The sequence below is a fragment of the Variovorax sp. 3319 genome (assembly GCF_031456585.1).
GTDB lineage: Bacteria > Pseudomonadota > Gammaproteobacteria > Burkholderiales > Burkholderiaceae_C > Variovorax > Variovorax paradoxus_P.
Map to the genome: position 1 here is coordinate 503,584 of NZ_JAVDUZ010000001.1, position 54,695 is coordinate 558,278.

59 protein-coding genes (1 of these 59 running past the window's edge) are annotated in these 54,695 nt (G+C 64.4%); 28 read left to right on the forward strand and 31 right to left on the reverse strand.

Features of this window, described 5'->3' with window-relative positions; translation table 11 throughout:
- Together J2X67_RS02425 and J2X67_RS02430 are read left to right on the forward strand one after the other, a co-directional pair.
- Positions 1–581: the 3' portion of a bifunctional aconitate hydratase 2/2-methylisocitrate dehydratase gene (locus J2X67_RS02425; protein ID WP_309950177.1), read on the forward strand. 2,053 nt of this gene lie to the left of the window's left edge; the window shows 581 of its 2,634 coding nt (coding positions 2,054–2,634); its start codon lies off the left edge, out of view; it ends in the stop codon at positions 579–581.
- A 165-nt stretch (positions 582–746) separates the two neighbouring features.
- The gene (locus J2X67_RS02430; protein ID WP_309950179.1) at positions 747–3,008 is read left to right on the forward strand and encodes an acyl-CoA dehydrogenase; all 2,262 of its coding nucleotides are present in this window, start codon (positions 747–749) and stop codon (positions 3,006–3,008) included.
- On the opposite strand, the gene J2X67_RS02435 is transcribed toward J2X67_RS02430, so the two are convergent.
- On the reverse strand, positions 2,914–3,759 hold the full coding sequence (locus J2X67_RS02435) for a helix-turn-helix transcriptional regulator (RefSeq protein WP_309950181.1): 846 nt from the start codon (positions 3,757–3,759) through the stop codon (positions 2,914–2,916). The genes J2X67_RS02430 and J2X67_RS02435 overlap by 95 nt on opposite strands.
- A gap of 133 nt (positions 3,760–3,892) precedes the next feature.
- On the opposite strand from J2X67_RS02435, the gene J2X67_RS02440 reads away from it, so the two are divergent.
- Both J2X67_RS02440 and J2X67_RS02445 read left to right on the forward strand, forming a co-directional pair.
- Complete coding sequence (locus J2X67_RS02440) at positions 3,893–4,306, forward strand: hypothetical protein (RefSeq protein WP_309950184.1); 414 nt, start codon at positions 3,893–3,895, stop codon at positions 4,304–4,306.
- Positions 4,307–4,468: 162 nt separating this feature from the next.
- On the forward strand, positions 4,469–7,336 hold the full coding sequence (locus J2X67_RS02445; protein ID WP_309950185.1) for an aconitate hydratase: 2,868 nt from the start codon (positions 4,469–4,471) through the stop codon (positions 7,334–7,336).
- 99 nt (positions 7,337–7,435) lie between these two features.
- Here J2X67_RS02445 and J2X67_RS02450 read toward each other — a convergent pair whose 3' ends face one another.
- From J2X67_RS02450 to J2X67_RS02490, 10 genes are all read right to left on the reverse strand, one after another.
- Positions 7,436–8,473, reverse strand: a complete 1,038-nt coding sequence (locus J2X67_RS02450) for an XVIPCD domain-containing protein (RefSeq protein ID WP_309950188.1) — start codon at positions 8,471–8,473, stop codon at positions 7,436–7,438.
- Positions 8,474–8,501: 28 nt separating this feature from the next.
- Positions 8,502–9,056 (reverse strand): hypothetical protein, encoded by a 555-nt coding sequence (locus J2X67_RS02455; protein ID WP_309950190.1) that lies wholly within the window; start codon positions 9,054–9,056, stop codon positions 8,502–8,504.
- 127 nt (positions 9,057–9,183) lie between these two features.
- The gene (locus J2X67_RS27730) at positions 9,184–9,681 is read right to left on the reverse strand and encodes a DUF4189 domain-containing protein (protein ID WP_354328409.1); all 498 of its coding nucleotides are present in this window, start codon (positions 9,679–9,681) and stop codon (positions 9,184–9,186) included.
- Between the two features lie 3 nt (positions 9,682–9,684).
- The gene (locus J2X67_RS02460; RefSeq protein WP_309950192.1) at positions 9,685–10,905 is read right to left on the reverse strand and encodes a type IV secretion system protein; all 1,221 of its coding nucleotides are present in this window, start codon (positions 10,903–10,905) and stop codon (positions 9,685–9,687) included.
- Between the two features lie 45 nt (positions 10,906–10,950).
- A complete protein-coding gene (locus J2X67_RS02465; protein WP_309950194.1) occupies positions 10,951–11,808 on the reverse strand; it encodes a hypothetical protein in 858 nt (285 codons plus the stop codon).
- Positions 11,809–12,093, reverse strand: a complete 285-nt coding sequence (locus tag J2X67_RS02470; RefSeq protein WP_309950196.1) for a hypothetical protein — start codon at positions 12,091–12,093, stop codon at positions 11,809–11,811.
- A gap of 36 nt (positions 12,094–12,129) precedes the next feature.
- The gene (locus J2X67_RS02475; protein ID WP_309950198.1) at positions 12,130–12,480 is read right to left on the reverse strand and encodes a hypothetical protein; all 351 of its coding nucleotides are present in this window, start codon (positions 12,478–12,480) and stop codon (positions 12,130–12,132) included.
- Between the two features lie 48 nt (positions 12,481–12,528).
- A complete protein-coding gene (locus J2X67_RS02480) occupies positions 12,529–15,258 on the reverse strand; it encodes a VirB4 family type IV secretion/conjugal transfer ATPase (RefSeq protein ID WP_309950200.1) in 2,730 nt (909 codons plus the stop codon).
- Between the two features lie 228 nt (positions 15,259–15,486).
- The gene (locus tag J2X67_RS02485; protein ID WP_309950202.1) at positions 15,487–16,461 is read right to left on the reverse strand and encodes a type IV secretion system protein; all 975 of its coding nucleotides are present in this window, start codon (positions 16,459–16,461) and stop codon (positions 15,487–15,489) included.
- Positions 16,461–16,847 (reverse strand): hypothetical protein, encoded by a 387-nt coding sequence (locus J2X67_RS02490; protein ID WP_309950204.1) that lies wholly within the window; start codon positions 16,845–16,847, stop codon positions 16,461–16,463. Before J2X67_RS02490 ends, J2X67_RS02485 begins: the two co-directional genes overlap by 1 nt.
- A gap of 381 nt (positions 16,848–17,228) precedes the next feature.
- Between J2X67_RS02490 and J2X67_RS02495 the strand changes: the two genes are divergently transcribed.
- From J2X67_RS02495 to J2X67_RS02510, 4 genes are read left to right on the forward strand one after another with little or no spacing between them, the layout of a single operon-like run.
- Complete coding sequence (locus J2X67_RS02495; RefSeq protein ID WP_309950206.1) at positions 17,229–17,534, forward strand: FeoA family protein; 306 nt, start codon at positions 17,229–17,231, stop codon at positions 17,532–17,534.
- The gene (locus J2X67_RS02500) at positions 17,527–19,422 is read left to right on the forward strand and encodes a ferrous iron transporter B (RefSeq protein ID WP_309950208.1); all 1,896 of its coding nucleotides are present in this window, start codon (positions 17,527–17,529) and stop codon (positions 19,420–19,422) included. The genes J2X67_RS02495 and J2X67_RS02500 overlap by 8 nt, the downstream gene beginning before the upstream one ends.
- Before the next feature lie 28 nt (positions 19,423–19,450).
- Positions 19,451–19,738, forward strand: coding sequence for a DUF6587 family protein (locus tag J2X67_RS02505; RefSeq protein ID WP_309950209.1), 288 nt, complete (start codon positions 19,451–19,453; stop codon positions 19,736–19,738).
- 6 nt (positions 19,739–19,744) lie between these two features.
- Positions 19,745–20,929: an FAD-dependent monooxygenase gene (locus J2X67_RS02510; protein WP_309950212.1), complete on the forward strand. Its 1,185-nt coding sequence runs from the start codon at positions 19,745–19,747 to the stop codon at positions 20,927–20,929.
- Positions 20,930–20,950: 21 nt separating this feature from the next.
- Here the strand turns inward: J2X67_RS02510 and J2X67_RS02515 are convergent, their stop codons facing one another.
- From J2X67_RS02515 to J2X67_RS02550, 8 genes are all read right to left on the reverse strand, one after another.
- Positions 20,951–22,201: an SMI1/KNR4 family protein gene (locus J2X67_RS02515; protein WP_309950214.1), complete on the reverse strand. Its 1,251-nt coding sequence runs from the start codon at positions 22,199–22,201 to the stop codon at positions 20,951–20,953.
- A gap of 100 nt (positions 22,202–22,301) precedes the next feature.
- Entirely contained in the window at positions 22,302–23,138 is an 837-nt protein-coding gene (kynA, locus tag J2X67_RS02520; RefSeq protein ID WP_309950216.1) for a tryptophan 2,3-dioxygenase, read from the reverse strand.
- Between the two features lie 16 nt (positions 23,139–23,154).
- The gene (locus J2X67_RS02525; RefSeq protein ID WP_309950218.1) at positions 23,155–23,640 is read right to left on the reverse strand and encodes a hypothetical protein; all 486 of its coding nucleotides are present in this window, start codon (positions 23,638–23,640) and stop codon (positions 23,155–23,157) included.
- Between the two features lie 13 nt (positions 23,641–23,653).
- Positions 23,654–24,940: a kynureninase gene (kynU, locus tag J2X67_RS02530; RefSeq protein WP_309950220.1), complete on the reverse strand. Its 1,287-nt coding sequence runs from the start codon at positions 24,938–24,940 to the stop codon at positions 23,654–23,656.
- Between the two features lie 11 nt (positions 24,941–24,951).
- A complete protein-coding gene (gene kynB, locus J2X67_RS02535) occupies positions 24,952–25,605 on the reverse strand; it encodes an arylformamidase (RefSeq protein WP_309950222.1) in 654 nt (217 codons plus the stop codon).
- Between the two features lie 74 nt (positions 25,606–25,679).
- Positions 25,680–25,988, reverse strand: coding sequence for a YkgJ family cysteine cluster protein (locus tag J2X67_RS02540; protein WP_309950224.1), 309 nt, complete (start codon positions 25,986–25,988; stop codon positions 25,680–25,682).
- A 23-nt stretch (positions 25,989–26,011) separates the two neighbouring features.
- A complete protein-coding gene (gene argF / locus J2X67_RS02545; RefSeq protein ID WP_309950227.1) occupies positions 26,012–26,947 on the reverse strand; it encodes an ornithine carbamoyltransferase in 936 nt (311 codons plus the stop codon).
- Positions 26,944–28,152: an aspartate aminotransferase family protein gene (locus J2X67_RS02550; RefSeq protein ID WP_309950229.1), complete on the reverse strand. Its 1,209-nt coding sequence runs from the start codon at positions 28,150–28,152 to the stop codon at positions 26,944–26,946. The genes argF and J2X67_RS02550 overlap by 4 nt, the downstream gene beginning before the upstream one ends.
- Positions 28,153–28,313: 161 nt before the next feature.
- Between J2X67_RS02550 and J2X67_RS02555 the strand changes: the two genes are divergently transcribed.
- On the forward strand, positions 28,314–28,652 hold the full coding sequence (locus J2X67_RS02555; RefSeq protein ID WP_309950230.1) for a DUF3579 domain-containing protein: 339 nt from the start codon (positions 28,314–28,316) through the stop codon (positions 28,650–28,652).
- A 129-nt stretch (positions 28,653–28,781) separates the two neighbouring features.
- On the opposite strand, the gene rpsT is transcribed toward J2X67_RS02555, so the two are convergent.
- A complete protein-coding gene (gene rpsT / locus J2X67_RS02560) occupies positions 28,782–29,096 on the reverse strand; it encodes a 30S ribosomal protein S20 (RefSeq protein WP_007831346.1) in 315 nt (104 codons plus the stop codon).
- A 105-nt stretch (positions 29,097–29,201) separates the two neighbouring features.
- Here rpsT and murJ point away from each other — a divergent pair, with 105 nt between their 5' ends.
- The 5 genes from murJ (at position 29,202) to J2X67_RS02585 (ending at position 33,161) form a co-directional block, all read left to right on the forward strand.
- Complete coding sequence (gene murJ / locus J2X67_RS02565; RefSeq protein WP_309950231.1) at positions 29,202–30,755, forward strand: murein biosynthesis integral membrane protein MurJ; 1,554 nt, start codon at positions 29,202–29,204, stop codon at positions 30,753–30,755.
- Between the two features lie 122 nt (positions 30,756–30,877).
- Positions 30,878–31,729, forward strand: coding sequence for a tetratricopeptide repeat protein (locus J2X67_RS02570; RefSeq protein WP_309950233.1), 852 nt, complete (start codon positions 30,878–30,880; stop codon positions 31,727–31,729).
- Positions 31,729–32,157, forward strand: coding sequence for a VOC family protein (locus J2X67_RS02575; RefSeq protein ID WP_309950235.1), 429 nt, complete (start codon positions 31,729–31,731; stop codon positions 32,155–32,157). The genes J2X67_RS02570 and J2X67_RS02575 overlap by 1 nt, the downstream gene beginning before the upstream one ends.
- A 133-nt stretch (positions 32,158–32,290) precedes the next feature.
- The gene (locus J2X67_RS02580; RefSeq protein ID WP_309950236.1) at positions 32,291–32,719 is read left to right on the forward strand and encodes a YciI family protein; all 429 of its coding nucleotides are present in this window, start codon (positions 32,291–32,293) and stop codon (positions 32,717–32,719) included.
- A gap of 25 nt (positions 32,720–32,744) precedes the next feature.
- Positions 32,745–33,161: a YciI family protein gene (locus J2X67_RS02585; protein WP_309950239.1), complete on the forward strand. Its 417-nt coding sequence runs from the start codon at positions 32,745–32,747 to the stop codon at positions 33,159–33,161.
- 11 nt (positions 33,162–33,172) lie between these two features.
- Here the strand turns inward: J2X67_RS02585 and J2X67_RS02590 are convergent, their stop codons facing one another.
- Positions 33,173–34,144, reverse strand: a complete 972-nt coding sequence (locus J2X67_RS02590) for a formylglycine-generating enzyme family protein (protein ID WP_309950242.1) — start codon at positions 34,142–34,144, stop codon at positions 33,173–33,175.
- 44 nt (positions 34,145–34,188) lie between these two features.
- Between J2X67_RS02590 and J2X67_RS02595 the strand changes: the two genes are divergently transcribed.
- Entirely contained in the window at positions 34,189–35,490 is a 1,302-nt protein-coding gene (locus tag J2X67_RS02595; RefSeq protein ID WP_309950244.1) for an RNA polymerase sigma factor, read from the forward strand.
- Positions 35,491–35,509: 19 nt separating this feature from the next.
- Here J2X67_RS02595 and J2X67_RS02600 read toward each other — a convergent pair whose 3' ends face one another.
- From J2X67_RS02600 to purM, 5 genes are all read right to left on the reverse strand, one after another.
- A complete protein-coding gene (locus J2X67_RS02600; protein ID WP_309950246.1) occupies positions 35,510–36,505 on the reverse strand; it encodes a helix-turn-helix domain-containing protein in 996 nt (331 codons plus the stop codon).
- Complete coding sequence (locus tag J2X67_RS02605; protein WP_309950247.1) at positions 36,475–37,098, reverse strand: DJ-1/PfpI family protein; 624 nt, start codon at positions 37,096–37,098, stop codon at positions 36,475–36,477. The genes J2X67_RS02600 and J2X67_RS02605 overlap by 31 nt, the downstream gene beginning before the upstream one ends.
- The gene (locus J2X67_RS02610) at positions 37,095–37,682 is read right to left on the reverse strand and encodes an isochorismatase family protein (RefSeq protein WP_309950248.1); all 588 of its coding nucleotides are present in this window, start codon (positions 37,680–37,682) and stop codon (positions 37,095–37,097) included. The genes J2X67_RS02605 and J2X67_RS02610 overlap by 4 nt, the downstream gene beginning before the upstream one ends.
- Positions 37,683–37,785: 103 nt before the next feature.
- Positions 37,786–38,850, reverse strand: a complete 1,065-nt coding sequence (locus J2X67_RS02615; RefSeq protein WP_309950249.1) for an AI-2E family transporter — start codon at positions 38,848–38,850, stop codon at positions 37,786–37,788.
- A gap of 44 nt (positions 38,851–38,894) precedes the next feature.
- Positions 38,895–39,935 (reverse strand): phosphoribosylformylglycinamidine cyclo-ligase, encoded by a 1,041-nt coding sequence (purM, locus tag J2X67_RS02620; RefSeq protein ID WP_309950250.1) that lies wholly within the window; start codon positions 39,933–39,935, stop codon positions 38,895–38,897.
- Positions 39,936–40,067: 132 nt separating this feature from the next.
- On the opposite strand from purM, the gene hda reads away from it, so the two are divergent.
- The 5 genes from hda (at position 40,068) to J2X67_RS02645 (ending at position 44,841) form a co-directional block, all read left to right on the forward strand.
- The gene (hda, locus tag J2X67_RS02625) at positions 40,068–40,754 is read left to right on the forward strand and encodes a DnaA regulatory inactivator Hda (protein WP_281149654.1); all 687 of its coding nucleotides are present in this window, start codon (positions 40,068–40,070) and stop codon (positions 40,752–40,754) included.
- An 18-nt stretch (positions 40,755–40,772) separates the two neighbouring features.
- Positions 40,773–42,410, forward strand: coding sequence for a polynucleotide adenylyltransferase PcnB (gene pcnB / locus J2X67_RS02630; RefSeq protein ID WP_309950253.1), 1,638 nt, complete (start codon positions 40,773–40,775; stop codon positions 42,408–42,410).
- Positions 42,407–43,054, forward strand: a complete 648-nt coding sequence (gene folK / locus J2X67_RS02635) for a 2-amino-4-hydroxy-6-hydroxymethyldihydropteridine diphosphokinase (protein ID WP_309950255.1) — start codon at positions 42,407–42,409, stop codon at positions 43,052–43,054. Before pcnB ends, folK begins: the two co-directional genes overlap by 4 nt.
- Positions 43,055–43,171: 117 nt before the next feature.
- Positions 43,172–43,816 carry a DUF47 domain-containing protein gene (locus tag J2X67_RS02640; protein WP_012746613.1) on the forward strand — a complete coding sequence of 215 codons (645 nt, stop codon included), beginning with the start codon at positions 43,172–43,174 and terminating at the stop codon, positions 43,814–43,816.
- A 14-nt stretch (positions 43,817–43,830) separates the two neighbouring features.
- Complete coding sequence (locus J2X67_RS02645) at positions 43,831–44,841, forward strand: inorganic phosphate transporter (protein ID WP_309950257.1); 1,011 nt, start codon at positions 43,831–43,833, stop codon at positions 44,839–44,841.
- 36 nt (positions 44,842–44,877) lie between these two features.
- On the opposite strand, the gene J2X67_RS02650 is transcribed toward J2X67_RS02645, so the two are convergent.
- Together J2X67_RS02650 and J2X67_RS02655 are read right to left on the reverse strand one after the other, a co-directional pair.
- On the reverse strand, positions 44,878–45,324 hold the full coding sequence (locus tag J2X67_RS02650; protein ID WP_309950260.1) for a hypothetical protein: 447 nt from the start codon (positions 45,322–45,324) through the stop codon (positions 44,878–44,880).
- Positions 45,321–45,845 (reverse strand): N-acetyltransferase family protein, encoded by a 525-nt coding sequence (locus tag J2X67_RS02655; protein ID WP_309950261.1) that lies wholly within the window; start codon positions 45,843–45,845, stop codon positions 45,321–45,323. Before J2X67_RS02655 ends, J2X67_RS02650 begins: the two co-directional genes overlap by 4 nt.
- Before the next feature lie 183 nt (positions 45,846–46,028).
- On the opposite strand from J2X67_RS02655, the gene rpsP reads away from it, so the two are divergent.
- The 7 genes from rpsP to hisC all read left to right on the forward strand — a co-directional run bounded on the left by rpsP (position 46,029) and on the right by hisC (position 51,174).
- Positions 46,029–46,292: a 30S ribosomal protein S16 gene (gene rpsP, locus J2X67_RS02660; RefSeq protein WP_028259818.1), complete on the forward strand. Its 264-nt coding sequence runs from the start codon at positions 46,029–46,031 to the stop codon at positions 46,290–46,292.
- 16 nt (positions 46,293–46,308) lie between these two features.
- Positions 46,309–46,863 (forward strand): ribosome maturation factor RimM, encoded by a 555-nt coding sequence (gene rimM, locus J2X67_RS02665; RefSeq protein ID WP_281149661.1) that lies wholly within the window; start codon positions 46,309–46,311, stop codon positions 46,861–46,863.
- Between the two features lie 25 nt (positions 46,864–46,888).
- Entirely contained in the window at positions 46,889–47,635 is a 747-nt protein-coding gene (gene trmD, locus J2X67_RS02670) for a tRNA (guanosine(37)-N1)-methyltransferase TrmD (RefSeq protein ID WP_309950262.1), read from the forward strand.
- 123 nt (positions 47,636–47,758) lie between these two features.
- Positions 47,759–48,133, forward strand: coding sequence for a 50S ribosomal protein L19 (gene rplS, locus J2X67_RS02675; protein WP_126749215.1), 375 nt, complete (start codon positions 47,759–47,761; stop codon positions 48,131–48,133).
- Between the two features lie 159 nt (positions 48,134–48,292).
- The gene (locus J2X67_RS02680) at positions 48,293–49,012 is read left to right on the forward strand and encodes a CoA pyrophosphatase (protein WP_309950263.1); all 720 of its coding nucleotides are present in this window, start codon (positions 48,293–48,295) and stop codon (positions 49,010–49,012) included.
- Positions 49,013–49,061: 49 nt separating this feature from the next.
- On the forward strand, positions 49,062–50,063 hold the full coding sequence (locus J2X67_RS02685) for a CobD/CbiB family protein (RefSeq protein WP_309950264.1): 1,002 nt from the start codon (positions 49,062–49,064) through the stop codon (positions 50,061–50,063).
- A gap of 16 nt (positions 50,064–50,079) precedes the next feature.
- Positions 50,080–51,174: a histidinol-phosphate transaminase gene (hisC, locus tag J2X67_RS02690; RefSeq protein WP_309950266.1), complete on the forward strand. Its 1,095-nt coding sequence runs from the start codon at positions 50,080–50,082 to the stop codon at positions 51,172–51,174.
- Between the two features lie 19 nt (positions 51,175–51,193).
- Here the strand turns inward: hisC and rsgA are convergent, their stop codons facing one another.
- The 3 genes from rsgA to J2X67_RS02705 are packed head-to-tail and all read right to left on the reverse strand — an operon-like array spanning position 51,194 to position 53,804.
- Positions 51,194–52,150 carry a ribosome small subunit-dependent GTPase A gene (gene rsgA, locus J2X67_RS02695; protein ID WP_309950268.1) on the reverse strand — a complete coding sequence of 319 codons (957 nt, stop codon included), beginning with the start codon at positions 52,148–52,150 and terminating at the stop codon, positions 51,194–51,196.
- 15 nt (positions 52,151–52,165) lie between these two features.
- Complete coding sequence (locus tag J2X67_RS02700; protein ID WP_309950271.1) at positions 52,166–52,513, reverse strand: 4a-hydroxytetrahydrobiopterin dehydratase; 348 nt, start codon at positions 52,511–52,513, stop codon at positions 52,166–52,168.
- 31 nt (positions 52,514–52,544) lie between these two features.
- Complete coding sequence (locus J2X67_RS02705) at positions 52,545–53,804, reverse strand: M48 family metallopeptidase (protein WP_309950273.1); 1,260 nt, start codon at positions 53,802–53,804, stop codon at positions 52,545–52,547.
- 59 nt (positions 53,805–53,863) lie between these two features.
- Here J2X67_RS02705 and orn point away from each other — a divergent pair, with 59 nt between their 5' ends.
- Complete coding sequence (orn, locus tag J2X67_RS02710) at positions 53,864–54,460, forward strand: oligoribonuclease (protein ID WP_309950276.1); 597 nt, start codon at positions 53,864–53,866, stop codon at positions 54,458–54,460.
- The last annotated feature ends 235 nt before the right edge of the window (positions 54,461–54,695 follow it).

Sequence of the window (54,695 nt, forward strand, 5' to 3'; positions counted from 1 at the left end):
TGGCTTGCCCGAACGACCCCGACGACGTCAGGACGCTGTCGGACGTGGCCGGTGCGCAGATCGACGAAGTGTTCATCGGCTCGTGCATGACCAATATCGGCCACTTCCGCGCTGCGTCGAAGCTGCTCGAAGGCAAGCGCGACATTCCGGTCAAGCTGTGGATTGCACCGCCCACCAAGATGGACGCACACCAGCTCACCGAAGAAGGCCACTACGGCGTCTTCGGCAATGCCGGTGCGCGCACTGAAATGCCGGGCTGCTCGCTGTGCATGGGCAACCAGGCGCAGGTGCGCGAAGGCGCCACGGTCATGTCGACCAGCACGCGCAACTTCCCGAACCGCCTCGGCAAGAACACCAACGTGTACCTCGGCTCGGCCGAACTGGCCGCCATTTGCTCGCGCCTTGGCCGCATTCCGACGCGCGAGGAGTACATGGCAGCAACGGGCGTGCTCGACGCATCGAGCGCCCAGATCTACCAGTACCTCAACTTCGACAAGCTCGACGAGTACAAGTCGGAAGCGGCTGCTGTCGTTGCGCCTGCCGTAGTTGCCGCCTTATCGGCGCACAGCCTGCGCTCTTGAAAAAGCCCCGCTTCGGCGGGGCTTTTTTTATGTCTGTTGCCGGCGTCGGCCGCGCTCATTTCCGACAGCCAAGGGCGCCTTCGACCGGCCGGAATGGCCGGCACGCTGGCTCAACAATGGAGTTCTATCCGCGGCTAGCCGCGAGCGAAAGAAGGAGTCCGCGCCATGTCCCTGGCCTCCCTGATCGGCCGATGGGCCATGCAGCCGTTTACCAAGGCACTGCCGCCGCTTGGCGACACGGAGCGTGCGGCGCTCGAGGCCGGCACGGTCGGCTTCGAGGGGCAGCTATTTGCGGGGCGGCCGGATTTCGACCGGCTCTCGGCCATGGGACCCAACCGGCTCACCGAGCGCGAGCAGGCCTTTCTCGACCGCGAAGTTCGCGAGCTTTGCCGCATGCTCGACGACCATGCCATCGACCAAGCGCGCGACCTGCCGCCCGAGGTGTGGCGTTACCTGCGGGAGAAGCGCTTCTTTGGAATGATCATTCCCGAGGAGTTCGGCGGGCTGGGGTTTGGCCACTACGCACATGCCACGGTGGTCACGCGCATTGCTACCGTCAATATTGCCGCTGCGGTTACGGTCATGGTGCCAAATTCACTGGGCCCGGCCGAACTGCTGCTGCGCTACGGGACCGACGCGCAAAAGGCGCACTATCTGCCGCGCCTGGCCGATGGCCGTGACCTGCCGTGCTTCGGACTGACATCGCCCTATGCGGGCTCGGACGCCGCATCCATTCCGGACCGCGGCGTGGTGGTCGAACGCGAATTCGGCGGCAAGCGCACCCGCGGGTTCCTGGTCGACTTCGACAAGCGCTACATCACGCTCGCGCCGGTGGCCACCGTTGTAGGCCTGGCATTCCACGCGGTGGACGAAAGCAGGCCCGAGGGCGAGCGTGAGCTCGGCATTACCTGCGCGCTCATTCCGGTGCCGCATGAAGGCATGGAAATCGGCCGGCGGCATCGCCCGATGGACAGCGCCTTCATGAACGGGCCGATTCGCGGCCGCCAGGTGTTCGTGCCAATGGATTGGGTGATCGGTGGAGAAGAGCGAGTGGGGCAGGGGTGGCGCATGCTGATGGAGTGCCTGGCCGCGGGCCGCGCCATTTCGCTGCCGGCACTGGGCTCGGCCATGCAGCAGACCGCGCTCTACGTGAGCAACGGCTACGGGCAAATCCGCGAGCAGTTCGGCCTGCCGGTCGGAAAGTTTCACGCAATTGCGGGACTGGTTGCGCAGATGTCGGCTGAACTCTACGCAAGCGATGCAGCGCGGCGCTTCACCGCGGCTGCGCTCGACAAGGGCGAGCGGCCCAGCGTGGCGAGCGCGATTCTCAAGGTACAGCTCACCGAGGCCGGGCGGCGCGCCGTCAATCGCGGCATGGACATCCTGGGTGGCAAAGGCATCATTGCGGGGCCATCGAATCTGCTGGGCGTGGCATACCGGCAGGCTCCGATCGCCATTACGGTGGAGGGCGCCAACATCCTGACGCGTGCACTCATCGTGTTCGGCCAAGGCGCGGTGCGTTGCCATCCGCATGTGCTGGGCGAAATGGCTGCGGTTCAGGCGCGCGACGAAGCAGCACTCGGCAAGGCGCTCATCGCCCATGGCAAGCATGTGGCAACCAACCTGTGGCACAGCCTTTTCGGTGCACCGGTGCTGGGCCAGCCACCCGAAGCACTGGCCCACGAGGCGCGGCTGATTGCACGCATGAGCGCCAAGTACGCGCTCACCGCCGACCTTGCCATGGGCATGCTCGGCGGCAAGCTCAAGCGCATGGAGCTGCTCTCGGCGCGCCTCGGCGACGTGCTCGCGCACCTGTATCTTGCAAGCGCCTGCATATGGCGCTACCGGGCCGATGCGGCCCCCGAGTTGCTGCCTTTCGCGCAGGCCGCTATACGGATGCAGATCGACCAGGCAGGCAAGATCTTGCGCGACCTTTACGCCAACCTGCCCACCGCCGGCCGACGCGTGATCGGCTCGATAGTTCTGCGCCGCACCGCTCACCTGGCGCCCCTGCGCGACGTGCAATTGTTGGCGCTTGCCGAGCTGCTGCGAACAGACCCGCGCATCGTCGAGCGCCTGGCGCCAGACCTCAGCGAACCTGCCGCCGGCGGCCTGCGCGACCTGATGCACGCAATGGAATTGAGCGCTCAGTTGGGCGACGCAAGCACCGCGCTCAACAAGGTTTTGCGCCGCACCAATTCTTTCGAAGAAGCCGCGCGCTCCGCGCCCGATCCGGCGCTTGCGCTGGCTTACCTGAAAGCTGCCGACAAGGTGATCCAGGTCGACGATTTCGAAGGGCCGGCCCAAGCGGCGCAGAAAGCCCGGCCGGACTTCAACCGGCTGGCTGCACCGCCAGCGCAGCCAGAGCCGCAGCCGTCTGCGCATCGGCAGGAAAGAACGACTCCACCGCCAGTTCCTGCAGGGTGACGTCCACCGGCGTGCCGAAGATGGTGGTGGTGCTGATAAAGCTCAGCACGCCGCTGGGAGTGACCAGCTGAAAGGGCACCACGACACCTGACAGCTCGGCATTCGCGGCGGGCGCGTCGTGGCTCACGCTCGGCGTTGGGTAAGCCTCGAGTTCGTCGTGCAGGGCCTGCAGCACGGCATCGCCTGTCGCGGCAATCTGCTGCTGCAGCCGTTCGAGCAGATGGGCGCGCCACTGGGCGAGGTTGGCAATGCGCGAGGCCAGCCCATCGGGGTGCAGGCTCAGGCGCAGCACGTTGATCGGCGCCTGCACCAGTTCCGGCGCCGCACCGGCCATGAGCATCGGCACCAGCGCGTTGTGCGCCACAAGATTCCAGTGGCGGTCGACTGCCAGCGCGGGAAACGGCTCGTGACCCTTCAGCACCAGGTCGACCGCGCGCCGCGCAGAAGCCAGCGCGGGGTCGTCGAGCGAGCGCTGCCGGTACATCGGCGCAAAGCCCGCGGCCACCAGCAGTGCGTTTCGCTCGCGCAGAGGCACTTCGAGCCGCTCGGCAAGGCGCAGCACCATTTCGCGGCTGGGCGCGGCACGGCCGGTTTCCACATAGCTCAGGTGGCGGGTCGAAACCTCGGCCTCCTGCGCAAGATCGAGTTGGCTCAGCCGGCGATGCGTGCGCCAATGCCGCAGATGGGCGCCGAACGGGTCGCGCGCGCCGGGTTGGCCAGGCTTGGACGAGTGGGAGCGGGGAGTGTTCATGGCCCGCATTCTGGCGCGCGGAGGCTGGGGCGCCATGACCTCCGAGGTTATCGACGCGATGCCCGCCTTTAGGAACCATTGGCTCCAACGCGGCAGGACAGGCTTGCGGCGTATCACTCGAAGGAGATTACTCATGTCCGTCTTTGCATCCCCCCGTTTCCTCCCCAACGTCATGTGGGCGGATGCGGCTTCGTGCGCCGCAACCGGTGCCTTGCAGGTGGCGTTCACCGGCGTGCTGGCACGGCTGACCGGCCTGCCGGCGCCGCTGCTCATGGGCACGGGCGTATTCCTGCTCGCATATGCGGCGGCCGCGGCCTTCATGGCTACGCGTCGCACGCCGCCCCGCACGCTCATCGGGTTGGTAGTGTTTGGCAATTTTGGCTGGGCCGTGGCTTGCGTGGCGCTGCTGATGAGCGGGCTGTTCGCCGTTACGGCACTGGGTATGGCCTGGGTGCTGGCGCAGGCCCTGTGCGTGGTGGTGCTGGCCGAGTTGCAGTGGACGGGCCTGCGTCGGACCCGCGGCAACGCGAACATGGCGCTGGCCTGAGCGCAGCGGATGCCGGCAACGCCCATTTACCCGGCATTCATGGCCATGAGGGCCCTGGCGCTTGGAGAGCACTGCAGGGAAGACCGACTACAACAACTGACTTCGATCCCTGCTATCTTTGAGGTGCATCCACGAACAGCCCGAACCAACAGGAGTTCCTCAATGGCCAAAGCACCGGCGCACGCCTTTGCGTCCACCCTCAAGACCTTCAAGACCCCTTCCGGCGCATCCGGCAAATATTGGTCCCTGAAGGAGTTGGCCAAGCAATATCCCTCCGTGAACCGGTTGCCGGTGTCCATCCGCATCGTGCTCGAGTCAGTGCTGCGCAACTGCGACGGGCAGAAGGTTTCGCCCAAGCACGTCGAAGAGCTGGCGCACTGGGCGCCCAACGCAGACCGCGTCGACGAAATTCCTTTCGTCGTGACCCGCGTGGTGCTGCAAGACTTTACCGGCGTGCCGCTTTTGGCCGACCTGGCCGCAATGCGCAGCGTGGCCGCCAAGCTCGGCAAGTCGCCCAAGACCATCGAGCCGCTGGTGCCCGTCGACCTGGTGGTCGACCATTCGGTAATGGTCGATTACTACGGTACGCCCAAGGCGCTCGACCTCAACATGAAACTGGAGTTCCAGCGCAACAACGAGCGCTACCAGTTCATGAAATGGGGCATGCAGGCCTTCGACACCTTCCGCGTGGTGCCACCCGGCTTCGGCATCGTGCACCAGGTCAATCTTGAATACTTTGCACGCGGCGTCTACAAGAGCTCGAGCGACAACGCGGAAGTGCCGGTGTACTACCCCGACTCGCTGGTGGGCACCGACAGCCACACCACCATGATCAACGGCGTTGGCGTGGTCGGCTGGGGCGTGGGCGGCATCGAGGCCGAGGCCGCCATGCTTGGCCAGCCGGTCTACATGCTCACGCCCGACGTGGTGGGCTTCGAGCTCACGGGCAAACTGCGCGAAGGCGTGACGGCCACCGACCTGGTGCTGTATGTCACTTCCATCCTGCGGGCCGAGAAGGTGGTGGGCAAGTTCGTCGAATTCTTCGGTCCCGGCGCGGCCTCGATCGGCGTGCCCGATCGGGCGACCATCGGCAACATGGCGCCCGAATACGGCGCCACCATGGGCTTCTTCCCGGTCGACGAGGCAACGGTTGCCTACTTCGAAGGCACCGGCCGCACCAAGGAAGAAGTCGAGCGTTTCGAGGCCTACTACAAGGCACAGGGCCTCTTCGGCATGCCCGCCCCGGGCGACATCGACTACACCAAGATCGTCAAGCTCGACCTCGGCACTGTGTCGCCGAGCCTCGCAGGCCCGAAGCGGCCGCAAGACCGCATCGACCTGGGCCACCTGTCTACCAAGTTCTCCGAACTCTTCAGCAAGCCCAACGACGCCAACGGCTTCAACCAGCCGGCCGAGCGGCTCAAGCTGCGCTATCCGCTGACAACGAGCAGCCAGGGCGACGACAACGAAGCCGCGCCCCCGCCGCCCGGCGCACCGCGTGAGTTGGTCGAGATGGTGGCCAACCGGTCGACCAAGGCCGCCGCCCATGTGAACGCAACGGCGCCGGCTGCACCCAAAGGCGGTGTGACCATTGGCAATGGCGACGTGCTGATTGCGGCCATAACCTCGTGCACCAACACGTCCAATCCGAGTGTGATGCTCGCGGCCGGCTTGCTGGCCAAGAAGGCGGTGGAGGCGGGCCTTACGGTCAAGCCGCACGTCAAGACCTCGCTCGCGCCCGGCTCCCGCATCGTTACCGAATACCTCGAGAAAGCGGGGCTCCTGCCGTACCTCGAAAAGCTCGGCTTCTACCTGGCCGGCTACGGTTGCACCACCTGCATCGGCAATGCGGGCGACCTCACGCCGGAGATCAACGACGCCATCATCAAGAACGACCTGGTCGGCGCAGCCGTGCTCTCGGGCAACCGCAACTTCGAGGCGCGCATCCATCCGAACCTGAAGGCCAACTTTTTGGCCTCGCCGCCGCTGGTGGTGGCTTTTGCGATTGCCGGCAACGTGATGGTCGACCTGATGACCGAGCCCGTGGGCAAGGGCAAGAACGGCAAGGACGTGTACTTGGGCGACATCTGGCCCACGCCGAAGGAGATCGACGAGAACCTGCGCCACGCAATGAACGCCAAGTCGTTCCGTGCCAACTACGACAAGGTAAAGACCGATCCGGGCAAGTTCTGGAGCAGCATCCAGGGCACCACGGGCCAGGTCTACGACTGGCCCACCTCGACCTACATTGCCGAGCCGCCGTTCTTCTCGGACTTCAAGATGCAGCCGCATGCATCGGATGCCGGCTTCAAGGGCGCGCGCATCATGGCGCTCTTCGGCGACTCGATCACCACCGACCACATTTCTCCGGCCGGCTCCATCAAGGAAAGCTCGCCCGCGGGCATCTGGCTCAAGGCGAACGGGGTGCCCAAAGCCGACTTCAACAGCTACGGCTCGCGCCGAGGCAACCACGACGTGATGATGCGCGGCACCTTTGCCAACGTGCGCATCAAGAACCTGATGATCCCGCCGGACGTCAACGGCACGCAGGAAGAGGGCGGCGTAACGTTGTTCCAGCCGGGCAACCAGAAGATGTTCATCTACGACGCCGCCATGAAGTACATGGAGCAGGGCATTCCGACGGTGGTCTTCGGCGGCGAAGAATACGGCACCGGCTCGTCGCGCGACTGGGCCGCCAAAGGCACGCAGCTCCTGGGCATCAGGGCCGTGGTGGCGCGAAGCTTCGAGCGCATTCACCGCGCCAACCTGGTCGGCATGGGCGTGCTGCCACTGCAGTTCCGCGGCGCCGATTCATGGCAGACCCTGGGCCTCACGGGCGACGAGAAAATCGACGTCGTCATCGGCGGCGAACTCAAGCCGCAAATGGATGTGAAGCTGGTGGTGCATCGTGCCGACGGCTCGCACCAGGAAGTGACGGTGCGGCTTCGCATCGACACGCCAATCGAGGTGGATTACTACAAACATGGCGGCATCCTGCCGTTTGTGCTGCGGCAGTTGCTGAACGACTGATGGCGCAGGGCGCCGGTTCAGGTCGGCAAGACAGGAATCGGCATCTTGTCCTTTGCGGTATTCATGAGCGCCGGCGGTGACCTGGCTATTGAATGACGCTCAGCGAGCCATCGCGGGTACTGTCTGCTGTGCGGCTTGTTCGTTGCTTTGCTGAGGGGGCTGCTGCTGCACTTGCTGCACGGCTGCGAACGCCAGTGAGCTTTGAGCGACCGGCGTGTGCATCGATTCCACGGTCGGCACATCGACAAACTTGGAAAGCGCGGCGCCCGGCTTGCCTTGAATCGCAAAGATCGTGCTGTTGTCGTTGCCGCCCAGCGTCATGTGATCGATGCGGGTCAAGCCACCGCGCAATGCGGCCACTGCGATGGCGGCCGCGGCGTTGTCGGTCAACTGGTCGGGCTTGCGACCAAACTCAGCGTCGATTTTTTCGAGGCAGGCTTTCGCCTGCTTGAAAAGCGGGCTGTCTTGCAGCGACTGGCCGGGTTCTGGATCGCCGGGCTTGTAGCCGTGGGCAAGTTTGGTTTCCCACTGTGTGGCGGCGGCTTTGCGTTCTTTGAGAGAGTTCTGCCCGCCATTGATGTCCTCGGTGGCACGCGTGATGTCGTGCTGGTGGCCATTGACCACCACGCGTTCCTTCCAATACTGCACCGCGATTCTGGCCGAGTTCGCGGGCTCAGAAGCCAAATCAGGGTGATTCACGAGATCCAAGCCAAGCGCTTTGCCATAGCGCTCATAGTTGTAGCGCCCCGTCAATTGAACAAAGCCGCGGCCGTGATACTTCCACCCATCGCCCGGCTCAGTGTTGCCAAGATCGCGGCGACCACCATAGATGGCTTCAGCCACCTTCTCCGGCCCACCCGAAGCAATGGCGCTGGCGTCTTCCTGGGTCATCTCCGGGTGCCGTTTGTGCAGAGCCTTGAAAACGTTCTGGCCCGAATAGCGCAAATTTTCGTGCGCTTTGGTAAAGCCGTGCGATTCCACCTGCATCTGGCCCATAAAGTTGGCCAGCTCCTTCGCGTTTGTGATGCCCGCTCCCTGCGCGGCCTGCAACACGAAGTCGCCGTTTCCTTTGGAGTACGGGGCTGTGTGGTGCGCGTTGTGTGGGTGCGGTGCGTGACGAGTTGGACGTTGTGACATGGTGAGTTCTCCCTGGATGAATCGAACTTCAGCGGGTGCTTGGCAGGCCGTGGGCTTCGATGTCCGCGTCGGCCTTCCATTCGGATGTGATGCGTACCAGCTCAGTGTCTTTTGTCTCCACCAGAGTCGATGGCCGGCACACCATCTCGCGGGCCGCACGTAGCTGCCCGTCGCGCTGCACCAACAAGCCCGAGCGGGTGTTGGTGCCTTCGATCGAATAGAGGATGTACTTGTAGCCCTCGTTGCGGAACGATTGGGCATAGCCAAACGTGCCACCGGCATAGAACAGGCGCGTGAACGTAAAGGCCTCATGGCTGTTGCTGCTCGCCGGATACCTGAGTTCGATTCTTGAAGGTCGCCCGTACAGGTACTGGAAGCGTCTTTCACCCTGCGTCGATGCAGGCGATGCGCACAGCGAAACTATCTTGCGGCTGAAGCCTTGCAGCGTGCAGGAGAACACCGGTTTTTCATTGGCCACGCACAAGCTGGGTGCCTGCGTCTGTGTCCGCGCGTTCTGCGCAAAAGCATGAAAGCAAACCAGGCCGAGAGTGGCGCCGGCGACAAATGAGGCGATGCGGTTCATGAAGTACTTGCTATGAAAAATTGCTAGTTCGTCGCCGCTTTATCCGTGGATGTTGGCAGCATGCAGCATGCAGCAGTGGCGATTGCAGGAAAAATGAAGCGAACTGCGATAGGGCGCCTCATGGTGGCTATTGAATGCGCACTGGGAGGCTGCAAGCGGTGTAGTAGGAGCGGCAATTGGTGAATCCACCGCCACGGCATGTCTTTACGCCCGAGGCGACAGCTTGATCCACTGTCGAGGCATTGCCTACGTTGTAGGCGCCGTCGCCTACGACAATGGCAGCACATTGGTTGTCATAGGTAATGTCAATCTTGCAGTTCACGCCGCCTTTTGACTGGCAGTCCCGCATGGCTACTTGTGACGCTTCTCGTTTGCTCCGCTTGTCGGTGGCTACGCCTAAAGCGTCATTAGGTCCGTCCGTCGCAATCGCGCCCCACCGACTTTCCCACTGCGGTGCGGGTTGCTGAGGTGCTTGCTGTTGTCTGTTATCCGGCCCGCACATGTTGAGACCGGGGCCCGAGCCATAAGCAATCTGACCAGGAGGGCATTGCTGGGCAAGCGCGGTGTCGCCCAAGAAAATCCAGAGACTTGCCACGAGCAGTCTGTACAAGAGATTTGCTGACATGGGTCACGCCCCATCCACATTGAGGGCCCTTGAAGGCGGTGGTGCAGAAGCGGCCCTGATCTCATCCGCCAGGGGCTGCGCCGAGGCGCGGTTGGGACTGCCATTGAGTCCGCCAGTGCTGCCTGTTTGATTCGATGTTGTTTGCGGCGCTTGGCCGGCCGTCGGCGCATAAGGCCCAGGAGCTCCCCCACCCGGTGCCACCGCGCTCTGACCGCTGCTGCCGCCACCGAACACCGACTGGTGATAGAACTGCCCCAGCGTCCCCCCGAAGAACTGCGCCGCCGCCGCAGGCGCGGTCACCAGCAGCACCGTCAGCAGCAGCCCGATGCCCCCTTGCAGCATCGCCTGGCTGGTCAGGCCCGTGCTGCCACTGATGCCCAGAAAGCTGGTGATCGCCTTGCTCGCCCACAGCCCCGCGGCAATGCGCAGGTTCAACTCCAGCACCAGCGACACCATGAAGCTGAGCACCGCCATCGAGAACAGCAGCCCGATGCCGTACAGCAGCCACTTGTGAAACAGCGACTCGGTCTGCTTGAAGATCAGGCACAGGATGAACAGCGGCCCCAGGCTGATGAACAGAGCCAGCCCCACCTGGTAGGTCAGCAGCAGCGCCCCGGCCGTGATCGCCGGGCTGGACACGCCCAGCGCCCCCACGAGCGAGGAGGCGCCCACGCTGGCGACGTTGGAGCCGCTGGTGCTCACGTTCAGGCCCTGCGCGTTGTCGATGGCCGACATGACCACCTGGGTGAGCACCAGGTTCTTGTCGATGGCCGAGACCGGCGACTCCTTCTCGCCGGTGACCATGTAGTTGACCTCCTTGAGCAGGCCGTCCGTGAAGATCGAATGCAGGTCCGAGCCACCCAGGGCCATGGTGCTTGCGGCGATCACGATCAAGGCGTTGCGGCTCATGCTGGCCACCAGGGCGATCATCGGTTCGCGTGACTGGCCGGTGAGGATGCGAAAGCCCTGGATCAGAATCCACAGCGTGAGCAGGACGAGGGCGACCGTGCTGACCCACTGCATGGCCCGGCCCATGAAATCGGTGCCGAAGTCGCTGATCCTGCCGGACAGCCATTTGTAGATCAGAGCGAAGACGAAGGCACCGCCGCCGGCATCAGGCACTTGCGCATGCGCGGCGCTCGCCGGCACCAGCGCGGCCATGGCAAGGGCCGAGCGGAAAGCACCCCGGAGCAGGTGTGGATGGGCTTCAATGTGTTGCGACATGGGGTTCCGTGAAGGAGGGTTGTGCTCGGTGCAATGGGACGACGGCTACTTGACGGCCAGGGCTGCGGCAATGGCGGCGGCTTGAACCAATTGGCCCGCATTCATGCGCCCGAAGCTCTCGGCAGTGGCACCCCCGCCCCCTGTGCCCTTCATGGCAATCTTGGTAAGGGTGTTCTGCTGGCCTTCGTGGAATTTGATGGCCGCGTCGTAGGCGTCGATACGTGTGCGCCAGAAGCCCATTTCAGCTTGCAGCTTGGCAGTGGTACGAGCGGCCTCATTGGTGAGAGCTTGCACGTCGCCATGGGTATTGCTGGAACTGCGCTTGTTGTCGATGGAGGTGAGCTGCTGGCTGTATTGCTCGAAGCGGTTGGCCATGTCGATGGTTTCATTGAACGACTGCACGCGAAGCTGAATGAGTTCCCGGCAGATTTTTTGCGCCGCGTCGCTACCGCCGATTGCACTTATCGTGGTCAAGCTGGTGAGAGGCTGGCCGCTGGTGCTCGCCCCGGCGCTGGCGGCACTCCCTTCGCCGGCACCGGAACCAGGGCAAGCCTGCGAGATGTAGCCGGAGACGTCGCCGACTTTCTGAAGCTTGTTGTTGGGCGTCAAGGTGGCGGCGAAGCCGAGGTTTTGGGTGCTGTTCTTGAGCTGGCTGAGAATGTCGGAGGCCGATTTCTTGATGTCGCCGGTGGTCGAGTCGATCTTGTCCAGGAACTTTTCGGCCTCCGCGTCTTTGACATCCACTTGCGCATGGGCGGCACCCATCAGCACCCAGGCAGCGACGACTAGAGCGCAACGGATGGCATTGCGTGGCAGGGCGGGGCGGGCTTCAATGTGTTGTGGCATGGTGGGATTCCCTCGGGGCAAAGTTGTCGTGGCGCGGCAGCCGGTGCGGGCCTGCATTCAATATTCGGTGCGCTCGTGGCTTGCCGGTTTTTTGCCCGGCGGTGCGAGCAGAAAGCGGAAGAACCTGCTGCTGACGCGCCACCACAGCCAGAGCGTCAGGGCTGCGAACATTGCCAAGCCAAGCATCATCAGAACTCGACCGAATGAATCCGCGGCAAATTGAGAAAGAGCCTCGGGATGGACGAAAAGCTTGTAGATCACGGTGCAGCAAAGGACCGCAACGATTTCTGTTCGCCAGCCCCGCAGGCAGAGGCGTAGCTTGTTCTTCAATGAGGCCGGCATTGCGCGTGTGTGGGTGTGTTGTTGCGGTGACTGCGCTCACTCGACCCGGCCCCATTGGTCCATGATGGCGTCGGAAATATTGCTGTTGTTCTGCGTGTTGGTCGCGCCCGAGCAACTGTTCATGTACTGCTTGCGGTACTCGTAAGACTGGTCGGGCCAGAATTTGGTCACGGGGTAATAGGTCCAGATGGCAAGGCCGCCGGGGAACGGTACGTGCCAGTAGGCCAGGGCAGAGGCGCAGTTACCGGGCGGCGTGCCTTGGCCGGAGATGCTTGCCATGCAGAGATACAGGGTGCAGGGGTCTGGAGCTTGAGCTTGGGCGGACGTGCTGAGGCCGGCGGTCCCGAGCGCGAAGGAAAAGGCGGCCAAATGGATGCGCAGTTTCATTGAAAGTCTCCGAAATAATGAAGTGATCGTCGAAAGGGTGCGGGCCGGTCATGCAATGAGGCGCGAACGCGCCGCGCGCTGACCAGACTGATCTCCGGGCGCTTCGGCGCGCTTGCCGCTGCCCTTGCGCTGGTCGTAGAAGTCCTGCAGCCATTGCTCGGGCCGCAGCTCGTTGACGGAGATGCCTTCGGCCCTGGCGCTTGCGTCCAGCACGCCATGCAGGATCTCGATGTTGTCGGTGGAGGCTGAAATGACTGCCAGCGCGTCGTCCATGCCGCGCAGATCCAGCTGGCATACCGAAGACATGTGGCCCTGCTTGACGAGAAAGCGGCGCGAGCGCTCGTCGAGGCTGACCACCACCTGGTATTCGGACTCGGTGAGCTTGAGGCCCTCGATGTAGTCCTTGCGGCTCGCGTTGGGGTTGGGCAGCAGGATCATGGTCGCGGTCTGCTCGATGAGTGCGGCCGAGATGTCGCTGCCCAGCGCGTCTTCGGGGCTCTGGGTCGCGAAGATGCCCATGCCGTTCTGCTTACGGATGGTCTTCTGTTTGTTCTTGGCAAAGTCCTTGAGGGCGCCGCCGCCGTCGAGAATTTTCCAGAATTCGTCCATCACGTAGATGAGCCGGCGTCCATCGATCAGCGCGTCGAGCCGGTGCAGCAGGTAGTTGATGACCGGCACGCGCACCTCGGGGTTGTCGATGACATCGGTGTAGTCGAAGCCGATGATGTTTGCCTTTTGCAGGTCGATGGTGTCCTTGGGGTTGTCGAACACCCAGCCCAGCGAGTTGCCCGCGGTCCATTTGCGCATGCGGATGAAGAGGCCGTCGTCGCCCATGTTGGGCAGGCTCTTCTGGAAGTTGGTCATGTTGCGCAGGTGCTCGGGCGTGTCGAGCATGGCTTCGACAGCGCGGAAGATGTCGTCTTCTTCACGAGAGGTGTAGACCGGCTTGGCAGCCAGCACCTTGACGAGATCGCTCAGGAACTGGACGTTGGCCTCGGTGCGTGCGCAGTGGAAGGGGTTGAAGCCCGTGGGCTGGCCGTTTTCAAGCGAGAGGTAGTTGCCGCCGCAGGCGCGCACGAAGATCTCGGCGCCGCGATCCTTGTCGAAGAAGAAGATGGTGGGCGACGGGTCGAGCTTCTGGATCTGGCTTAGCAGAAAGTTGATGAGCGCCGTTTTGCCGGTGCCGGACTTGCCGATGACGATGGTGTTGGCAATTGCCTTTTCGCCCAGGGAGTTTTCGCCCGGCAGCGTGGCGTGAAAGTTGAAGAAATAGGGCTGGCCGTTGACGGTCTGCAGCGTGGTGACGCACGGACCCCAGGGGTTGTTGTCGCGCTTGCCGCTGGCAAAGTTGTGCAGTGGCGACATGCCCAGGAAGTTGAGCGAGCTGACGTTGGCCAGCCGGGTGCGGTATTTCCAGTTGCCGGGAAATTGCGCATAGAACGCAGCGGTAACGGCCAGGTCTTCCTTGATCGAGACGAAGCCCGCATTGGAAAGCTCGGCGCGGGTGGTGGCAATGTTCTGGGACAGCGTCGCCTGGTCTGGCGCGTAGACGGCAATAGTGAAGTGATATTGGCCCAGCACAAAGTTGCCGGACGAAATCTGGTCCATGGCCTGATCGAGCTCGACGATCTGGCTGACGGCCTTGTCGCCGGACGAAATCATCATGCCCTTGGTGCGCTCGAGCGCCTTGAGCGCATCGTGCCGCCCCACGGGGCTGAACGAATGGGTGACCACGTATTCGAAGTCGAGATACTTGAGCCCGTTGAGGATGCCGGGATGGGTGCCGTCTGGGTATTCCTTGACGTTGAGGATGGCGCCGAAGTGATTGACGCCGTTGGGCGTGGTGAGCACAAAGTCACCGGTCTTTGCTGAAAAGCGCTGGCGGCTGACGGCCAGATAGCGGTAAACGGGTGCCTTCAGCACCGGCACGGGCTCTTCAACGCGGTTGAGGAGATAGCCGAAGAACTCGAGCGTCTCCGAAAAGACGGTGCCATTGGCGGCCTCGTACATGCGAAGGCGCGTGGGCGCATAGTCCTTGAGCACGGCCTCCATGTTGCCGGCCAGTTCGAGCACCTTGTCGATAGCCTGCTGCTGCTCGGACGCCAGCCGAGAGGCATCGGCGGACTTTTCGACGAACCGCTTGCCCGAAACCACGGGGCGGTAAAGCATCGTCACATAGAGCTCGTTCTGCATGAGCTTTTGCGTCGAGAGCCCCTTGAAGTACGCGTTGGACAGCGACTGGTTGAAGGCATCCTTGAACCGGCTGCCGTCCTTCACATGCTTGCGCCGGCGCAAGTCGTGCGCCCAGAGGGCCACGTTGGTGAAGTCCGGCGCGCGCAGCGTTTGCAGCATGCGGTTGAGCGTCGGACCTTGTGGGCCTTGCGGTGCGGACTGAACCGGCGGCAGCGGCGGCTGCGCCAAGGGTATGGGTGGAGTGGGTGCAGTTGCAACCCGTGCCAGGGGCGGCGGTGGCGGCAGTTGAGGTGCCGCCGGGACGGTAACCACTTCTTCCTTGGCTTTTTGCGGCTTGTCGGGGCGCATCACGTTGCCAATGAGCCAGATGGCCGCCAACCCGAGCAATAGCACGATGCCCGCGAGGAAGCCAAGCGCGCGGCGATTCATGCGCTGCATTTCGCTGGATTTGAGCTCGGGCGCATGCGCGTCGAGATTCGGTGCAGCGGGCGCCCCCATGTCCTCGAACTGCCTCGAATAAGGATTGGCCTGTGGAGCCGGCTGGCTGCTGCCGTTGGTGGGATCTTGCCGCTCGTGGTTGTGCACGGCGTCTCCTGGCCGGGAAGGAAGATGTTGGTTCACTGGGCGGTGTTCCTGCGAAGACCCACGACGTTGTCGCCGTGGCGGATGACCAGGTAGGGATAGGTCCCGTGCGGTCGGGCTGGTACTCGTACATCTGGACTGTTTGCGCAAAGGCGCAGGGCCCCGCGCTGGCCACGAGTGCGTACGCTGCGGCCTTCAATGCCCATCGGCGACGGTTTGACTGTTGTGATTTCATCGGCGGCGCGTTCCCTGGTTGGCACCTGCAGGCGCTACGGCTGGAGCGGCCGGCGCGGGAGCGCCTGGTACGCCGAAACCGGGCGAAGAAGGAGTGGCTGGCATCACGGGTTGCGTGGGCGGCGCCATCGCCGTGGCGCTGCCTCCCGCGCCAGCAATAGCATCAGGGCCGGGCGAGAGTGCCGCGCCGGGCATTGCCGGCATGCTCTCGGCGGGCTTGAGGCTGCTTGAGACTTCTTCGGGCGGCGATGAGGCGTAGTCGGTATCCACGCGATAGTCGGTAACCTGGAAGCCGAGCGGGTTTTCGATTCGCTGCTGCTCGTCCATCGTGAGGTTCGACTTGTAGGTGAACGCCATCGTCACGATCTTGCTGTCCAGGGGCACCGAAGAACCGTTTTGCTTGTTGTAGACGTTGCGCTGAAAGCGCACGGTGGCGCCCTTGGGAACTTCGCCGCCTCCGCCACCGATCAGGGTGATGCTCAGGATGCGAACCCGAATGGCCTTGTCCTTGCCGTAAATGGTGTACGGGTTGGCCGGGTTTCCTGACGAATACAAGTTGGTGTAGCCACCGGAGACGTTGCCCGACGACATCGTCAGCACCGTGGTCCAGTCGCGCAAGTTCGTGATTGCGAGGTCGTAGGACTCGCGGGCGAGCACAAAGTGGGCTACGTTGCTGCGATTAATTGCCTCGCTGGTGGTAATGCGCTGCAAGGCGCCATCGTCGGTCAGGCGCGCGGCGGTGCTGGTGCCCGTGTACGCATCGGCGATAACCAGGTAAGGCACTTTTTCCTTCAGCGGCAGCACGTAGAAGTAGCCGCCCAGGAGCACCAGCGACATGACCGCGGCAGAGCCCGCGACCCACCATGCGCGCCGCTCGCTGCGTCTCGCGATGTCTGCAACAGTGAGTTCGAAGTTGACGGATTGAGCGATGGCTTCGTCGACCTTCGAAGCCGACGCGTTGTTCTTGAACATCAGCGTGGCCCCGGTGCAGACAGCGGAGCGGCACTTGCGGCCTGAACCAGGATTTGCTTGCCGTCCGCCGAAATGGAGACACCCTGCGGTGCATAAATGGCGCTCAGCTCACCCATGGCGGAAGGAAGGTCGTTGGTGCGAACCTTCGCTACAGGTTGGTGAAGCGTGAAGTCGGAACCTATTTGATAGGACAGCTGCAGCCCGTTGTCCGATGCCCACCGCTTCAGCATGGTCCTGAGCGTCGCGTCCATGGGCGAAACGTAGAACGTGTAGGCGGGCGAGAGCGGAATCTCGGTCGCCGCAGTCTGGAACCGGTTTACCGGTGCCCAGGAGCCACCGTATTCCTTGGGGGCAGGCGCACCGCACCCGACGAGCGTGACGGCCATGATGGACAAGGCCGTACCCGCTGAAAAGCGGGCTGTAGCGCGCACACGAGCGCCCCACGCAATAGCTTGCGTTTGGATAAACACTGCGACTCCCTGAAGTCTTTTTTATGTCTGCCCATCTTAGGTAGATGAGAGGGGCGTGCCGGCGCAGCGTCGTGCAGGAGTGCACGAATCAGCGGCATTTAGTGCCGCGGATCGTTAACGCGGCGATACGCTGACCCGTCTTGTAAACAGCTTAGGTTCTTCGTCCTCGCCGAATCGATTGGCGAGACTTCAACGTAGTCGACGCAGGGGCGGACAGTGATGCCCCGCCAAGGCCAGGGGTGAGCCCGTTTCAATGATAATAGTTCTCATTGCTGAGATGAACGAGTTCCAAACCGCATGACCATTTCTCTTTCCGTCGCCGCTGCGCCTGTCTCTATCCGCCTGGACGAATTACCCAGCCATCAGTGGGCGACGGTATTGGACGTTGCGCGGTCGGCCGATGCAGAGGGGCAAGAGTTGGCACTGCGCCTGACCGAAATCGGCTTCGTCCCCGGCGAGGCCGTGCGCATCGTCGCCAGCGGCCTTCCTGGCCGGGAGCCGCTCGCGGTGCGGCTGGGCCACACCACCTTTGCGTTGCGCCGTCATGAGGCCGCGCTGATCCATGTGGCACCTGGCGTGCCGGAGGGTGCCAGCCATGGTTGAGGCGGTCATCCAGGGCCCGGGTCGTCTCGCGGCTACCGCGCAGCCGGGGCGCATTGCGCTGCTGGGCAATCCCAACTGCGGCAAGACGGCGTTATTCAACCTGCTCACCGGCAGCCGCCAGAAGGTGGCCAACTATGCCGGCGTGACGGTCGAGCGCAAAGAAGGCACGCTCCGCACCGCAGCGGGCCGCCGCGTGTTCGTGCTCGACCTGCCCGGTGCCTACAGCCTGAACGCGCTCAGCGCCGACGAGGCCGTGACGCGCGACGTGGTTACGGGCAAGAGCAGCGAACCGTTGCCCGACTTGCTGGTGTGCGTGACAGACGCCACCAACCTGCGGCTCAACCTGCGGCTCGTGCTCGAGGCCAAGCGCCTGGGCTTGCCGATGGTGGTGGCGCTCAACATGACTGACATGGCCAAGAAGCAGGGCATCGCCGTCGATACGGCCGTGCTGTCGCGCGAACTGGGCGTGCCGGTTGTCGAGACTGTCGGCGTGCATTCGGGCGGCGCTCAAGGCTTGCTCCAGGCCCTGGATGCACCAGTGGCTGCAGCTGCGCCGCAGCCGTGGCAGGCCCCGGGCCTGGAAGACGTGCTGGCCACGCAGCGCGAAGTGCGCCGCATTCTTGGCCTTGCCGTGCGCGAGCCGGTTGGAAGCCTTGCCACCAGCGACCGCATCGACCGCGTGGTGATGCACCCGGTGTGGGGCATGCTGGTGCTTGCAGTGACCATGTTCCTGATGTTCCAGGCCGTGTTCAGCTGGGCCAACGTGCCAATGGACGCGATCAAGGCTGCAACCGAGGGCCTCGGCTCACTGCTGAAGACCCGCATGCCCGAAGGCATGCTGCAAAGCCTGCTGGTGGATGGCGTCATTGCAGGCGTGGGCGGCGTGATCGTGTTTTTGCCGCAGATCCTGATCCTCTTCCTGTTCATCCTGGCGCTGGAAGATTCAGGCTATCTGCCGCGTGCCGCGTTCCTGCTAGACCGCGTAATGGGCACCGTGGGGCTTTCGGGCCGCTCGTTCATTCCGCTGCTTTCGAGCTTTGCCTGCGCCATTCCTGGCGTGATGGCAACGCGCACCATCAGCAACTGGCGCGACCGCATCACCACCATCATGATTGCCCCGCTCATGACCTGTTCGGCGCGCCTGCCGGTCTATGCGCTGTTGATTGCGGCCTTTATTCCGGCGCGCACCGTGGGCGGCGTGTTCAACCTGCAGGGCGTGGTGCTGTTCGCGCTGTATGTGTTCGGCATCGTCTCGGCAATGGCCGTGGCGTGGGTTATGAAGCGCTTTCGCGACAACAAGCAGCACTCGCCGCTGATGATGGAATTGCCGGCCTACCGCTGGCCCAACCTGCGCAACCTGGCGCTCGGCCTCTACGAGCGGGCGTGGATCTTCATTCAGCGCGTAGGCACGATCATTCTCACGCTCACCATCTTGCTGTGGTTCCTGTCGACGTTCCCTTCGCCGCCCGAAGGCGCGACGGGGCCAGCCATCCAGTACAGCCTGGCCGGCATGATCGGACGCGGCCTGGAGCACATCTTTGCGCCCATCGGTTTCAACTGGCAGATCTCCATTGCACTGGTGCCGGGCATGGCAGCGCGCGAGGTGGCGGTGGGTGCCCTCGGCACGGTGTACGCGCTTGCGGCCAGCGGCGACGATGTGGCGGGCCAGCTCGAGCCGTTGATCGCGGGCAGCTGGTCGCTCGCCACGGCGCTCTCGTTGCTGGTCTGGTACGTGTTTGCGCCGCAGTGCATTTCTACCCTTGCGGCCGTGAAGCGCGAAACAGGGTCGTGGCGCTATGTGTGGATCATGGCGGGCTATCTCTTCGCGCTTGCCTATGCAGCCTGCTTCATTACCTACCGCGTTGCAGTGGCGCTCGGAGCAGGTTAAAACCTGCAATGAAAGGCTTGAAGAAGATATGGCACAGCAACTGATCGTCGGATTGATCGTCGCCGCTGCCGCGTTCTACGCGGTGTGGCGCTGGATGCCCGCTGGCTGGCGGCGCAGTGCCGCGCAGAAGCTCGCGGCCGGCAGCCATCGTGCGGGCCTTGTCGACCAGGAACGCGCGGACCAACTGGCGGCCTCGCTTGCCAAGACTTCAGGCTGCGGCTCCTGCGACAGCTGCGGCAGTTGCGGACCCAAGGCCGCCGACAGGAAACACGCCGAAGAAGCCGGCCGCGGCCCGCTGTCCACGCACAGCCGCTAAAGGCCGATGTCTGCACACATCCTCGTCGCCGGCGGCGGCATCGGGGGGCTCGCTACCGCGCTGGCGCTGTCCCGTGGCCGCCATCGCGTCGACGTCTTCGAACAAGCGGCTGCATTTGCCGAAATCGGCGCGGGCATCCAGATCGGGCCGAACGTCACGCGGCGTCTTCAGCAACTGGGCGTGGGCAAGGGCGTCGATGCCATTGCCGCGCGCCCCGAAGCGCTGGTGGTGCAAAGCGCCGGCAGCGGCGCCGAGTTGGCCCGCCTGCAACTGGGTGATGCCATGCACGGGCGCTATGGCGCCCCTTACCTCTGCGTCCATCGTGCCGATCTGCACGCTTTGCTGCTCGAAGCGGTGAAGTCGCAAGGTACGGGCACCCTGGTGACCGACGCCCGCATTGCGCAGATCGAAATGAGTGACGACCTCGTCTGCATATCGAGCAGCGGTGCCCGCGCCTGGGAGGGCGAGGCGCTGGTCGGTGCAGACGGACTCTGGAGCCTGGCGCGCCAGCGGCTCGAATCCGCGTCGGCGGCCGAACCGCCCCGCGTCACAGGCCACACGGCCTGGCGCGGGCTCGTTGCGCAAGCTGAACTGCCGGAGGCGCTGCGCCGCCGCCGCATCGATGTATGGCTGGGGCCTCGGCTGCACGTGGTGGCCTATCCGGTGCGCGGCGGCGATTGGCTCAACGTGGTGGCAATCGCCGAATCTGCGCCGGCCGGCGACGCACGCGATTGGGACCAGGCCAGCAGCCTTGCCGCGCTGCAGCGGGCTACGGGCCGCAGCGGCCGTGCCTTGCAAGCCCTGCTCGAAGCGATGCCTGGCTGGCGCGCGTGGACCCTCTGCGACCGGGCGCCGCTGACTTCAGCGGCGGACATGGCGCACGAGCGCATTGCATTGGTGGGCGACGCCGCGCATCCGATGGTGCCTTACCTTGCGCAAGGCGCGGGCATGGCCATCGAAGACGCTGTGGCCTTGGCAGAAGCACTTGGCAATGGTGGAGCGGCCGAAGTGCCGGCGGCGTTTGCCCGCTATGCCGAGGCACGCTGGCAGCGCAATGCCATGGTGCAGGCAAGGGCTCGGCGCAACGGGCAGGTCTTTCATGCCACCGGCCCCATGCGCCTGGGCCGCGACCTTGCCCTGCGCACGCTGGGCGCGCGGCTGCTGGACCAGCCTTGGCTGTACGGAGGCTGAGGACTGCCGCGCTGCTGGCTCTCAGAGCCTGAAAGTCTGCAGGTGCCCGATCCGCTCGGCCAACCCTTCGGGGCCGAGATAGTGGCCATGAGAGCCGTCGCGCACCTCCAGCAGCGTCGACTCGAGTTCGGCCAGCACCGCATCGCGCTCGGCAGCAAAAGCGGGGGGCACGTCGATACCGGCTTGCGCGCATGCGTCGGCGACCAGGTGTGCGCTTGCAGGCGCGCCGCAGGCCGCGCATTTGACGATGGCGGCCACGTTCGGCTCGGCCCCGTTCACGAGCAGCGCATTCGTCAGCTCGGGTGAAATCTGGCCGTCGATGTTGCGCAGGGCGTCGCGTGCCACCGGAGCGCCCGCACGGACCAGCGCCATGGCTGCGGCAAAGGCGTTGTTGCCTATTGCGACGTCCGTGGCCAACGCACTTCCCTGCTGCGGTCCGTCGAAGCTCACGCCCGCAGCGGCGAGCTCGGCCACCAGGTCCGCGTCGTCGCTGGCAATGGCGTGGTGCAGCGCCGCGCGCGCCGTGGCCGGCAGTCGGCGCAGCGTGCCGTTGGCCAGCGGTGTGCGCCAGTCGATCACCGCGAGGCAATAGAAGCTCACCAGCTTGTCCATCAGGTCGAGGTCCAGGCCATGGTCCTGGTGCCGGTCGTCCAGGTACTGGAGCAGGGCCTGGCCGGAAAAATAATCGCCGGTGGGTGCCAGCGGGTCTTCGTCGAGATGCAGTGCCCCGAAGGCGCTGTTGAGATCCGGAGCGATGGTGCTCACGCCGTCTTCATGCAGCGCATGCGTCCAGGCCGGCGGCAATCCGTGCTTCCATGCGGTGATGTGGCCGTGTTCGGGGCCGGGCTCTACCACCGCATAAACCCGGTCCAGATACTCGAAGCCCCCGAAGGGCAGGTGCGTGAGCTTGCCGCTCCAGTCGCGGCCATCTTCCTCGGCAGCCTCTTCGGCCAGTTCCTGTTCATGCGCGATCCAGCCCTGCAGATCGCGATAGCCGTCGCTGCCGTTCCAGAACAGTTCCGACCAGCTGATGGATTCGATGTTGCCGTTCATCGGCAGCGAGAGGTCGTAGTCGAGCCGGCCGCCCGCCGTTTGCTTCCACAGTTCAATCAGCGGCTCGGGAATCGGCCCTGCGCAGAGGGCCTGTATGGCGGCGATCTGCGGCGCGGGCATCGGCGGCTGCGCATCGAAGATCACGCGGTCCGCGAACAGGACAACGCCATGTTCGCGCAGGGTAGCAAGCTCTTCGGGCGAGAACTGGACATCTTTCATTGGCAGTGCCTCCGTTGATGCCAATGTAGCGCTTTGTGCAAATGGAGCAAGCACTCGCATGGCGCGCCGCGTAAGTGCGGCCTGCACTGGAGATCCGTGGCTACAGGTCGGTGCGCAGCTTCCAGATTTCAGGGAACAGCACCACGTCGAGCATCTTGCGCAGGTAGCTCACGCCGCCTGTGCCGCCAGTACCGCGCTTGAAGCCGATCACGCGTTCTACTGTGGTCACATGGCGAAAACGCCAGAGCCGGAAAGCGTCTTCAAGGTCGGTGAGTTTCTCGCCCAGTTGGTACAGGTCCCAGTGGTCGTGCGGGTTTCTGTACACCGTAAGCCATGCGGCCTCGACGCCGTCGCTCACTTCATAGGGCTGCGTCCAGTCGCGCTCGAGATGGTCGGCAGGCACTGCAAGGCCGCGGCGCGCCAGCAGCTTCAGCGATTCGTCATAGAGCGAAGGCGACCGGTAGGCTTCTTCGACCTGCGCCAGCAGATCGGGCCGGTGCGCGTGCGGCTTGAGCATGGCAGGGTTCTTGTTGCCGAGCGCAAACTCGATGCAGCGGTACTGCGCGCTTTGAAAGCCGCTCGAGTTGGCGAGGTAGGGCCGCATGGCCGTGTACTCGGGGGGCGTCATGGTCGAGAGCACCGTCCATGCACTCACCAGCTGTTCCATGATGCGGCTCACTCGGGCAAGCATCTTGAAGGCGTCGGCCAGTTTTTCTTGCGCAATGCAACCCGTGGCGGCGCGCAGCTCATGCAGCATGAGCTTCATCCAGAGCTCGCTGGTCTGGTGCTGCACGATGAACAGCATTTCGTCGTGAGCCGGCGAGAGCGGATGCTGCGCGTTGAGGATCTGGTCCAGGTGCAGGTAGTCGCCGTAGCTCATCGACGCGCTGAAATCCAGCTGCGCCTTTTCTTCGTGAACGATTTTTTCGGTGCTCATGATGCTTGCCGGCGGATCATCGCCAGACCACGGCGGTGTAGGAGGGGAGGCCCGGTACCGAATCTTTGGCGGGATAGACGAAACGCACGACATCGTTCTTGCGCTTGAACTCCTGATAAGTCTCGCCACCCGGAATCCGCCCCTTTTCAGCCGGCGCGTAGCCCGCAGCGCGCACTTCCTTTACCAGCCGCTCGAAGGCGGCCTTGTCGGTCAGCGACAGCTGGATGTTGTTTTCGCCGGCGCGGCTTTCCGCGTAGGTGGACTTCATGAAGCGGATCGTGTGATCGTCGACCACCTTGTCGTATTCGATCATGCTGACCTCGGCGGTCACGGTCTTGTCGGCGTACGAAAAACCTTGGGCCTTGACCTGTTGCCGGAACGCGTCGGGCGTGAGGGCGACAAAAGCCTTTAGCTGGTCGAGCGTGTAGCTCGTCTGCTGTGCAAAGGCCGGTGCGGCCAGCATCAGGAGCGAGCCGAAGAGGGTGATCAATTTGTATTTCATGGGTACTTGGTGCTCAGGTCACTGCGTTCTTGCGATTGAATTCTTCGCGCTGCCATTCGCCCGATTCGAGCACCTGCACCAGGTGTTCGACCGAGTTCCATACATCCTCGAAGCCAAGGTATAGCGGCGTGAAGCCGAATCGCAATATGTCGGGCATCTGCGAATCGCCAGCGCGGTAGTCGCCAATGACGCCGCGCGCAATCAGCGCCTGCACGATCGCATAGGCGCCTTCGCTTCGGCTCAGGCAAACCTGCGAGCCGCGCCGCGCGTGTTCACGCGGCGTGACGAGCGAAAGGCCCTGGCCTGCGCAACGCTCTTCGACGAGCCCAATGAAAAGGTCGGTAAGCGCGAGCGACTTTGCACGCAGCGCGGCCATGCCGCCTTTGCCGCCGTCGAAAGCTTCGGCCGCAAGCACCGTGTCGAGCCCGCATTCGAGCCCTGCCAGCGCGATGATCGGCTGTGTGCCGCAGAGATAACGGCCCACGCCGGGCGCAGGCCGATAGTGCGGTGTGAATTCGAAAGGCGCCGCGTGCCCCCACCAGCCCGACAGCGGTTGCTCGAACTTGCCGGCATGCCGCGTATGAACCCACACGAATGCCGGCGCACCTGGGCCGCCGTTCAGGTACTTGTAGCCGCAGCCAATGGCGTAGTCGGCATTGCTTTCGTTCAGCGCCACGGGCACGGCGCCTGCGGAGTGCGCCAGGTCCCACACCGTGAGGGCACCCGCCGCGTGCGCTGCGGCGGTGATGGCCTTCATGTCGTGCATGGCGCCGGTACGGTAGTTCACGTGCGTGAGCATCAGCACGGCTACCTCATCGGTCAGCACCGAGCCGGGGCCTTGCAACTCGACTGCGTCGATCAGCTTGAGCGTGAAGCCGCGCTCGCGGCACAAGGATTCGGCGATGTAGAGGTCGGTCGGAAAGTTGCTGCGCTCGCTGACGACCAGCTTGCGGCCGCTGTCTTTTTGCTGCGAGAGTGCTGCGAAGAGCACCTTGTAGAGGTTGACCGAAGTGCTGTCGGTGCACACCACTTCGCCCGGCGCCGCGCCGATCAGGCGGGCCACCTTGTCGCCGAGGCGTTGCGGCAGATCGAACCAGCTGGCCGTGTTCCACGAGCGGATGAGGCCCTGGCCCCATTGCTCTGCAACCACTTGGGCGATGCGCGCAGGTGCGGCCTTGGGCAGCACGCCCAGCGAGTTGCCATCGAGGTAGATCACGCCCTGGGGCAGGGTGAATTGGTCGCGCAGCGAGCGCAGCGGGTCTTGCGCATCGAGCGCGCGGCAGTCTTCGAGAGTCGTCATTGGGCGGGTTTTCAGCGTGGAAGTTCGCGCAGCACGGCGCGAACGGGAGAGGCATCGGCGCTGACCAGCTTGAGCGGCAGCGCGATGAGTTCGTAGTCGCCCTCGGGCACATCGTCGAGCACAAGGTTCTCGAGCACGCGCAGGTCGAGGCGGCGGATGCGCTGGTGGCTTTCCAGCGTCTTGCTGTCGGCCGGGTCGATGCTGGCCGTGTCGATGCCGATGAGCTTTACGCCCATGGCCGCAAGGCGCTCGACGGTGGAGGGCGCATAGGCCCTGAGCTGCGGATCCCAGCGGCCGACGGGCATGGTTGCGTAGGTGCGCACCAGCACGCGCTGGGGCAACCGGCTGTCGATGGCGTGGGAGATGTGCTCCCATTCGATAAGCGGGCCCTTGGCGATGGCGTGAATCACGCGGCAGGTGCCGAGAAAAGGCGCAAGGTCCACCTGGCCGATCGTCTGGCCTTTGGGGTCGTAGTGCAGGGGGGCGTCGGCATGCGCTCCGATGTGCGGCGAGAGCGTGATCTCGCTGACGTTCACCGGGCAGCCCGGTGAGATGGTTGCCGCCCATCGCTGCTGATAAGGCGTGTCGCCGGGAAACACCGGCGCGCCTTCATGCACCGGCGGCGATATGTCCCAGATGCGGGGTTGAGTTTGCAAAGAACGCATGGCGCAAAGTTAGCGCCGGGAGCGGGGTCGTGGTGTCGGTTATTTCCAACACACAGCGTGACGAGATGATCGACTCAGCGGGATAGGGCAGGCAACCCGTGCCGGGCGCGTGCCCGCTCGCAGGCGTCGCTGCCGGCCTGCAGCTCATGGCATGGGTTGGGCCGCCACTCGTAGATGCCGCATGCCACCGACTGCCCGATCTTGCCGGTCAGGGCTGCGCATCGCATGGGCGTGTGGTCGGTGCCGCGCATGCGGCACAGGGTGTGGTTCACTTCGACGGCAAGGCCCGATGGCACCTTGCCGCCGTTTTCATCGAGTTCGTGCACGCTGAAGTCGACGCGGTAGCTGGCGCAGCAGGCGCCGCATTGCTGGCAATGGGACACGCGGCCGCGCCTTCAGCTTTTCTTCAGAGCTTGCCGAGCAGCAAGAATTCCATCAGCGCCTTTTGTGCGTGCAGCCGGTTCTCGGCCTCGTCCCACACCACCGACTGCGGGCCGTCGATGACTTCGGCCTGCACTTCTTCTCCGCGGTGGGCGGGCAGGCAGTGCATGAAGAGGGCATCGGGCTGTGCGACGCGCATCATGTCTTCGTCGACGCACCAGTCGGCAAAGGCCTTGCGGCGGGCCTCGTTCTCGGACTCGTAGCCCATGCTGGTCCAGACGTCGGTGGTAACGAGGTCGGCGCCGCGGCAGGCTTCCATCGGGTCCTTGAAGACCTCGTAGCTGTCGGCCGAACGCAGGCCGGCCACTGATTGATCGACTTCGTAGCCGCTGGGCGTGCTCACATGCACCTTGAAGCCCAGGATCTCGCTCGCCTGCAGCCATGTGTTGGCCATGTTGTTGCCATCACCCACCCAGGCCACGGTTTTTCCCTGGATCGAACCACGATGCTCGATGTACGTGAAGATGTCCGCAAGGATCTGGCAGGGGTGGAACTCGTTGGTCAACCCGTTGATCACCGGCACGCGCGAATGCGCGGCAAAGCTGTCGATCTTGGTTTGCTCATAGGTGCGGATCATCACCAGGTCGACCATGCGGCTGATCACCTTGGCGCTGTCCTCGATGGGTTCGGCGCGGCCGAGCTGGCTGTCGCCCGTGGTCAGGTGCACCACGCTGCCGCCCAGTTGGTACATGCCCGCCTCGAAGCTCACGCGGGTGCGCGTGCTGGCCTTCTCGAAAATCATCGCCAGCGTGCGATCGGTGAGCGGCTGGTGCTTTTCGTAGGTCTTGAACTTCTTCTTGATGATCGCCATGCGATCGAAAAGATAGGCGTACTCGTCGGCCGTGAGGTCCGAGAACTGCAGGTAGTGGCGAATGGCGTGCGGCGTGGTGGCGGTCGTCATTGCGCTACGGGCTCCGACAAAAATGTTTTCACGATGGGCGCGAGGATGGCAACGATCTCGTCGGCCTCCGCAATGCTCAGGATGAGCGGTGGCACGAGGCGAATCACCTTGTCGGCCGTCACGCTCAGCAGCAGGCCGGCGTCGCAGGCGCGGTTCAGGATGACGCCGCAGGGCCGGTCGAGCTCGATACCCAGCATCAGCCCTTGGCCGCGGATTTCCTTCACGCCGGCCAGGCCGCCGATTTCGCGCTGCAGCGCGCTCTTAAGATGCTCGCCCACTGTGGCGGCGTTTTCGAGCAGCTTGTGCTCTTCCATGATGCGAATGGTTTCGACGCCGGCACGCATTGCGAGCGGGTTGCCGCCGAAGGTGGTGCCGTGGTTGCCTGGGCCGAAGATGTTGGCGGCCTTGGGGCCGGCTACAACCGCGCCAATCGGCACGCCCGAGCCCAGGCCCTTGGCCAGCGGCATCACGTCCGGCTTGATGCCGGCCCACTGGTGCGCAAACCACTTGCCGGTGCGGCCCATGCCGCATTGCACTTCGTCGATCATCATGAGCCAGTCGCGCTCGTCGCACAGGGCGCGAACCTGCTTCAGGTATTCCCACCGCATCGGGTTGATGCCGCCTTCGCCCTGGATGGTTTCGAAGAACACGGCCACCACGTTGGGGTTGCCTTCGGTCGCCTTCTTGAGCGCTTCGATGTCGTTCAGCGGCACACGGATGAAACCCTCGACCAGCGGGCCGAAGCCGGCCTGCACCTTCGGGTTGCCCGTGGCCGACAGCGTGGCGATGCTGCGGCCGTGGAAGGCGGCTTCGTAAACCACGATTTCGGGCCGCTCGATGCCCTTGTCGTGGCCGAACTTGCGCGCGAGCTTCAGCGCGGCTTCGTTGGCTTCAAGGCCCGTGCAGCAGAAAAAGGCGTTGGTCAGGCCCGAGAGCTCGGTCAGCTTGGCGGCAAGCTGCTCCTGGCCGGGCACGTGGTAGTAGTTGGAGCTGTGAATCAGCTTGCTGATCTGGTCTTGCAGCGCCGGCACCAGCTCGGGATGGTTGTGGCCCAGCGTGTTCACGGCAATGCCGCCAAGGCCGTCCAGATACGCCTTGCCCGCGGTGTCCCAGACTCGGCAGCCCTGGCCGTGCGACAGCGCGATCGGCAGGCGACCGTAGGTGTTCATGACGTGGGGCGAGGTGGGCTGGGCGGTAGCGCTCATTCGGGTTCTCCAGATAGGGAACCGCGGATTCTAGGCGTCCGGTCGGACGGCTTTATTGAGGATTCCGCATTACAGCAATGCCCTTGGTCCAGGCAGCAAAGTGGCGCGGATAGAATCTCTTGTTGCACCGCAGCACCCGCCTGCGGGCGCCTCATTCAACGATGATTTCCCCCACTGCCAAAGAAATCTTCATCCAGGGCATCACCCATGATGGCCGGACTTTTCGCCCGAGCGACTGGGCCGAGCGGCTGGCCGGCGTCATGTGCTCTTTTCGCCCCGGGGGCGCTTATCCGGGAAGCCACCTGAGCTATTCGCCGTGGTGCGTGCCCACCACCATCAACGGCGTGAAGTGCGTGGTCGTGAACCGGGCCCTGCGCGACGCCGAACCCATGGCATGGGACTTTTGCGTCAATTTTGCGCGGGATAACGATTTGCAGGTGGCCGAGGCCTGCCTTGTTCCCGACGCACCCGGCGTGCCCGGCACAGAGCCGAAGACCTGAACCCAGTCCCGCTCCAGAAGCGAGCGCCCATGAAAAAACCGCCCCAAGGCGGTTTTTTACACTTTGCTGCAGCGCACCCCGATCAAACGGCGGACCGGAGAATTCCGATCCGGGCTTGCCTGACAGGTGTCAGGCGGCTGCCTTTTCAGGCGCGAGGGCGAGGGCCTTGACCTTTGCCGACAGGCGGCTCTTGTCGCGAGCTGCCTTGTTCTTGTGGAAGATGCCCTTGTCGGCGACGGTGTCGACGATGCTCTGGGCCTTCGCGAAGAGTTCGCTTGCCTTGGTCTTGTCGCCGGCCAGAACGGCCTTTTCGACATTCTTCACGGCGGTGCGGTATTTGGAGCGCAGCGAGGTGTTCGCAGCGTTGAGCTTGGTGTCCTGGCGGACGCGCTTACGGCCGGAGGCGAGGCGCGGGTTCTTTTTCTTGGGCTTGGCGGATGCCATGATTTAGTTCCTTAGGTGTCTGAGGATGATGCAGCAAAGCCCTCCATTATAGGCCGGGTTGCGTTTTCTGCCGAATCGGTGCTTGCCGGGCCCTACACTCGCCCCGTGTCACTGCTCAAATCCGCCTCCACCGTTTCCCTTCTGACGCTCGCATCGCGGATCACGGGCCTCGTGCGCGACGTGCTTTTTGCCTCGGTGTTCGGCGTCAGCGCCCTGACCGACGCCTTCAACGTCGCCTTTCGCATTCCCAACCTGTTTCGGCGGGTTTTCGGCGAAGGCGCTTTCAGCCAGGCCTTTGTTCCGGTGCTCGCTGCACGCAAGACCGAGGCAGGAGAAGAGGGCGCCAAGGCGCTGATCGACCACGTGGCTACGCTACTTACCTGGGCGCTGGTGATCGTGTGCGCGGCTGGTGTGCTCGGCGCGCCTTGGCTGGTTTGGGCCATGGCCAGCGGGTTGAAGGGCTTCGACGCAGCCGTCGTCATGACGCGCTGGATGTTCCCCTACATCGGCTTCATGTCGCTCGTGGCGCTGGCGGGCGGAGTGCTGAACACGTGGCGCAAGTTTGCGGTGCCGGCCGCCTCGCCGGTGCTGCTCAATCTTTCTTTGATTCTTGCCATTACGGTCGGCGCACCGCTTTTCAGGCGCTACGGCATCGAGCCGATCTATGCGCAGTGCGCCGGGGTGCTGGTTGGCGGCGTTTTGCAACTGGCATTGCAGGTGCCCGCGTTGCGCGCGCTGGGACTGATGCCGCGCATCGGTGCGAGCTTCGGCGCACTGCGCGCCGCCTGGACCGACCCGACCACCCGCAAGGTGCTGAAGCTCATGCTGCCGGCCTTGCTGGGCGTGAGCGTGGCGCAGATTTCGCTGCTCATCAATACGCAGATCGCCTCGCACCTTGCCACGGGCAGCGTGACCTGGGTGGTCAATGCCGATCGGCTGATGGAGTTTCCCACCGCCATGCTCGGCGTTGCGCTTGGCGTGGTGCTGATGCCGCAGTTGGCCGGAGCGCGAGCCGCCAAGGACGACGAGCGCTATTCGGCCCTGCTCGACTGGGGCCTTCGGCTCGTGGTGCTGCTCGCGGCGCCATGCGCCGTCGCGCTGCTGCTGTTTTCGCAGCCGCTGGTCGCGGTGCTTTTTCACAACGGCGCCTATGGCGCCGAAGACGTGAAGCGCACCACGCTCGCATTGATGGGCTACGGTGTCGGGCTGGTCGGCATCGTCGCCATCAAGGTGCTTGCGCCTGGCTACTACGCCAAATACGACATGCGCACGCCGGTGATCATCGCCGTATCGGTGCTGGTTCTGACCCAGCTGCTCAATGTCTTTCTGGTGCCGGTGCTGCAGCATGCCGCACTCACGCTGACCATTGGCCTTGGCGCGGTGGTCAATGCCATCTGGCTATTGGTAGGGCTGATCCGACGCGGCAGCTACAAGCCCGAGCCGGGCTGGGGCAAGTTCATCCTGCAGGTGGCGGCGGGCACGCTGGTGCTGGCTGCCTTGCTTGCCTGGGGTACTTACTATTTCGACTGGATCGGCCTGCGCGCACAGCGTTTGCACCGTATCGGGCTGCTTGCGGCGCTGATTGCGGGCGCGGGGCTGCTGTATTTCGCCGTGCTGGCTGCGGCAGGCGTGCGGTTACGCAGTTTCATGCGCCGTTAAACGGTACAGAACCGGGCAGCAGGAGCCACCCCGCCACAGGTTGCCGCAGGGGCCACGTTTTCGTATTGCGCAAGCTGAAAACACCGCCTTGACGGTCCCCGAATGCTCCTCTACAAAGACACATGACGTTCAGCTTTCAGGTTCCCACGGCACTGGCGTATTTCGAATCGCTGGTGCAAAGCGACGACCACTTTCCGCTGCTCGAGGCAGCCGCCAGCCTTGCGCAGGACGAGTATCCGGATCTCGACGTGCAGCAGGTGCTGGGCGATGTCGACCAGCTGCTTGCGCGCCTCAAGCGCAGACTGCCCGCCGACGCCGCGCCGCTCGCCCGGCTGCGGGCGCTCAACCAGTTCTTCTTCAACGACCTGAACTTTGGCGGCAACGTCAACGACTACTACGACCCCGACAACAGCTACCTGAACGCCGTCTTGCGCACGCGCCGCGGCATTCCGATTTCGCTGGCGGTGCTCTGGATGGAACTGGCGCAGGGCCTTGGCCTGCAGGCGCGCGGCATTGGTTTTCCGGGGCATTTCATGCTCAAGGTCACGCTGCCGAAGGGGCAGGTGGTCATCGATCCCTTCACCGGCAAGTCGCTTTCGCGCGAAGAACTCGGCGAGCGGCTCGAGCCGTACAAGCGCAGCAACGGCCTGGTCGGCGATTTCGACGTGCCCCTGGGTCTTTATCTCCAGCCCGCCAGCTCGCGCGAGATCATCGGCCGCATGCTGCGCAACCTGAAGGAAGTGCATCGCGCCCAGGAAGACTGGCAACGCGCCATTTCTGTGCAAGACCGCCTCATTGCGCTCCTGCCCACCGCCTGGGGCGAGTACCGCGACCGCGGCATCGCGCATGCCGAGCAGGGCAATACCGCAGCCGCGGTGCGAGACCTCGAAACCTACCTCGAGCATGCGGAAGACGCGCTCGACGTCGACGTGATTGCGGAGCGGGTAGCCGCCTTGCGCCGAGCGGCCAACTGATGAGCGCGAGGAACGGCGTTGCCGACACCTCCGATCTCGGCACGCTTCACGAATTTCACGGCGTGCAGCCGGTGCTGCCGGTTTCCGACGTAACTCGCGCCGCGCGCTGGTTCCGGGACATCCTGGGTTTCGAACTCGATTTCATCGCCGGCGAGCCGCCCAGCTACGCCCGGGTGAAAAAGGGCGACCGCACGTATGGCGATCCGGTCTACCTGCGCCTGTGGCAATGCAACACGCGCGGGGCCGCGCCCTGGCGCGGCGAAATCGTGATCCACGTGGGCAAGGACATCGACGGTCTGCACGCCGCCTATGCGAAGCGCGGCGTCACCATTGTTGAACCGCCAACGTCGCAGCCCTGGGGCTTGCGCGAATTTGCGATCCGCGAACCGGACGGACATATCCTGCGTTTCTGCGGCTACCTGCCCTGAATTTCTGAAACATAAAATTACAAATGGATTGGCGCCAACGTGTCGATCCGGCTTTCCCTCGTTCGACGTGTGAACAGGAGCGCGCAATTCCAGCGGCTCCACAGTTCATTCATCAACCTTCAGGAGAAACGACATGCGATTCATGGTTCTGGTCAAGGCCAACAAGGATTCCGAAGCGGGCGTGATGCCCAGCACCGAGGTGCTCACGGCCATGGGCAAGTTCAACGAAGAACTGGTCAAGGCCGGCGTGCTGCTGGCGGGCGAAGGGCTGCATCCTTCCTCCAGGGGCGCGCGGGTGCGCTGCGAAGGCCTGAAGCGAACAGTCATCGACGGTCCCTTTGCCGAAACGAAGGAACTGCTGGCGGGCTTCTGGCTGCTCCAGGTCAAGTCGAAGGAAGAAGCCATCGAATGGATCAAGCGCAGCCCGTTCCAGGAGGGCGAGATCGAGATCCGCCAGGTGTTCGAGGCTTCCGATTTTGCGGAGTCGATGACGCCGGAGTTGTTGGCGCAGGAAGAGCGCCTGCGCGCCGAAACCGCGGCGCGCACCAAAGCCGGCAACTGAACGAATTGCATCAAGGAGACCTGTCATGCGATTCATGTTGCTGATGATTCCCCACGGCTACGAAACCGCCGCGCCCGGCACCATTCCGGACGACGTGGAGGCAGTCGGGGCCATGATGGCCTACAACGAGTCGATGCAGAAAGCCGGCATTTTGATCAGCTGCGACGGCCTGCACCCGCCCTCGATGGGGGCACGCGTTAGCTTTCCGGGCCGCAAGCCCAAGGTGGTGGACGGCCCCTTTGCGGAAGCCAAGGAAGTGCTCGGCGGCTACTGGATCATCGACGTGCCTTCGCGCGCCGATGCCATCGAGTGGGCCACCCGCTGCCCCGGCGGCGAGAACGAGGTGATCGAGGTTCGCCAGATCCAGGAGATTGCCGACTACCCACCCGACGTGCAGGCCTTGACCACCGAGTTTGCGTCGATGCAGGCAGTCAAGCGATAGATCTTCACGGGTCAGTCTTCCCGCACCAGCCGGATACCCACCAGGGTGTAGCGGGTGTCCGGTGCGTTCCAGTTGCGGTAGGCTGCGCGGGCGTAAAAGGCCCATGTGTGCCACGAGCCGCCGCGGCGTACGCGCACCTCGCCTTCGGTGGGCCCCTGGGGGTCGTCGACTGGCGACTGCGCGTAGTATTTATCGCCATGCCAGTCGGCCACCCACTCCCACGCATTGCCGTGCATGTCGTAAAGGCCCCAGCGGTTCGGCGCAAAGCTGCCCACCGGCGCGGTGAAGGCATAGCCATCGTCGCCGTCCACTGCCATTTGTTGCCAGCGGGGCCAATGCCGGGCGCTGTTGGCATCGAACACGTTGGCCACGCCCAGCAGCGAGCGGGGCTCGTCGCCCGAGCTGTAGCGGCTTCGGGTGCCGGCGCGGCACGCGTACTCCCATTCGGCTTCGGTGGGCAGCCTGTAGCGGCGTCCTTCGGTCTTGCTCAACCATGCCGCCAGCGCCATGGCGTCGTTCCAAGTCACGTTGACCACCGGGTGGTCGTCGCCTTGCACAAACCCGGGGTTGCGCCACGAGTAGCGCGGGTCGCGGCCCTCGAAAGCGTCGCCGCGCTTGGTGGTGGCCGGGTCGTAGTCGGCGCGCCAGCCGTAGCCGCCGGTTCGGTCGGACACCGACTCGGGCACGTAGCCCGAAGCTTCGATGAAGCGGCGGAACTGCCCGACCGTGACCTCGTGCTGGCCCATCCAGAACGGGCGCGTGATGCGCACCCGGTGAACCGGTCCTTCGTCGTCCAACTGCGCGAACCGCGTTTTCGGCAGTTGCGGAAAAGCACGTGCCAGCGATTCGGGCGCCTCGTCGCTGCCCATCAAAAACTCGCCAGCCGGAAGCCTGACGAAAGCCATTCCCAGGGTGTTGCGGTCCACTTCGGCAGCATGGACGCTGCCGAAGACGATGGCCAGGATCAGGATGCAGCGCTTCATGTGCGCATGCTATGGCAAGCGCCCTGCAAAGGGGAAGCACGCGCATGAACAATGGCAATGGCGGCAACCATGAAGCGGTGCATCGCACGATCGAGGCCTTGTGGCGCATCGAGTCGGCAAAGATCATTGCCACCGTTGCGCGCATGGTGCGCGACGTGGGGCTGGCGGAAGAACTGGCCCACGACGCTCTGGTGACCGCACTGGAGCAATGGCCCGAATCGGGTGTGCCAGACAACCCGGCCGCCTGGCTCACTGCCGTGGCCAAGCGCAAAGCGCTCGACCGCCTGCGCCATGGCCAATTGGCCGAGCGCAAGGCGCCCGAGATCGGCCGGGAACTCGACGCGCAGCATGAAATGGCCCAAGCCGATTTGGCCGAGGCGGTGGACGCGGCCATCGACGACGACATAGGCGATGACCTGCTGCGGCTGGTGTTTACCGCCTGCCACCCGGTGCTTTCGACCGAAGCGCGTGTGGCGCTGACGCTGCGCCTGATGGGCGGCCTCACGACCGATGAAATTGCCCGCGCCTTTCTCGTGCCCGAAGCCACCGTGGCACAACGCGTCGTGCGGGCCAAGCGCACGCTGCTCGAAGCGCGCGTGCCCTTTGAAGTGCCGCGCCGGCATGAGCTCCAGTCGCGGCTTGCCTCGGTGCTCGAAGTGCTCTACCTCATCTTCAACGAAGGCTACTCGGCCACCGCCGGCGACGACTGGATGCGGCCTGCGCTTTGCGACGAAGCCATGCGCCTGGGCCGCATCGTGGCCGAACTCATGCTGGACGCATCGGAGGTGCACGGCCTTGTGGCGCTGATGGAAATCCAGGCCTCGCGCACGGCCGCGCGCGTGGGGCCTTCAGGCGAACCGGTGCTGCTGCTCGAACAGAACCGCGCGCGCTGGGATCAGATGCTCATCCAACGCGGTTTGGCCGGGCTGGCCCGTGCGGAGGCGCTGGGCGGCGCGCTCGGCCCCTATGCGCTGCAGGCTGCCATTGCAGCCTGCCACGGCCGTGCGCGCACCGCAGAAGAAACGGACTGGCCGCGCATCGCCGCGCTGTACGACGCACTGGCCGAGCTGTCGCCGTCGCCCATCGTCGAGCTGAACCGCGCCGTTGCGCTTTCGATGGCCTTCGGCCCTGCCGCGGGGCTGGAGGTGGTCGATGCGCTCGCGGGCGAGCCGGCATTGCAGGGCTACCACTTGCTGCCGACCGTGCGAGGCGACCTGCTCTACAAGCTCGGCCGCCGCGACGAGGCGCGCAGCGAATTCGACCGCGCCGCATCGCTCACGCGCAACAGCCGGGAGAAAACCTTGCTGCTGGCGCGCGCCCGGGCCTGTACTTCGCCGGAAAGCTGAGCTCGGCGCCTTTTCGGGGCTAGGCTTTCGACGCTGAGGTGGCGACCGAAGGCGAACCCGGCAGCCCGAACTGGTGCCACGCGCGCCGCAGTTGCGTGTCTGAACCGAAGCCCGAGATTTCCGCCGCCCGCGTCACGCTGGCGCCCGAGGCCAGCGCGAGCTGCGCCGCCGCCAGCCTCAGCCGCCGCAGATAGGCCAGCGGCGCCACACCCGCGTGCTCCACGAACAGCCGCGTCAGGTGCCGCGCCGAGGTGTGCGCCACCTCCGCCATGCGAGGCACGCTCCAGTCGGCCTGCGGCTGCTCGCTGACGGCGTCCTGCACGCGGTGCAGGGCCGCGTGCAGGTGGTTCCGGTAGGCCAGAAAAGGCGAGAGCTCCGGGTCGTGCGGCCCGCGCCGCTGCGCCACCACCATCGTCTGAGCCACCTGGGCCGCCAGGGCTTCACCGCACACGTCTGCAATGCGATGAAGCACCAGGTCGATGCCAGTGGTGACACCCGCGCTGCTGTAGATCGGGGGATCAATCACGAATACCCGGTTGGCGACCACGTCGCAGCGCGGCTCTGCAGCGCGCAATTCGTCCAGGTGATGGTGGTGCGTGGTGGCACGCCGGCCGGCGAGAGCGCCCGCATGGGCTGCCAGCAAGGCGCCGGCGCAAACGGTGATCAGTTCGAGCCGGCCCGGCTCGAAACGCTGGCCCCGCAGCCAGTGCAGCAGGTCTTGCGTCTCGGGGTTGTCGATTGGAATGAAGTCGCCGGGCAGCCCGACCAACACCACCCACGTGGGACCGTGCCACTGCACCGGCAACGGCGCGAGATTGGCAAGCGCAACACCCACCGAGCCGACCGAGGTGGGGCGTGGACTCGCGAATTCGATCTCGAAGCACTCGGGCCGGCCCGCTGCGCGCAGCCGCTGGTTCGCGATGCGCAGCGCTTCCGCAGGGCCAGCCCAGTCGAGCACCAGGCTGCCCGGCAGCAGCACGAACACTACGCGGATGGGCGGTTGCCGGAGTTCCATGCATAGTCCATCTGCCGCGCGGTGCGTTCGGCCAGCGCGCGGCCGGCCAGCCGCTCGACCAGGTACAGGCTCATGTCGATGCCAGCGCTGATGCCGGCGGAGCTGACGATGCGGCCGCTGTCGATCCAGCGTTCGCCCTCGCGCACATCCAGCGACGGAAATTGCTCACGCAAGTCCGCAATGTCCTCCCAATGGGTGGTGACGGCCTCGTGCGTGACCACGCCGCTTTTCGCGAGCAGGAACACGCCTGTGCATACCGAAGCAACCAGCTGCGCGCCGGCTGCGCGTTCGGCAATCCAGCGCAGGGTGGCATGGCTTGCCATTGGCGCATCGACCACGCCGCCGGGCACGATCAACACGTCGGGCTTGGGGCTGTCGGCCAGGGCATGGTCGGCGAGCAGGCGCAAGCCGGCCCGTGCCTGCACGGGTTCGCCTTTGTTTGCGAGTGCCACGGATGCGACCTCGAACGGAGCTTGCGCGCCAGGATTCAAGCGCTGGCTGACCCGGCTTGCCGTGGTGAACACTTCAAAGGGACCTGCGAAGTCCAACGCCTCGACACCGTCGTAGGCGAGGATTTGCACACGCAACGTCATGCCGCCACCTCGGCGGGCGTGGAGGCGGCGCGTTCAAGCGCCTGTGCCACGCTGCAGACAGAGGCAAACCGGCCGTCCAGCACCGCAGCCGTGCGGGCCTTGATATCGGCCGCCGCAAGCGGGCGGCCATCGGGCTGCACCATGTCGAAGGTCAGCGTGGCATCGGTCACATAGTCGACCTCCCAGCCCAGGTCGGACGCATGGCGCGTGGTGGTTTCGCAGCATTGCTCAGTGCGGATGCCGCTTACGATCAGCCGGCCGATGCCTTGCTGCGTGAGCCAGATGTCGAGCCCGCTGTTGACCAGCGCGCTGTGCCGATGCTTGGTGAACGTAGCCGCGGCTTCGAATGCCGCCAGCCCTGCGATCGGCCGCACAAGGCCCGACTCGATGGCGAAGGGATGGCTTGCAACCGCAGGCTCGTCGACATGGAAGATCCGCACGATCGGAACGCCGGCCGCCACGCAGCCTTCGATCAATGCGTTCTGGGCGGCGAAGTAGGGCCGCGCAACGTCTTCGGACCAGTAGGCGCGCTGGCGGAATGATTCCTGCGCATCGATCACTATCAGACACGATTCTGTGGACATGGGGCTTGAAGGGCGGAGTGAATGATGCCTCCTATTCTTCAGCGCCGCCAGTCTAAAGTCCGTGCCGAAGCGGACCAGAACCGATCAAATCAGGACATCGAAGCTACACGAGGCCGGCGGCCTGGAGCTCTTTCTTGAGGTAAGCATAGAAAAGCGGTGCCGCCACCAGCCCGGCGGGCCCGAACACCGCCTCGGCCACGAACATGACCGCCAGCAGTTCCCACACGCGCATCTGCGTGCGGCTGCCGACCACCTTGGCGTTGATCACGTATTCGGCCTTGTGAATGATGATCAGGAACACGAGGCAGGCCAGCGCCGTGACGGGTGAGACCGACAGCGCCACCAGCGTGATGACCGAATTGCAGACCAGGTTGCCCACGATAGGTACCAGGCCCGCCACGAAAGTGAGTGTGATGAGCGCCGGCGTGTAGGGCAGGTGAGGGCCCCAGAGCGGCATCAGGAACAGCAGGAAGATGGCGGTCAACAGGGTGTTGAACGCCGCAATCCAGAACTGCGCCGCAACGATCTGGCCAAAGGCTTCGCCAAAAATGGTGATGCGGCGGTACAGCTGCGCAGAAAGCGGCCTGCGCTGCAGCGGGGGCGGCGCAATGGCGGCCAGCCCGCCCACGATGAGGCCGACATAGGCAAACAGCAGCCCACCCAGCCAGGCCCGCCCGGCAAGCGCCAGCGAGCCGGCCTGCGCCCGGAGGTAGTTGGCCACCACGCGCTGAACTTCAGCCGCCCCTTCAGGAAGGTACACCGCAATTTCGGGAGGCAGCTTGAGCCGCAGTTCCAGCACCGTGCGCGCCGTGTAGTCGAGCAATTCGCGGTACTGGTCGGGTGCGTCCAGGATGTACTCGCGCGCCTGCGACAGCCCCAGCGTGATCAGCGCAATGGGCGCCAGCAGCACCAGCGTGACAGCCAATATGCGTGCCAGCACATCGCCGCGGCCTTGCTGCAGCCCAAGCCGAGCAAAACCGGTGCCGATGAGGCGCGCGAACCAGCGCGTGGCAAGAAAGCCGATGCACACGCACAACAAGCCTGGCAGCAGGTGCTGCCACATCACCAGCAGCAGCGCGGCCGGCATCAGCAGATAGCTGGCCAGCACCACGTTGCGCGAGGCGGGCTGGGGCTTGGTGTCGATGTTGACGACGAGCGGTTTGGACATCAGGGTCCGGGTGCTGCGCTGATTGCGAGACTCGGAAGGGGGGATCAGCCGACCACCACCGCGGCGCCGGTGCCGCGTTCGGCAATGGTGCCGATCTCGTACACCGCTTCGCCGGCGGTGCGCAGCGTGGCGGCGCAGGCGGCAGCTTCGGCCGCGTCGATCACCACCACCATGCCGATGCCGTTGTTGAAGGTACGGTTCATCTCGATGTCGTCGATGCCGGCCACCTTCTGCAGCCAAGCGAACAGTTCGGTCTGCGGCCAGCTGCCCTTCTTGAGGTGGGCGGCCGTGCCTTCGGGCAGCACGCGCGGAATGTTCTCGAGCAGGCCGCCGCCGGTAATGTGGGCGAGCGCCTTGATCGGGTGCTTGGCCAGTGCCTCCAGCACGGGCTTCACGTAAAGGTGGGTGGGCTCCATCACGGCCTGGCGGAAGGGCTTGCCGTCGAGCGTGGCGGGCAGGTCGGCGCCGGCACGTTCGATCACCTTGCGCACCAGGCTGAAGCCGTTCGAATGCACGCCGGCCGAGGTCAGGCCCAGCACCACGTCGCCGGGCTTGACGTTCTGGCCCGTGAGGATCTTCGATTTTTCGACCGCGCCGACGGCAAAACCCGCCAGGTCGTATTCGCCCGCCGGGTACATGCCGGGCATTTCTGCGGTTTCGCCCCCGATCAGCGCGCAGCCGGAGATTTCGCAGCCTCGCGCGATGCCGCCGATCACGGCCGCAGCCGTGTCTACATCGAGCTTGCCGCAGGCGAAGTAGTCAAGGAAGAACAAGGGCTCGGCGCCTTGCACCAGCACGTCGTTGACGCTCATGGCCACCAGGTCGATGCCCACGGTGTCGTGCATGTTCCATTCGAAGGCCAGCTTGAGCTTGGTGCCCACGCCGTCGGTGCCGCTCACCAGCACCGGCTCCTTGTAGCGCTTGGGCACCTCGAACAGCGCCCCAAAACCGCCGATGCCGGCCAGCACGCCTTCGCGCAGGGTCTTCTTGGCCAGGGGCTTGATGCGGTCGACCAGGGCGTCGCCGGCATCGATATCGACACCGGCATCCTTGTAGCTGAGCGGGGTGGGCGTGGGGGAAGTCATGGTCGGACGATGTCGAGAAAGGGACGGGAAGGAGGCGAAGAGGTGGAGGCGCCGGTAACCGAAGCGGCCGGGCCGATAGAATTCCTCACGATTTTAAGGGCCCCAGCGGCCCCTTCCATGAACCTTCCCGGGATGAAACAGCTCGCGCTCGATATCGGCATTGCGACGGGCCCCAGCTTCGACGCTTTTTTTGCCGGCCCGAACGAGGCGGCGCTGCGGCACCTGCAACTGTGGGTGGGCGGCGCCGGCAATTCGGTGCCGCACTCGCCCGTGCCCACCTATCTGTGGGGCGAAGGCGGCAGCGGCAAGACCCATCTGCTCGAATCGGTGCGTGTCGCACTTCGCGAGCAGGGCGCAAGCGTGGGCTGGTTGCACGCCGGCCTCCTGGAGCCGCCCGAGTTCGACGAGCGCTGGGGCGCCGTGCTGCTCGATGACGTGCACCTCTACACCGCCGTGCAGCAGCACGCGGCCTTCAACTGGTTCGTCAACGCGCAAACCTTGCAGCGCGGGGTCGTCGCTGCCGGGGCACTGCCGCCGGCAGACCTGGCGCTGCGCGAAGACCTTCGCACCCGGCTCGGGTGGGGCCACGTGTTCCACCTGCAGGTGCTGAGCGAAAGCGAACGCCGCGCGGTGTTGCGCCAGGCGGCCGATGCGCGCGGCGTCATGCTGTCGGACGATGTGCTCGACTACATGCTGCACCGCTTCAGCCGCGACCTGGGTAGCCTGATGGAACTGCTCACGCAGCTCGACGGCTATGCCCTGCAGACACAGCGCGCGATCACGATCCCGCTCATCCGATCCATGCTCGAAAACGAATAAGAAGAGCTTCAACCAACAATGATCAAGAAATTCATCGACAAGCTGCTCGGCAAATCGGCCGGCGGCGCACAGGGCAAGAGCCGCTTCGGCAAGCGCCAGGAGGTGCCTGCGGAAGTCCACAAGATCGATCCGGCCCTGGTCGACGAACGCGCGAAAAACGTGGTTACCACGCTCCAGCAGGCGGGCTACGAGGCTTATGTGGTGGGCGGCGCGGTGCGCGACCTGCTGCTGGGCCTGCGGCCCAAGGATTTCGACGTGGCCACCAACGCCACGCCGGAGCAGGTCAAGTCGCTTTTCAGGCGTGCCTTCATCATCGGCCGCAGGTTTCGCATCGTGCACGTGGTGTACGGCCGAGGCCGCGAGCATGAAGTGATCGAGGTTTCGACCTTCCGCGCCTACATGGACAACGCCGCCGCCGAGCAGGTTGCCGGCAACGAGCGTACCAGCAAGGGCGAACTTGCGAGCATGAAGCATGCGGTGGATGCCAGCGGCCGCGTGCTGCGCGACAACGTGTGGGGCCCGCAGGAAGAAGACGCGGCACGCCGCGACTTCACCGTGAACGCCATGTACTACGACCCGGCCAACCAGATCGTGGTCGACTATCACAACGGCATCAAGGACGCGCAAAAGCTCACCCTTCGCATGATCGGCGACCCGGCCACGCGCTACCGCGAAGACCCGGTGCGCATCATTCGCGCCATTCGTTTCTCGGCGAAGCTTGCGGCGCTCGGTTTCAAGATGGAAACCAAGACGGCGGCCCCGCTGGTCGAGTCGAGCAAGCTGCTGGCCGACGTGCCGCAAAGCCGCCTGTTCGACGAAATGCTCAAGCTGCTGCAAACCGGCCATGCCATTGCCACGGTCGAGCAATTGCGCAAGCTGGGCCTGGTCACCGGCATCTATCCGCTGCTCGACGTGGTGGTGGAGCGCGCCGATACGCCGTTTGTGAAGGCCGCCCTGCAAGACACCGACCGCCGCGTGGGCGAGGGCAAGCCCGTGGCGCCCAGTTTCCTCCTGGCCTGTGTGCTGTGGGCCGATGTGCGCGACGGCTGGGCCCAGCGCATCGAGGGCCGGCACGGCCAGCGCCCGCAGCCGCCGTTTCCGGCGCTGCAAGACGCCATTGACGACGTGTTCAACGCCCGCATCGGCGACGTGTCGGGGCGCGGCAAGCTTGCGGCCGACATGCGTGAGATCTGGATGATGCAGCCGCGTTTCGACAAGCGCACCGGCTCCACGCCCTACAGCCTGGTTGAGCAGGCGCGTTTTCGCGCCGCCTTCGACTTCATGCGGCTGCGCGCGGATGTTGGCGAGGTCAGCGAAGCCATCGCTGAATGGTGGCAAGAGTTCAGCACCGCCGACGATGTGCGCCGGCAAGACCTGCTGGAGCAGGTGCGCGATGAACAAAAGACCCGCCAGCGCGTGCGCACGCGCGATCCGGTGGCGGCAAAGCCCCGCAGCGAGGCGGCGGCACGCCAGCGGCAGGACGGCTCCGATCAGCGGCAGGACGACGATGAGGCGGAGACCGAAATCCAGGCCGGCGCCGTGCCGCCCGATGGCGAAGCGGCCGCGCCCCGCAAGCGACGCCGTCGCCGCAAGCCGCGCACGGGGGGTGGTGGCGGTAGTGGCGGCGAGGGCGGCGGGAGCGCTGCGGCCGAATGAGCGCGCCCAACCGGCCGAAGGACGGCAAGAAAAGCAGCGGCGGCGATCGCACGCCACCGCGTGGCGGTCCGTCGTCCAGGCCGAAGAGCGGGCCGGCGCCTGCGAGGCGCGCGCCCAGCAGGCCTTCGGGCAAGGTGGCGCCCGGAAGCCCCGCAGCACGCCGCACGCGCGAGGACTACCCGACCGTGCAGGCCTTCGTTGCCATCGGTGCCAACCTTGGCGACGCCCAGGCGGCCGTAAAAGCCGCCATGGAAGCCATCGGCGCCATCGAGCGCACCGTGGTTACGGCGCGCTCGTCGCTTTACCGCAGCGCGCCGGTCGACGCTACCGGGCCTGACTTCATCAATGCGGTGGTCGCCGTGCGGACCGGGCTCACCGCCGAGGCCTTCCTGTCCGAGTTGCATCTTCTCGAAGAGCAGGCGGGCCGCGAGAGGCCTTTTCCCAATGCACCGCGCACGCTCGACCTCGACTTGCTGATGCACGGCAATGCAATCAAGGACAGCCCCGCGCTGACTCTGCCGCACCCCCGCATGCGCGACCGGGCCTTTGTGCTGAAGCCGCTTGCCGAAATTGCGCCCGACAAGGTACCGCGCGCGGCACTCGCCCGGGTGTCCTCACAGGTCATCGAGCGAATTCGCGACTGAGCGCAGGGAAGGGCCGGAACCCCGTGGAACGGGCGCCTTTGCGCCGCCCATTACACTTGCGCGGTTTTTCATGACGTTGTCACGCACTTGTGGCAACAGCGAACCCAGGAGAGCGCCATGTTCGGCAAGCTGCTGCCCCGCGAGGGGAATTTTTTCGAGATGTTCAACCAGCACGCCGAGCGCATCGTCGAAGCGGCGCGGGCGTTCGAGCAACTCGTGGCCAATTACAGCGACGTGCACCTGCGTGAGCAGTACAACCGCGACGTCGACAACGCCGAGCGTGCGGCCGACCGCGTGACGCACGACGTCAACCGGCTCATCCACAAGACTTTCATCACGCCCATCGATCGCGAGCAGATCCACAAGCTCATCAACACGATGGACGACGTGGCCGACCTGATCCAGGACTCCGCTGAAACCATGGCGCTGTACGACGTGCGGCACATGACCGACGAGATCGTGCGCCTCACGGCCCTGAGCGTGAAGTGCTGCGACCGCCTGAAGGACGCCGTCAAGTTTCTCGGCAAGATCGCAGACCCGGCTGTGGCCGAGGCCACGCTGAAGACCTGCGAGGAAATCGACCGTCTCGAATCCGACGCCGACCGCGTGATGCGAAGCGCCATGAGCAAGCTGTTCCGCGAGGAGCCTGACGTGCGCGAGGTGATCAAGCTCAAGGCAATCTACGAATTGCTCGAGACAATCACCGACAAGTGCGAGGACGTGGCCAACGTGATCGAGGGCATCGTCCTCGAAAACTCCTGAGCGGGTAGCGATTGATGGCAACGGTTCAGGTCGCCCTCTGGGTGGTGGTATTGCTGGTCGTGCTCGCGATCGCCTTCGACTTCATGAACGGCTTCCACGACGCGGCGAATTCCATCGCCACCGTGGTGTCGACCGGCGTGCTCAAGCCGGGGCATGCGGTGCTTTTTGCCGCGTTCTTCAACCTGATCGCGATCTTCATCTTTCACCTGAGCGTGGCAGCCACGGTGGGCAAGGGCATTGCCCAGCCCGGGGTGGTGGATGTGCACGTGGTGTTCGGCGCGCTCATTGGCGCCATCAGCTGGAACCTGGTGACCTGGTACTACGGTATTCCCAGCAGCTCGTCGCACGCGCTGATTGGCGGCATTGTGGGCGCCGTGATCGCAAAGACCGGCGCCAGCGGGCTGGTGGCCACGGGCATCTGGAAGACCGTGGCGTTCATTTTCGTTTCGCCGCTCCTCGGCTTCCTGCTGGGATCCATGATGATGGTGCTGGTGGCCTGGGGCTTCCGGCGCGCAACCCCGTCGCGGGTGGACCGCTGGTTCCGGCGGCTGCAGCTGGTTTCGGCAGGGGCCTACAGCCTGGGCCACGGCGGCAACGATGCACAGAAGACCATCGGCATCATCTGGATGCTGCTGATCGCCACCGGCTATGCCTCCGCCACCGACGCGAACCCGCCGACATGGACCATCGTGAGCTGCTATGCGGCCATTGCGCTGGGCACCATGTTCGGTGGCTGGCGCATCGTCAAGACCATGGGCCAGAAGATCACCAAGCTCAAGCCCGTGGGCGGTTTCTGCGCAGAGACGGGCGGCGCTCTCACGCTGTTCCTGGCCACCGCGCTGGGCATTCCGGTGTCGACCACCCACACCATCACCGGCGCCATCGTCGGCGTGGGTTCCGCCCAGCGCGCGAGCGCGGTGCGGTGGGGTGTGGCGGGCAACATCGTCTGGGCCTGGATCTTCACTATTCCGGCGTCGGCTTTCGTCGCCGCAATCGCGTACTGGCTCAGCCTGCAGATTTTCTGAGCCGTGCTGCGGCGCCCTGGCGCCGGCATCAAGCCGCTACTGCGAAATCTTTCGGCCTTCTTCGACCTGGTGTTCGAAGTAGCGCTGAAAGCTGAACACGATGCTGGCCATGAGCACGGTGCTGCCGAAAAAGAGCGCAAGCACCACGGCGCCGATGGTGGCCCAGCTCGTGTGGCCTGCCTCGGCGTCAGGTGGCGCGCCAGCGTTGAATCGGGCATTCCACTTCTCGGGCGTCATGAGGCCATAGATGATGGCCATCAGCGCGCACCCTGCAATGGTGAAGCCGAGCAGCGGAATCAGCACCCAGCTCCAGCCGTCGTCCACACCATACATGCGCACGCGCTCCATGCCGTAGAGGCCCAACGCCGTAGGTACGGGGAGCAGCCAGCCAAGCCAGTCGCCCATGCCGCGCAGGTAGAAGCGGTGCAGGCCCAGCGGGCCGCCCAGAAAAGAGAGCCAGGCGGCAAAGGTTTTGTTTTTCATTCGGGTTTGGTTGTGCTGCCTTCGCCGAGCACCTTTTCCATCAGGACCACATCGCGCCATTGGCCGAACTTCCAGCCGCAGTCCTTGAGCACGCCCACGTGAGTGAACCCGTTGCTGCGGTGCACGCCGATGGAGCCGGCATTGGCCGAATCGCCGATCACTGCGATCAGCTTGCGGACGCCTACCGTTTCGGCGGCTTGCGAGAGTGCGGTCAAAAGTTGCGCGCCAAGGCCCTTTCCACGCGCGGCTTCGGACATGTAGATCGAATCTTCCGCCGAAAAGCGGTACGCCGGGCGCGGCTTGAACCAGTTGCAGTAGGCAAAACCCAACACTTTGCCGTTTTCTTCGGCAACGAGGTAAGGCAGGTTCTTGCCGAGTACATCGGCGCGCCGCGCAGCCATGTCGGCGGCAGAAGGGGCTTCGGTTTCGAACGTGCCGGTGCCGTTCAGCACGTGGTGGGCATAGATGGCCGTGATGGCCGCGATGTCTTCGTCGCGGCTGGGGCGGATGGTAGGGGTCATGCAGGTTGCAAGCAGACGGCGCAAAGGCCGGAATTCGGAGAAAACGCAGGTCGAGCTATAATCGCAGGCTTTTCAGCGTGTCGCTGGCCGGGTGGCCATGTCGCGTGTCTCGACGCTGAAAGAACACTGTGAGCGGGCTTCTTGTTTAGAAAACGGGCTTGCTGCACCACCCAAGGATAAATCATGGTCGTCATTCGACTCTCCCGCGGCGGCTCCAAAGGCCGTCCGTTCTTCAACATCGTCGTGTCGGACAAGCGCGTTCGCCGCGATGGCCGTTTCATCGAGCGCCTGGGTTTCTACAACCCGATCGCCAAGGAAAACGAAGAAAGCATCCGTATTGCCCAGGACCGCCTGGCTTACTGGAAGAGCGTCGGCGCACAAGCTTCGCCCACGGTCCTGCGCCTGATCAAGCAAGCCGCTGCTGCGGCTCCCAAGGCGGCGGCCTAAGCCGTCCAGCACGGCGATGTTGCCCGCACTCGAAGCCGCCGAATTGCCGGCGGATGCGATCGAGGTAGGACGCATCGCCGATGCATGGGGCATCAAGGGCTGGTTCAAGGTCTTGCCCCACAGCGCCCAGCCCGAGGCGCTTTTTTCTTCCAAGCGCTGGTTCCTGCAGGCTCCCGGAGCCTCGGCTACCGCAGCTTTCCGGCTTGCGATCCGCGAAGCCAAAGAACATTCCGACTGCATCGTTGCATCGTCTGAAGACGTGCCCGACCGTAACGCCGCCGAGGCACTGCGTGGCGCACGCGTGTTCGTGCCGCGTTCGAGCTTTCCAACAGCCGGCGACGACGAGTACTACTGGGTCGACCTGATCGGCCTTTCGGTGGTCAATCGCGAAGGCGTGACGCTCGGCACGGTGCGCGAGCTGCTCGCCACGGGCCCGCAGACCACGCTGGTGCTCACGGCCGAAGAAGACGGCAAGACCATCGAACGCATGGTGCCCTTCGTCTCGGTCTTCGTCGACAAGGTCGATCTCGCCGGCCGGCTGATCACGGTCGACTGGCAGCCCGATTTCTGATTTCGCCGATACGGGCCTTGCGCGCATGCGCTTCGACGTCCTCACGCTCTTTCCCGAACTGTTCGCGCCCTTGTTGGCAAGCGGCGTGACGCGCCGCGCCTACGAGTCGAAGCAGGTCGAGGTCGTGCTGTGGAACCCGCGCGACTTTGCACAAGGCAACTACAAGCGGGTGGACGACCGTCCGTTCGGCGGTGGTCCGGGCATGGTGATGATGGCGGAGCCGCTCTCGGCCTGTCTCGATGCGGCGCTGGCCGCACGCGGGGCGCAAGCGCCGGTGGTGCTGTTTTCTCCCATTGGCGAAGCGCTTCGGCATGAAGCGGTCGAGCGCTGGTCGGCCAGCGAGGGCGCGGTACTTGTCTGCGGCCGCTACGAAGGCATTGACCAACGCTTCATCGACACGCGCGTCACGCACCAGATCAGCCTTGGCGATTTCATTCTCTCCGGCGGCGAAATTGCGGCCATGGCGCTGCTCGACGCGGTCGCCCGGCTGCAGCCCGGGGTGCTGGGCGATGAGGCCAGCCACGTGCAGGACAGCTTCAATCCTGCGCTCGACGGCTTGCTCGATTGCCCCCACTACACCCGGCCCGAGCAGTGGAACGGGCAGGGCGTGCCGGCGCCTCTGCTCTCGGGGCATCACGTACAGATCGAGCGATGGCGGCGCGACCAGCGGCTGGCCATTACCGCAGCACGGCGCCCCGACCTGATTGCGGCCGCACGCGATGCGGGTCGCCTGAGCAAGGCCGATGAGACGGCCCTGAAAAAAAAGCTATAATCTTCGGTTCCCCGATCCTCTGCCCGGCCGCGCCCGGCTTTCATTGCGCACCCACGGTGAGCAAGGCAATGAAACCAACGGCGCCTTTTGTGTAGCGCGAGCACGATCGAATATCAGGAAATCATGAACCTCATCGAAACCCTCGAGCAGGAAGAAATCGCCCGCCTCGGCAAGAAGATCCCCGATTTCATGCCCGGTGACACGGTCATCGTCAGCGTGAATGTCGTTGAAGGCACCCGCAAGCGCGTGCAGGCCTATGAAGGCGTTGTGATTGCCAAGCGCAATCGCGGCCTCAACAGCGGCTTCACGGTGCGCAAGATCTCCAGCGGCGAAGGCGTGGAACGTACGTTCCAAACCTACAGTCCGCTGATCGCCGGCATCGAAATCAAGCGCCGCGGCGACGTTCGCCGCGCCAAGCTGTACTACCTGCGCGACCGCAGCGGTCGTTCGGCACGCATCAAGGAAAAGCTGCCGGGCAAGTCGCAGGCTGCCAAGTAAGCTCTGTCTTCCTGCCGTGCAAAAAGCCGCCGCTCTGGCGGCTTTTTGCGTTGGTGCTCCATGCATGATTCTTGCGACCTTTCTGTAAAAAGACAGCGTCGCTTTTTTAAGCTCTACTCCTTCACTGAAACTCCGCACTTGACCGACTCCTCCGCCCCCATGCAATTTGCTCCCGTCGAACCCGTCAATGCCGTGGTGCCACCCACGCTGCTGCCGATCGATCCGCGCAAGGCACCTGTGGTCGGGGGGCCTGACGGCCTGCCTGCGGTGGCCCCTGCGCAGTTGACGCCCGATGCGCTGCGCAAGCGCTTTGCCACGCCACCGGAGTGGACGCCCGAGCTTCGGCGCGAGCCGCGCCTGACCGACCGCGCTCCCGCGCAGGCTGCCGTGCTGGTGCCTATCGTGCAGCGTCCACAGGGCGCGGCCGTGCTGTTGACGGAGCGCACGGCGCACTTGTCGAATCATTCGGGACAGGTCGCATTTCCCGGCGGCCGTGTCGATCCAGGGGACGCGAACGTCGCAGCTGCGGCACTGCGCGAGGCCTGGGAAGAAGTCGGCCTGTCAGCCCACTTCATCGAGGTGCTTGGAAGCCTTCCGACCTACACGACCGTCACGTCATTCGTCGTGACGCCCGTGGTCGCACTGGTAAAGCCGGACTTCGAACTCACCATCAATCCCTACGAAGTGGCACTGGCCTTCGAGGTGCCGCTGGCTTGGCTCATGGACCCGGCCAATCACCGGCGCCACACCGTGCCCGCGCCCGATGGCACGCGGCGCGAGTGGTACTCGATGCCCTATCAGGACGGTGCCGAAGAGCGCTTTGTGTGGGGCGCCACTGCCGGCATGCTTCGCAACCTCTATCGCTTTCTCTCTGCCTGACCTCGGCCTGAGCCGGGAACCCTGGGGGCGCTCTCGCTATCATCGAAGGATGAGCTTCTTTGCCATCCTGTGTGCGTTGCTGATCGAGCAGGTGCGGCCGCTCGCCCCTCACAACCCCGTGTATGGCGGCGTACTGGCATGGACTCGCTGGACAAGCCGCAACTTCGACGCCGGAAAGCCGCATCACGGATGGGTGGCCTGGGGCCTCGCGGTGCTGGTCCCCACGCTTTTGACGCTGGGCATCCACCTGCTGCTGGTGTACACGCTCGGGTTGCCGTTTGCGGTGCTCTGGAGCATTGCCGTGCTTTACGTCACGCTCGGATTCCGGCAGTTCAGCCATCACTTCACCGACATTCGCGATGCGCTCGACGAAGGCGACGAGCCACTCGCTCGCTCGCTGCTGGCGCACTGGCAAGGCGTCGACGCGGCAGAGCTGCCGCGCAGCGAAATCGTGCGGCACGTGATCGAGCATTCGGTGATTGCGGCGCATCGCCATGTGTTCGGCGTGCTCGCCTGGTTCTCGATACTCGCCGCCCTGGGGCTTGGTCCCGCGGGTGCGGTGTTCTATCGCATGAGTGAATTCGTTTCGCGCTACTGGATGCACAAGAACGGCGCGGCGGTGCAGCCTTCGAGCGTTTCGGTGCAGCGCGCGGCCGATCGCGCCTGGCACGCGATCGATTGGCTGCCTGCGCGAATTACCGCGCTGGGCTTCGCCGTCGTCGGGAGCTTTGAAGAAGCGATCGATTGCTGGCGCAACGATGCGCGGCGCTTCCGGAGCGAGAACGACGGTGTGATCCTTGCGGCGACTTCCGGCGCGGTCAATGTGCGCCTGGGCGGCGGAGCGCTGAGCCCGATTCCGGTCGCCGACCCCCTGCCGCGTGCCCAGGCCGGCGATTCGATGGCCGATGGCCGCCGGCTCGACAGCGGCAGCACGCCGGGCCGCGAGCCCGAGCCCGGCCATTTGCGCAGCGTGGTCGGCCTGGTCTGGCGCTCGGTGGTCATGTGGATGGTGCTGCTGGCCTTGCTCACCCTGGCTCGCCTGCTCGGCTGAGCAAAGTGAGCCGGCCATGACCGCTTCGACATCACCGGCCTTCTGGAGCCCGCGCATCGGCGCGCTCGAGCCCTATGTGCCCGGCGAGCAGCCGCGCATCGAAAACCTCGTCAAGCTCAACACCAACGAGAACCCGTATCCGCCGTCCCCGATGGCTGTCGATGCGATCCAGCAGGCGGCCGCGAGCGGCCTGGAGCGCTACCCCGATCCCACCTCCCTTGCGCTGCGCGAAGCGGTCGCACGGAGGCACGGGTTGCAGGCCGACCAGGTCTTTGCGGGCAATGGCTCGGACGAAGTACTGGCCCACGCATTTTTCGCCTTCTTCCAGCAAGCCGAGCCGCTGCTGATGCCCGACGTGAGCTACAGCTTCTATCGGGTCTATGCGCAGCTTTACGGCATTGCATGCGAACTTGTGCCGGTGGACGAGGGCCTTCGCATCGACGTCGATGCCATTGCGGCCAGGGCACGCCGCGGCTGCGCAGGCCTGGTGATCGCCAACCCCAATGCACCCACCGGTGTTGGCCTGCCGCTGGCGCGCATCGAACAACTGCTTGCGGCATGCCCCGAGCGCGTGGTGCTGGTAGACGAGGCGTATGTCGACTTCGGCGGCGAGAGCGCGCTGCCGCTCGTCGAAAAATACCCGAACCTGCTGGTGGTGCAGACCTTGTCCAAGTCGCGCTCCCTGGCCGGCTTGCGCGTCGGCTTTGCGTGCGGCCAGGCGCATCTGATCGATGCGCTCGTGCGCGTCAAGGACAGCTTCAATTCCTATCCGCTCGACAGGCTTGCGGTGGCGGGTGCCGTAGCGGCCATCGAAGACGAGGCGTGGTTCAGAACCACACGCGACAAGATCGTCGACACCCGCGAGGGGCTCAGCCTGCAACTCGAAGACCTGGGCTTCGAAGTATTGCCTTCGCAAACCAACTTCGTGTTTGTGCGCCATCCGGCGCGCGACGCGGCCGAACTGGCGGCGCTGCTGCGCGAGCGTGCGGTGCTGGTACGGCATTTCAAGCAGCCGCGCATTGCGCAGTACCTGCGTATCAGCATCGGCTCGCGGGAGCAATGCAGCGTGCTGGTGCGGCGCCTGCAAGAAATACTGGACAGCCGCCCGTAAGCGTCAGTCTCGGCGCGTCTCAGTAGCGGGGCTGGCTGAGTTCGGCGAAGAGCTCGCCGTAGATCTTGTAGCGCGTCGCGCTGATCGGCCCCGGCTTGGCGGGTGAATCGACATTCGCGATTACACCGCAGCCCGGCTCGTGCAGATGGGTGCAGTTGTAGAACTTGCAGTCGTTCGCGTGCTCGGCAATGTCCGGCATCAGGCTGGCAAGCTGCATCGGTTCGATGTGGTTCAGCCCGAATTCCTGAAAACCTGGCGAGTCGATGAGGCCCGTGGTGCGCGCTTCGTCCACCCAGTACCAGGTGGTGCTCGTGGTGGTGTGCTTGCCTGAATTCAGCGCTTGCGAGATTTCGCCGGTCAGCGCGGTGGCGCCGGGCACCAGCAGGTTGATGAGCGTGCTTTTGCCCGCGCCCGAAGGGCCCAGCACCAGCGTGCTCTTGCCCGCGAGCAATTTCATCAGCGATGCGTAGTCGGCCTCGCCGGAGGCCTTGAGCGAGAGCGGCAGCACGCCATGGTGCATGCGGCGGTAGGGCGCGAGCTTGTTCCATGCGCGCTCGAACGGCTCCGCCAGGTCGCTCTTGTTCAGGGCGATGATCGGCGTGATGTGCTCGGCTTCGGCGGCGATGAGCGCGCGTGCCAGCTGATGTTCTGAAAACTCCGGCTCCGCTGCGATCAGGATCAGCACGTGGTCGAGGTTGGCCGCAAATGACTTGGTGCGGATTTCGTCCTGCCGATAGAAGAGATTGCGGCGCGGCACCACCTCTTCGATCGTGCCTTCGTCTTCGCTGGCCTGCCAGCGCACCCGGTCGCCAACGACGGCTTGGCTCTTCTTGCCGCGCGGATGGCAGATCAGGCGTTCGCCCGCGGGCGTTTCAACCAGGCAATGTCGTCCATGGCTTGCAATGACCAGCCCGTCGTGCAGAACGCGGGCGGATGTGCCGCCTCCCTTGGGGAGCGTGCGGGGCGGCTTAGCCAACGACCGGTTTCCTCATCACGGTGCCGAGTTGGCCACGAGGGCATCGGCCTGGCGCGCGCAATCGAAGTCGGTTATCGAGAGTCCGCCCACGTCGTGCGTATTGAAACGCACGACACAGCGGTTGTAGTGCACCGACAGGTCAGGATGATGATCTTGCGTATGAGCGACAAAGGCCAGCGCGTTCACGAATGCGATGGTCTCGAAGTAGTTGGCAAAGCTGAAGGTCTTCTCGATGGCGACGTTGGCGCCATCTCCGGTGAGCTTCCAGCCGTCGAGCTTGGCAAGGCCGGAAACGATCTCTGTGGCGCTCAGTGCGTGGCGTGGAATGGCTTTCCAGTCCTTGGGCTTGAACATGCTGCTCATTGGCTCGGCTTCCGCGGAAAAATATCGTTGTTCAGGCCGCCGCCATGCGTGCAAGACGCTCGGAGGCCGGAGGGTGGGAATAGTAGAACTTGACGAACACCGGGTCGGGCGTAAGCGTCGACGCGTTGTCCTGGTAGAGCTTGAGCAGCGCGGCCGACAAATCGGCACTGCTAGTTTGTGCCACTGCATAGGCATCAGCCTCGAACTCGTGCTTGCGCGAAAGCCGCGCAGGCAGCGGCGCGACGAAGAAGCCGAACACCGGCACGGCAAGCATGAACAGCAGCAGCGCAAGTGCGTTGTTAGGTGCCTCCATGCTGGGCTGCACGCCCAGGCCCGTGTAGAACCAAACCTGGGTCGAAACCCAGCCCAGCAGCGCGAAGCCCGCCAGGCTCAATGCGAACATCGCCACGAGCCGCTTCACGATGTGGCGGTGCTTGAAATGTCCGAGCTCGTGCGCGAGCACAGCTTCCATCTCGGCCGCGTTCAGCTGGCGCAACAGCGTGTCGTAGAACACAACCCGCTTGCTCGCACCGAAGCCGGTGAAATAGGCGTTCGCATGTGCGCTGCGCCGGCTGCCGTCCATGACGAACAGCCCCTTGGCACGAAAGCCGCAGCGCGCCATCAGCGCAGTGACGCGTTCCTTGACGGTGGGGTCATCGAGCGGCTTGAACTTGTTGTAGAGCGGTGCGATGAACATCGGATAGACGATCATCAGCAGCAGGTTGAAGCCCATCCACGCCACCCATGCCCAGAGCCACCAGGTGGTGCCGGCGGCGCCCATGATCCAAAGTATCAGCGCCGCAATCGGCAATCCGATGGCCGCGCCGATCAGCGTGGAAACCACGGTGTCCCGCAGCCAGAGGCCGAACGTCATCTTGTTGAAGCCGAAGCGCTCTTCGAGCTTGAAGGTTTGCCAGAGCGTAAAGGGCAGTTCGAGCAACCCGCCGATGGCCGCAAAGGCCGCCAGCAGGGCCAACTGCTGCACCATGCCGCCGCCGAGCAGGGCAAGCAGCAGCTTGTTGAGAACGTCCAGCCCGCCCAGCAGCGTCCAGCCCAGCAGCAGCGCCGTACTCCAGGCCATTTCAACCATGCCGAAACGCGCCTTGGCAATGGTGTAGTCGGCGGCCTTCTGGTGGGCGGCGAGCGTGATCTTGTGCTCGAAAGCGGCCGGTACGGCACTGCGATGCCGGGCGACATGGCGCACCTGCCGCGATGCGAGCCAGAACTTCACGAGCAGGCCGATGACCAGTGCGGCCGCGAAGGCAGTGGTGAAGATGAGCGAATAGGACATGGAGCGTCGAGTTTAGCCCTCGGACCCAGCCGGCGCAGACCTTCGACGACAATCATGCAATGCCCGAATCCCTTGACCCAACGATCGTCACGACCACGCCGGTCCTGAAGAAAAGCGACCAGAACCTGGTCTGGCTCGACTGCGAAATGAGTGGCCTCGACCCCGAGAAAGAGCGCCTGCTCGAGATTGCCGTGGTCGTGACCGGCCCCGATCTCACGCCCCGCATCGACGGTCCCGTGCTGGTCATTCACCAGAGCGACGCGGTGCTCGACGCCATGGATGCCTGGAACAAGGGCACGCACGGCCGAAGCGGCCTGATCGACAAGGTGAAGGCCTCCACGCTCGACGAGGCCGCGGCCGAGCAGCAACTGCTCGAATTCATCGCCAAATACGTTCCGCGCAGCGGCTCGCCGATGTGCGGCAACACCATTGGCCAGGACCGCCGGTTCCTGGTCAAGTTCATGCCCCGGCTGGAGGCGTATTTTCATTACCGCAACCTCGACGTCAGCACCCTTAAAGAGCTGGCCAAGCGCTGGAAACCTGCCGCCTACAGCGCCTTCAAGAAGCAGCAGGCGCACACTGCGCTAGCCGACGTGCACGAATCCATCGAAGAACTCGCGCACTACCGGGAAACCTTCTTGAAATTGACGGATTAGATTAGGTAAAAACCCCGAGTCGTGTCATAATCTAGGGCTTCGCTGATTTGGGCTTTCCGGTCAGCGTCTCTTGCATCTCCCTATCTTGCACACCGCGCCCGGTCACATTCGCTGATCAAAAAGGGCCGCAGCCTCCGGCGAAAGCCAGAAGTTGAACGTCGTTGGATGGTTGATGTTTTTAACCACCAACGGGGCGCCGCCTACGGCAGCGCTCGCGTTTGAGATTGATATTTAC

Coding starts and splice junctions, on each gene's coding strand:
- J2X67_RS02430 (WP_309950179.1), top strand. CDS start 747: ATGTCCCTGGCCTCCCTGATCGGCCGATGGGCCATGCAGCCGTTTACC.
- J2X67_RS02435 (WP_309950181.1), bottom strand. CDS start 3,759: ATGAACACTCCCCGCTCCCACTCGTCCAAGCCTGGCCAACCCGGCGCG.
- J2X67_RS02440 (WP_309950184.1), top strand. CDS start 3,893: ATGTCCGTCTTTGCATCCCCCCGTTTCCTCCCCAACGTCATGTGGGCG.
- J2X67_RS02445 (WP_309950185.1), top strand. CDS start 4,469: ATGGCCAAAGCACCGGCGCACGCCTTTGCGTCCACCCTCAAGACCTTC.
- J2X67_RS02450 (WP_309950188.1), bottom strand. CDS start 8,473: ATGTCACAACGTCCAACTCGTCACGCACCGCACCCACACAACGCGCAC.
- J2X67_RS02455 (WP_309950190.1), bottom strand. CDS start 9,056: ATGAACCGCATCGCCTCATTTGTCGCCGGCGCCACTCTCGGCCTGGTT.
- J2X67_RS27730 (WP_354328409.1), bottom strand. CDS start 9,681: ATGTCAGCAAATCTCTTGTACAGACTGCTCGTGGCAAGTCTCTGGATT.
- J2X67_RS02460 (WP_309950192.1), bottom strand. CDS start 10,905: ATGTCGCAACACATTGAAGCCCATCCACACCTGCTCCGGGGTGCTTTC.
- J2X67_RS02465 (WP_309950194.1), bottom strand. CDS start 11,808: ATGCAGGCCCGCACCGGCTGCCGCGCCACGACAACTTTGCCCCGAGGG.
- J2X67_RS02470 (WP_309950196.1), bottom strand. CDS start 12,093: ATGCCGGCCTCATTGAAGAACAAGCTACGCCTCTGCCTGCGGGGCTGG.
- J2X67_RS02475 (WP_309950198.1), bottom strand. CDS start 12,480: ATGAAACTGCGCATCCATTTGGCCGCCTTTTCCTTCGCGCTCGGGACC.
- J2X67_RS02485 (WP_309950202.1), bottom strand. CDS start 16,461: ATGTTCAAGAACAACGCGTCGGCTTCGAAGGTCGACGAAGCCATCGCT.
- J2X67_RS02490 (WP_309950204.1), bottom strand. CDS start 16,847: ATGGCCGTCACGCTCGTCGGGTGCGGTGCGCCTGCCCCCAAGGAATAC.
- J2X67_RS02495 (WP_309950206.1), top strand. CDS start 17,229: ATGACCATTTCTCTTTCCGTCGCCGCTGCGCCTGTCTCTATCCGCCTG.
- J2X67_RS02500 (WP_309950208.1), top strand. CDS start 17,527: ATGGTTGAGGCGGTCATCCAGGGCCCGGGTCGTCTCGCGGCTACCGCG.
- J2X67_RS02505 (WP_309950209.1), top strand. CDS start 19,451: ATGGCACAGCAACTGATCGTCGGATTGATCGTCGCCGCTGCCGCGTTC.
- J2X67_RS02510 (WP_309950212.1), top strand. CDS start 19,745: ATGTCTGCACACATCCTCGTCGCCGGCGGCGGCATCGGGGGGCTCGCT.
- J2X67_RS02515 (WP_309950214.1), bottom strand. CDS start 22,201: ATGAAAGATGTCCAGTTCTCGCCCGAAGAGCTTGCTACCCTGCGCGAA.
- kynA (WP_309950216.1), bottom strand. CDS start 23,138: ATGAGCACCGAAAAAATCGTTCACGAAGAAAAGGCGCAGCTGGATTTC.
- J2X67_RS02525 (WP_309950218.1), bottom strand. CDS start 23,640: ATGAAATACAAATTGATCACCCTCTTCGGCTCGCTCCTGATGCTGGCC.
- kynU (WP_309950220.1), bottom strand. CDS start 24,940: ATGACGACTCTCGAAGACTGCCGCGCGCTCGATGCGCAAGACCCGCTG.
- kynB (WP_309950222.1), bottom strand. CDS start 25,605: ATGCGTTCTTTGCAAACTCAACCCCGCATCTGGGACATATCGCCGCCG.
- argF (WP_309950227.1), bottom strand. CDS start 26,947: ATGACGACCGCCACCACGCCGCACGCCATTCGCCACTACCTGCAGTTC.
- J2X67_RS02550 (WP_309950229.1), bottom strand. CDS start 28,152: ATGAGCGCTACCGCCCAGCCCACCTCGCCCCACGTCATGAACACCTAC.
- J2X67_RS02555 (WP_309950230.1), top strand. CDS start 28,314: ATGATTTCCCCCACTGCCAAAGAAATCTTCATCCAGGGCATCACCCAT.
- rpsT (WP_007831346.1), bottom strand. CDS start 29,096: ATGGCATCCGCCAAGCCCAAGAAAAAGAACCCGCGCCTCGCCTCCGGC.
- J2X67_RS02570 (WP_309950233.1), top strand. CDS start 30,878: ATGACGTTCAGCTTTCAGGTTCCCACGGCACTGGCGTATTTCGAATCG.
- J2X67_RS02575 (WP_309950235.1), top strand. CDS start 31,729: ATGAGCGCGAGGAACGGCGTTGCCGACACCTCCGATCTCGGCACGCTT.
- J2X67_RS02580 (WP_309950236.1), top strand. CDS start 32,291: ATGCGATTCATGGTTCTGGTCAAGGCCAACAAGGATTCCGAAGCGGGC.
- J2X67_RS02585 (WP_309950239.1), top strand. CDS start 32,745: ATGCGATTCATGTTGCTGATGATTCCCCACGGCTACGAAACCGCCGCG.
- J2X67_RS02590 (WP_309950242.1), bottom strand. CDS start 34,144: ATGAAGCGCTGCATCCTGATCCTGGCCATCGTCTTCGGCAGCGTCCAT.
- J2X67_RS02595 (WP_309950244.1), top strand. CDS start 34,189: ATGAACAATGGCAATGGCGGCAACCATGAAGCGGTGCATCGCACGATC.
- J2X67_RS02600 (WP_309950246.1), bottom strand. CDS start 36,505: ATGGAACTCCGGCAACCGCCCATCCGCGTAGTGTTCGTGCTGCTGCCG.
- J2X67_RS02605 (WP_309950247.1), bottom strand. CDS start 37,098: ATGACGTTGCGTGTGCAAATCCTCGCCTACGACGGTGTCGAGGCGTTG.
- J2X67_RS02610 (WP_309950248.1), bottom strand. CDS start 37,682: ATGTCCACAGAATCGTGTCTGATAGTGATCGATGCGCAGGAATCATTC.
- J2X67_RS02615 (WP_309950249.1), bottom strand. CDS start 38,850: ATGTCCAAACCGCTCGTCGTCAACATCGACACCAAGCCCCAGCCCGCC.
- purM (WP_309950250.1), bottom strand. CDS start 39,935: ATGACTTCCCCCACGCCCACCCCGCTCAGCTACAAGGATGCCGGTGTC.
- hda (WP_281149654.1), top strand. CDS start 40,068: ATGAAACAGCTCGCGCTCGATATCGGCATTGCGACGGGCCCCAGCTTC.
- pcnB (WP_309950253.1), top strand. CDS start 40,773: ATGATCAAGAAATTCATCGACAAGCTGCTCGGCAAATCGGCCGGCGGC.
- folK (WP_309950255.1), top strand. CDS start 42,407: ATGAGCGCGCCCAACCGGCCGAAGGACGGCAAGAAAAGCAGCGGCGGC.
- J2X67_RS02640 (WP_012746613.1), top strand. CDS start 43,172: ATGTTCGGCAAGCTGCTGCCCCGCGAGGGGAATTTTTTCGAGATGTTC.
- J2X67_RS02645 (WP_309950257.1), top strand. CDS start 43,831: ATGGCAACGGTTCAGGTCGCCCTCTGGGTGGTGGTATTGCTGGTCGTG.
- J2X67_RS02650 (WP_309950260.1), bottom strand. CDS start 45,324: ATGAAAAACAAAACCTTTGCCGCCTGGCTCTCTTTTCTGGGCGGCCCG.
- J2X67_RS02655 (WP_309950261.1), bottom strand. CDS start 45,845: ATGACCCCTACCATCCGCCCCAGCCGCGACGAAGACATCGCGGCCATC.
- rpsP (WP_028259818.1), top strand. CDS start 46,029: ATGGTCGTCATTCGACTCTCCCGCGGCGGCTCCAAAGGCCGTCCGTTC.
- rimM (WP_281149661.1), top strand. CDS start 46,309: ATGTTGCCCGCACTCGAAGCCGCCGAATTGCCGGCGGATGCGATCGAG.
- trmD (WP_309950262.1), top strand. CDS start 46,889: ATGCGCTTCGACGTCCTCACGCTCTTTCCCGAACTGTTCGCGCCCTTG.
- rplS (WP_126749215.1), top strand. CDS start 47,759: ATGAACCTCATCGAAACCCTCGAGCAGGAAGAAATCGCCCGCCTCGGC.
- J2X67_RS02680 (WP_309950263.1), top strand. CDS start 48,293: ATGCAATTTGCTCCCGTCGAACCCGTCAATGCCGTGGTGCCACCCACG.
- J2X67_RS02685 (WP_309950264.1), top strand. CDS start 49,062: ATGAGCTTCTTTGCCATCCTGTGTGCGTTGCTGATCGAGCAGGTGCGG.
- hisC (WP_309950266.1), top strand. CDS start 50,080: ATGACCGCTTCGACATCACCGGCCTTCTGGAGCCCGCGCATCGGCGCG.
- J2X67_RS02700 (WP_309950271.1), bottom strand. CDS start 52,513: ATGAGCAGCATGTTCAAGCCCAAGGACTGGAAAGCCATTCCACGCCAC.
- J2X67_RS02705 (WP_309950273.1), bottom strand. CDS start 53,804: ATGTCCTATTCGCTCATCTTCACCACTGCCTTCGCGGCCGCACTGGTC.
- orn (WP_309950276.1), top strand. CDS start 53,864: ATGCCCGAATCCCTTGACCCAACGATCGTCACGACCACGCCGGTCCTG.